50 protein-coding genes and 4 tRNA genes (1 of these 54 cut by a window edge) are annotated in these 57,671 nt (G+C 72.9%); 41 read left to right on the top strand and 13 right to left on the bottom strand.

Annotation, left to right across the window (positions count from 1 at the left end):
- The 8 genes in view from CCO02nite_RS01855 to CCO02nite_RS01820 are tightly spaced (at most 42 nt apart) and all read left to right on the top strand, a layout consistent with a single transcriptional unit that may run on beyond the window.
- A protein-coding gene (locus CCO02nite_RS01855) for an AAA family ATPase (protein ID WP_146841307.1) crosses the window boundary here: on the top strand, window positions 1-526 show its end. 1,157 nt of this gene lie to the left of the window's left edge; the window shows 526 of its 1,683 coding nt (coding positions 1,158-1,683); the start codon falls outside the window, past its left edge; the stop codon is at window positions 524-526.
- Entirely contained in the window at window positions 523-1,854 is a 1,332-nt protein-coding gene (locus tag CCO02nite_RS01850) for a GlnX family signal transduction membrane protein (protein ID WP_146841306.1), read from the top strand. Before CCO02nite_RS01855 ends, CCO02nite_RS01850 begins: the two co-directional genes overlap by 4 nt.
- A complete protein-coding gene (locus CCO02nite_RS01845) occupies window positions 1,854-2,897 on the top strand; it encodes a glutamate ABC transporter substrate-binding protein (RefSeq protein WP_146841305.1) in 1,044 nt (347 codons plus the stop codon). The genes CCO02nite_RS01850 and CCO02nite_RS01845 overlap by 1 nt, the downstream gene beginning before the upstream one ends.
- The gene (locus CCO02nite_RS01840; RefSeq protein WP_146841304.1) at window positions 2,894-4,006 is read left to right on the top strand and encodes a hypothetical protein; all 1,113 of its coding nucleotides are present in this window, start codon (window positions 2,894-2,896) and stop codon (window positions 4,004-4,006) included. Before CCO02nite_RS01845 ends, CCO02nite_RS01840 begins: the two co-directional genes overlap by 4 nt.
- Window positions 4,003-6,309 (top strand): serine/threonine-protein kinase, encoded by a 2,307-nt coding sequence (locus tag CCO02nite_RS01835; protein ID WP_146841303.1) that lies wholly within the window; start codon window positions 4,003-4,005, stop codon window positions 6,307-6,309. The genes CCO02nite_RS01840 and CCO02nite_RS01835 overlap by 4 nt, the downstream gene beginning before the upstream one ends.
- The gene (locus CCO02nite_RS01830) at window positions 6,294-7,409 is read left to right on the top strand and encodes a PP2C family protein-serine/threonine phosphatase (RefSeq protein ID WP_246117264.1); all 1,116 of its coding nucleotides are present in this window, start codon (window positions 6,294-6,296) and stop codon (window positions 7,407-7,409) included. The genes CCO02nite_RS01835 and CCO02nite_RS01830 overlap by 16 nt, the downstream gene beginning before the upstream one ends.
- Before the next feature lie 42 nt (window positions 7,410-7,451).
- Entirely contained in the window at window positions 7,452-8,729 is a 1,278-nt protein-coding gene (locus CCO02nite_RS01825) for a VWA domain-containing protein (protein ID WP_146841302.1), read from the top strand.
- Window positions 8,726-9,553 carry an FHA domain-containing protein gene (locus CCO02nite_RS01820; RefSeq protein ID WP_146841301.1) on the top strand — a complete coding sequence of 276 codons (828 nt, stop codon included), beginning with the start codon at window positions 8,726-8,728 and terminating at the stop codon, window positions 9,551-9,553. The genes CCO02nite_RS01825 and CCO02nite_RS01820 overlap by 4 nt, the downstream gene beginning before the upstream one ends.
- Window positions 9,554-9,586: 33 nt before the next feature.
- On the opposite strand, the gene CCO02nite_RS01815 is transcribed toward CCO02nite_RS01820, so the two are convergent.
- Window positions 9,587-11,764: an acyltransferase family protein gene (locus CCO02nite_RS01815; protein ID WP_246117263.1), complete on the bottom strand. Its 2,178-nt coding sequence runs from the start codon at window positions 11,762-11,764 to the stop codon at window positions 9,587-9,589.
- A gap of 48 nt (window positions 11,765-11,812) precedes the next feature.
- Here CCO02nite_RS01815 and CCO02nite_RS01810 point away from each other — a divergent pair, with 48 nt between their 5' ends.
- Entirely contained in the window at window positions 11,813-13,120 is a 1,308-nt protein-coding gene (locus CCO02nite_RS01810) for a low temperature requirement protein A (RefSeq protein WP_186812543.1), read from the top strand.
- Here the strand turns inward: CCO02nite_RS01810 and CCO02nite_RS01805 are convergent.
- Window positions 13,087-13,740 (bottom strand): hypothetical protein, encoded by a 654-nt coding sequence (locus CCO02nite_RS01805; protein WP_146841299.1) that lies wholly within the window; start codon window positions 13,738-13,740, stop codon window positions 13,087-13,089. The two genes, CCO02nite_RS01810 and CCO02nite_RS01805, sit on opposite strands and share 34 nt — an antisense overlap.
- A gap of 149 nt (window positions 13,741-13,889) precedes the next feature.
- Between CCO02nite_RS01805 and CCO02nite_RS01800 the strand changes: the two genes are divergently transcribed.
- From CCO02nite_RS01800 to CCO02nite_RS01790, 3 genes are all read left to right on the top strand, one after another.
- Window positions 13,890-13,961, top strand: a tRNA-Gly gene (locus CCO02nite_RS01800).
- A 46-nt stretch (window positions 13,962-14,007) separates the two neighbouring features.
- Window positions 14,008-14,078, top strand: a tRNA-Cys gene (locus CCO02nite_RS01795).
- 37 nt (window positions 14,079-14,115) lie between these two features.
- Window positions 14,116-14,190: transfer RNA gene (locus tag CCO02nite_RS01790), tRNA-Val, on the top strand.
- Between the two features lie 233 nt (window positions 14,191-14,423).
- Here CCO02nite_RS01790 and CCO02nite_RS01785 read toward each other — a convergent pair.
- Window positions 14,424-15,167 carry a DUF1643 domain-containing protein gene (locus CCO02nite_RS01785; RefSeq protein ID WP_146841298.1) on the bottom strand — a complete coding sequence of 248 codons (744 nt, stop codon included), beginning with the start codon at window positions 15,165-15,167 and terminating at the stop codon, window positions 14,424-14,426.
- Window positions 15,168-15,335: 168 nt separating this feature from the next.
- Between CCO02nite_RS01785 and CCO02nite_RS01780 the strand changes: the two genes are divergently transcribed.
- From CCO02nite_RS01780 to cofD, 5 genes are all read left to right on the top strand, one after another.
- On the top strand, window positions 15,336-16,277 hold the full coding sequence (locus CCO02nite_RS01780) for an exonuclease domain-containing protein (protein ID WP_146841297.1): 942 nt from the start codon (window positions 15,336-15,338) through the stop codon (window positions 16,275-16,277).
- Window positions 16,278-16,549: 272 nt separating this feature from the next.
- A complete protein-coding gene (locus CCO02nite_RS01775; RefSeq protein ID WP_186812542.1) occupies window positions 16,550-17,446 on the top strand; it encodes a cutinase family protein in 897 nt (298 codons plus the stop codon).
- A 60-nt stretch (window positions 17,447-17,506) separates the two neighbouring features.
- Window positions 17,507-18,732, top strand: a protein-coding gene (locus tag CCO02nite_RS01770) for an IS3 family transposase (RefSeq protein ID WP_146841295.1) whose coding sequence is annotated in 2 segments (ribosomal slippage) — window positions 17,507-17,816 and window positions 17,816-18,732 — 1,227 coding nt in all. Because the reading frame shifts where the segments join, the coding sequence is not laid out codon by codon here.
- A 156-nt stretch (window positions 18,733-18,888) separates the two neighbouring features.
- On the top strand, window positions 18,889-21,285 hold the full coding sequence (locus CCO02nite_RS01765) for a leucine-rich repeat domain-containing protein (protein ID WP_186812541.1): 2,397 nt from the start codon (window positions 18,889-18,891) through the stop codon (window positions 21,283-21,285).
- A gap of 105 nt (window positions 21,286-21,390) precedes the next feature.
- Entirely contained in the window at window positions 21,391-22,377 is a 987-nt protein-coding gene (cofD, locus tag CCO02nite_RS01760; RefSeq protein ID WP_146841293.1) for a 2-phospho-L-lactate transferase, read from the top strand.
- Here the strand turns inward: cofD and cofC are convergent.
- The gene (gene cofC / locus CCO02nite_RS01755) at window positions 22,352-23,059 is read right to left on the bottom strand and encodes a 2-phospho-L-lactate guanylyltransferase (protein ID WP_146841292.1); all 708 of its coding nucleotides are present in this window, start codon (window positions 23,057-23,059) and stop codon (window positions 22,352-22,354) included. The genes cofD and cofC overlap by 26 nt on opposite strands.
- 57 nt (window positions 23,060-23,116) lie before the next feature.
- On the opposite strand from cofC, the gene CCO02nite_RS01750 reads away from it, so the two are divergent.
- Window positions 23,117-23,692 (top strand): P-loop nucleotide/nucleoside kinase family protein, encoded by a 576-nt coding sequence (locus CCO02nite_RS01750; protein ID WP_222593111.1) that lies wholly within the window; start codon window positions 23,117-23,119, stop codon window positions 23,690-23,692.
- Here CCO02nite_RS01750 and CCO02nite_RS15845 read toward each other — a convergent pair.
- From CCO02nite_RS15845 to CCO02nite_RS01720, 6 genes are all read right to left on the bottom strand, one after another.
- Complete coding sequence (locus CCO02nite_RS15845; protein WP_222593110.1) at window positions 23,689-23,826, bottom strand: hypothetical protein; 138 nt, start codon at window positions 23,824-23,826, stop codon at window positions 23,689-23,691. The genes CCO02nite_RS01750 and CCO02nite_RS15845 overlap by 4 nt on opposite strands.
- A gap of 160 nt (window positions 23,827-23,986) precedes the next feature.
- Window positions 23,987-25,642 carry an ABC transporter permease gene (locus CCO02nite_RS01740; RefSeq protein ID WP_146841291.1) on the bottom strand — a complete coding sequence of 552 codons (1,656 nt, stop codon included), beginning with the start codon at window positions 25,640-25,642 and terminating at the stop codon, window positions 23,987-23,989.
- Window positions 25,639-26,577 (bottom strand): ABC transporter ATP-binding protein, encoded by a 939-nt coding sequence (locus CCO02nite_RS01735; RefSeq protein ID WP_222593109.1) that lies wholly within the window; start codon window positions 26,575-26,577, stop codon window positions 25,639-25,641. The genes CCO02nite_RS01740 and CCO02nite_RS01735 overlap by 4 nt, the downstream gene beginning before the upstream one ends.
- 67 nt (window positions 26,578-26,644) lie before the next feature.
- Window positions 26,645-27,319, bottom strand: coding sequence for a TetR/AcrR family transcriptional regulator (locus tag CCO02nite_RS01730; RefSeq protein WP_246117262.1), 675 nt, complete (start codon window positions 27,317-27,319; stop codon window positions 26,645-26,647).
- Between the two features lie 64 nt (window positions 27,320-27,383).
- Window positions 27,384-29,210: a DUF429 domain-containing protein gene (locus CCO02nite_RS01725; RefSeq protein ID WP_281284553.1), complete on the bottom strand. Its 1,827-nt coding sequence runs from the start codon at window positions 29,208-29,210 to the stop codon at window positions 27,384-27,386.
- Window positions 29,207-30,466, bottom strand: a complete 1,260-nt coding sequence (locus tag CCO02nite_RS01720; RefSeq protein ID WP_146841289.1) for a BaiN/RdsA family NAD(P)/FAD-dependent oxidoreductase — start codon at window positions 30,464-30,466, stop codon at window positions 29,207-29,209. The genes CCO02nite_RS01725 and CCO02nite_RS01720 overlap by 4 nt, the downstream gene beginning before the upstream one ends.
- A gap of 286 nt (window positions 30,467-30,752) precedes the next feature.
- Here CCO02nite_RS01720 and CCO02nite_RS01715 point away from each other — a divergent pair, with 286 nt between their 5' ends.
- The 3 genes from CCO02nite_RS01715 to CCO02nite_RS01705 all read left to right on the top strand — a co-directional run bounded on the left by CCO02nite_RS01715 (window position 30,753) and on the right by CCO02nite_RS01705 (window position 34,826).
- Window positions 30,753-32,333, top strand: a complete 1,581-nt coding sequence (locus CCO02nite_RS01715; RefSeq protein WP_146841288.1) for an HNH endonuclease signature motif containing protein — start codon at window positions 30,753-30,755, stop codon at window positions 32,331-32,333.
- A gap of 254 nt (window positions 32,334-32,587) precedes the next feature.
- Window positions 32,588-33,943, top strand: coding sequence for a chorismate-binding protein (locus CCO02nite_RS15955; protein ID WP_146841287.1), 1,356 nt, complete (start codon window positions 32,588-32,590; stop codon window positions 33,941-33,943).
- A 4-nt stretch (window positions 33,944-33,947) separates the two neighbouring features.
- Window positions 33,948-34,826 (top strand): aminotransferase class IV, encoded by an 879-nt coding sequence (locus CCO02nite_RS01705; protein ID WP_146841286.1) that lies wholly within the window; start codon window positions 33,948-33,950, stop codon window positions 34,824-34,826.
- 81 nt (window positions 34,827-34,907) lie between these two features.
- On the opposite strand, the gene CCO02nite_RS01700 is transcribed toward CCO02nite_RS01705, so the two are convergent.
- Window positions 34,908-35,336 carry an SsgA family sporulation/cell division regulator gene (locus tag CCO02nite_RS01700; protein WP_146841285.1) on the bottom strand — a complete coding sequence of 143 codons (429 nt, stop codon included), beginning with the start codon at window positions 35,334-35,336 and terminating at the stop codon, window positions 34,908-34,910.
- A 263-nt stretch (window positions 35,337-35,599) separates the two neighbouring features.
- Here CCO02nite_RS01700 and CCO02nite_RS01695 point away from each other — a divergent pair.
- The 9 genes from CCO02nite_RS01695 (at window position 35,600) to CCO02nite_RS01655 (ending at window position 43,673) form a co-directional block, all read left to right on the top strand.
- Window positions 35,600-35,671, top strand: a tRNA-Val gene (locus CCO02nite_RS01695).
- Window positions 35,672-35,855: 184 nt separating this feature from the next.
- Window positions 35,856-37,871, top strand: coding sequence for a threonine--tRNA ligase (thrS, locus tag CCO02nite_RS01690; protein ID WP_146841284.1), 2,016 nt, complete (start codon window positions 35,856-35,858; stop codon window positions 37,869-37,871).
- Between the two features lie 57 nt (window positions 37,872-37,928).
- Complete coding sequence (locus tag CCO02nite_RS01685) at window positions 37,929-38,516, top strand: HIT family protein (protein WP_246117296.1); 588 nt, start codon at window positions 37,929-37,931, stop codon at window positions 38,514-38,516.
- Window positions 38,517-38,533: 17 nt separating this feature from the next.
- Window positions 38,534-39,127, top strand: coding sequence for a phosphatidylinositol phosphate synthase (gene pgsA, locus CCO02nite_RS01680; RefSeq protein WP_146841472.1), 594 nt, complete (start codon window positions 38,534-38,536; stop codon window positions 39,125-39,127).
- A complete protein-coding gene (locus CCO02nite_RS01675) occupies window positions 39,124-40,149 on the top strand; it encodes a phosphatidylinositol mannoside acyltransferase (RefSeq protein WP_146841283.1) in 1,026 nt (341 codons plus the stop codon). The genes pgsA and CCO02nite_RS01675 overlap by 4 nt, the downstream gene beginning before the upstream one ends.
- 20 nt (window positions 40,150-40,169) lie before the next feature.
- The gene (locus CCO02nite_RS01670) at window positions 40,170-41,366 is read left to right on the top strand and encodes a glycosyltransferase family 4 protein (RefSeq protein ID WP_186812554.1); all 1,197 of its coding nucleotides are present in this window, start codon (window positions 40,170-40,172) and stop codon (window positions 41,364-41,366) included.
- Window positions 41,363-42,064 (top strand): hypothetical protein, encoded by a 702-nt coding sequence (locus tag CCO02nite_RS01665; RefSeq protein ID WP_146841281.1) that lies wholly within the window; start codon window positions 41,363-41,365, stop codon window positions 42,062-42,064. Before CCO02nite_RS01670 ends, CCO02nite_RS01665 begins: the two co-directional genes overlap by 4 nt.
- Window positions 42,065-42,168: 104 nt before the next feature.
- Window positions 42,169-43,095 (top strand): pyridoxal 5'-phosphate synthase lyase subunit PdxS, encoded by a 927-nt coding sequence (gene pdxS, locus CCO02nite_RS01660; protein WP_146841280.1) that lies wholly within the window; start codon window positions 42,169-42,171, stop codon window positions 43,093-43,095.
- On the top strand, window positions 43,092-43,673 hold the full coding sequence (locus CCO02nite_RS01655; protein ID WP_246117261.1) for an NUDIX hydrolase: 582 nt from the start codon (window positions 43,092-43,094) through the stop codon (window positions 43,671-43,673). Before pdxS ends, CCO02nite_RS01655 begins: the two co-directional genes overlap by 4 nt.
- Window positions 43,674-43,719: 46 nt before the next feature.
- On the opposite strand, the gene CCO02nite_RS01650 is transcribed toward CCO02nite_RS01655, so the two are convergent.
- Window positions 43,720-44,949 carry an aminotransferase class V-fold PLP-dependent enzyme gene (locus CCO02nite_RS01650; RefSeq protein WP_146841279.1) on the bottom strand — a complete coding sequence of 410 codons (1,230 nt, stop codon included), beginning with the start codon at window positions 44,947-44,949 and terminating at the stop codon, window positions 43,720-43,722.
- A gap of 120 nt (window positions 44,950-45,069) precedes the next feature.
- On the opposite strand from CCO02nite_RS01650, the gene CCO02nite_RS01645 reads away from it, so the two are divergent.
- The 11 genes from CCO02nite_RS01645 (at window position 45,070) to CCO02nite_RS01595 (ending at window position 56,996) form a co-directional block, all read left to right on the top strand.
- Window positions 45,070-46,254, top strand: a complete 1,185-nt coding sequence (locus CCO02nite_RS01645; RefSeq protein ID WP_146841278.1) for a pyridoxal phosphate-dependent aminotransferase — start codon at window positions 45,070-45,072, stop codon at window positions 46,252-46,254.
- Window positions 46,255-46,310: 56 nt separating this feature from the next.
- On the top strand, window positions 46,311-46,916 hold the full coding sequence (pdxT, locus tag CCO02nite_RS01640; RefSeq protein ID WP_146841277.1) for a pyridoxal 5'-phosphate synthase glutaminase subunit PdxT: 606 nt from the start codon (window positions 46,311-46,313) through the stop codon (window positions 46,914-46,916).
- Window positions 46,917-46,972: 56 nt separating this feature from the next.
- Window positions 46,973-47,728: a YebC/PmpR family DNA-binding transcriptional regulator gene (locus CCO02nite_RS01635; RefSeq protein ID WP_146841276.1), complete on the top strand. Its 756-nt coding sequence runs from the start codon at window positions 46,973-46,975 to the stop codon at window positions 47,726-47,728.
- A gap of 69 nt (window positions 47,729-47,797) precedes the next feature.
- Complete coding sequence (gene ruvC / locus CCO02nite_RS01630) at window positions 47,798-48,358, top strand: crossover junction endodeoxyribonuclease RuvC (RefSeq protein WP_146841275.1); 561 nt, start codon at window positions 47,798-47,800, stop codon at window positions 48,356-48,358.
- 106 nt (window positions 48,359-48,464) lie between these two features.
- Window positions 48,465-49,085 carry a Holliday junction branch migration protein RuvA gene (gene ruvA, locus CCO02nite_RS01625; RefSeq protein ID WP_146841274.1) on the top strand — a complete coding sequence of 207 codons (621 nt, stop codon included), beginning with the start codon at window positions 48,465-48,467 and terminating at the stop codon, window positions 49,083-49,085.
- 64 nt (window positions 49,086-49,149) lie between these two features.
- Window positions 49,150-50,184 (top strand): Holliday junction branch migration DNA helicase RuvB, encoded by a 1,035-nt coding sequence (ruvB, locus tag CCO02nite_RS01620; protein ID WP_146841470.1) that lies wholly within the window; start codon window positions 49,150-49,152, stop codon window positions 50,182-50,184.
- 104 nt (window positions 50,185-50,288) lie between these two features.
- Window positions 50,289-50,765 carry a preprotein translocase subunit YajC gene (gene yajC / locus CCO02nite_RS01615; RefSeq protein WP_146841273.1) on the top strand — a complete coding sequence of 159 codons (477 nt, stop codon included), beginning with the start codon at window positions 50,289-50,291 and terminating at the stop codon, window positions 50,763-50,765.
- A gap of 85 nt (window positions 50,766-50,850) precedes the next feature.
- Complete coding sequence (gene secD, locus CCO02nite_RS01610) at window positions 50,851-52,908, top strand: protein translocase subunit SecD (RefSeq protein ID WP_186812540.1); 2,058 nt, start codon at window positions 50,851-50,853, stop codon at window positions 52,906-52,908.
- A complete protein-coding gene (gene secF, locus CCO02nite_RS01605) occupies window positions 52,908-54,005 on the top strand; it encodes a protein translocase subunit SecF (RefSeq protein WP_146841272.1) in 1,098 nt (365 codons plus the stop codon). The genes secD and secF overlap by 1 nt, the downstream gene beginning before the upstream one ends.
- Window positions 54,002-54,535: an adenine phosphoribosyltransferase gene (locus CCO02nite_RS01600; protein ID WP_146841271.1), complete on the top strand. Its 534-nt coding sequence runs from the start codon at window positions 54,002-54,004 to the stop codon at window positions 54,533-54,535. Before secF ends, CCO02nite_RS01600 begins: the two co-directional genes overlap by 4 nt.
- Before the next feature lie 175 nt (window positions 54,536-54,710).
- Window positions 54,711-56,996: a RelA/SpoT family protein gene (locus tag CCO02nite_RS01595; protein WP_246117294.1), complete on the top strand. Its 2,286-nt coding sequence runs from the start codon at window positions 54,711-54,713 to the stop codon at window positions 56,994-56,996.
- 45 nt (window positions 56,997-57,041) lie between these two features.
- Here CCO02nite_RS01595 and CCO02nite_RS01590 read toward each other — a convergent pair whose 3' ends face one another.
- Window positions 57,042-57,650 carry a hypothetical protein gene (locus CCO02nite_RS01590; protein WP_146841270.1) on the bottom strand — a complete coding sequence of 203 codons (609 nt, stop codon included), beginning with the start codon at window positions 57,648-57,650 and terminating at the stop codon, window positions 57,042-57,044.
- Between the last annotated feature and the right edge of the window lie 21 nt (window positions 57,651-57,671).

The following is a 57,671-nucleotide window of genomic DNA, read 5'->3' as shown; positions in this document are numbered from 1 at the left end:
GATCGTGTTCGAGGACTACACCGGCGACGAGCTGCGCCAGATCTTCGAGCGTGCCGCACGCAAGTCTGACTTCGAGCCCACCCCCGAGTGCCTCGCCCGGTTCGAGGAGATCGCCGCCGCGCAGCCGCGCGACGAGGGCTTCGGCAACGGCCGGTTCGCACGCAACGTGCTCGACCAGGCTGTCACGCGGCACGCGTGGCGGCTGCGGGACGTGGCCGAGCCCACGCTCGAGCAGCTCCGCACGCTGCTGCCCGAGGACCTCGACGAGGCCACGGACCTCGACGAGCCCGACGAGACCGCGCAGCCCGACGAGACCGCGCAGCCCGACGAGACCGCGGAGCCCGACGAGACCGCGGAGCCTGACGAGGCCGTGGAGCCTGACGAGGCCGTGGAGCCCGACGACACCGTGGAGCCCGACGAGACCGTGGAGCCCGACGACACCGTGGAGCCCGACGACACCGACGACGGGAGTGCGGCTCCCGGTGACGGGACCGGGCCCGACGACCGACGAGAGGAGCCCGCGTGAGCGCGGCGACACCACCGGCGACGGCGCCGGCAGCCACCGGGGGACCGCTCGGCGGCCCCGCGACAGCGTTGATGCCCGCGCCGACGGGCACGCCCGCCGGCACCGCCGCCCGGACGCGCGAGGTGCTCTCGCCGCTGCGCCGGACGCCGGGCCGGATGCGGCTGCTCGGGGCGCTCGCTGCGCTGGCGATGCTCGCCATCGGGGTGATCGGTCTGACGACCGGGCTGGCCCAGGCGCGGTCGCTGGACTCGGCGGTCGCGGGCTCCGCGCAGCTGCTCGGCACGCAGGACGTGCGCAACCAGCTCGTGAGCGCGGACGCCGCGGCCACCAGCGCGTTCCTCGTCGGCGGGCTCGAGCCGGCGGCGAGCCGCGAGGCCTACGAGCGCTACGTCGCGGCCGCCGCGAGCGGGTTGCCGTTCCTTGCGGGCGACTCGGCGCGCAGCGACCTGTTCGGCGACGTCTCCGCGGACCTGGCCGTGTACACGGGGCTCGTCGAGCAGGCTCGAGCGAACAACCGGCAGGGCTTCCCGGTCGGCACGGCCTACCTGGAGCAGGCGTCGACCGAGCTGCGCTCCGAGATGCTCCCGGCGATGGACGAGGTGGCCTCGGACGAGGCGGACCTCGTGGAGGACGACTACGCGGCGATCGGCGCGACGGACGCGATCGTCTGGGTGGGCCTGCTCGCCGTCGTCGTCCTGATCGTGATCCTCGTGTGGTTCTCGCGGCGGACCCACCGTGTCCTGAACGCCGGACTCCTGGTCGCGACGGTGCTCGCCGTGGTGTCGGTGTGGCTGGGTGCCGTGTCGTTCGCCGGCGTGGCGTCGAAGGCGATCGACGTCCAGTCCTCGTCCGCCGCCACGGCCACGGCGACGTCGCGGGCGCTGGCGGACGCCACGGACGCGAAGTCGATGGAGTCCTTCACGCTCATCAAGCGCGGCTCCGGCCAGGCCTTCGAGGAGGAGTACCAGTCGGACGTCTCGGCCGCTCGCCGCCAGCTCGTCTCGGTGGGCAACGACGAGGTGCTCGCGCTGCTCGACGCGTGGGACGGCGCGCACGCGCAGATCCGCGCGCAGGACGACAGCGGCGACTGGGACGGTGCCGTCGCACTCGCCACGAGCACCGACCCCGGCTCGTCGAACGCCCTGTTCGAGGACCTGCGGGTCGGCGCCGCCTCGTCGATCGCGGACTCGGCGGGCACCGCCGGTGACGATCTGCGCGAGCTGCGCTCCACCTCGACGATCACCGGCTGGGCGTTGCTCGTCGCCGGGCTGGTCGGCGCGATCGCGAGCATCCGTGGCGTCAACGCGCGACTGAGGGAGTACCGCTGATGAGCACCCGACCGACCGCCGTCGCCGGCCGCCGCGCGCGGCCCGCCGCCGTCCTCGTCGCACTGGCTGCCTCGGCCGGGCTGCTGCTCGCCGGCTGCGCGAGCGGGACCGGCCCGGGCGCCGCGAGCGCCGAGCCGTCCTCGAGCGAGCAGACCGTCGAACCGACCTCTGAGCCGACCACCGAGCCGACCACCGAGCCGACCACGGAACCGACCACAGCCGGCACCACGACGGCCGCCGAGTGCGACGACCTCACGACTTCCTACGCGCCGACGAACGGGCTCGACGTCCCTGACGGCAGCACCATGGCGCGCATCCGCGAGCGTGGCGCTCTCGTCGTGGGTGTCTCCGCCGACACGCTCCTGATGGGTGCGCGCAACCCGATCACGGGGCAGATCGAGGGCTTCGACATCGACATGCTGCGGGAGGTCGCACGCGCGCTGCTCGGCGACCCCGACGCGCTGCAGTTCCGGGTCATCACGTCCGCGCAGCGGCTCGACGTGCTCGAGCAGGGCGAGGTCGACCTCGTGGCACGCACGTTCTCGATGACGTGCGAGCGCTGGGAGTCGATCGCCTTCTCGGCCGAGTACCTGCACGCGGGCCAGAAGGTGCTGGTCACGCGCGATTCGACCGCCAGGGGGATCGAGGACCTCGACGGGCAGCGGGTGTGCGCACCGGACGGCACGACGACGATCGAGCGGCTGGCCGAGTACCCGGGGATCGAGCCCGTCGCCGCCGCGACCCACACGGCCTGCCTCGTGCTGTTCCAGCAGGGCAGGGTCGAAGGCATCACGGGCGACGACACGATCCTGGCGGGCTTCGCGGCCCAGGACCCGTACGCCAAGGTCGTCGGCGACGCGTTCAGCGACGAGCCCTACGGCATCGGGGTGCCGGCCGAGAACGTCGACATGGTGCGCTACGTCAACGCCGTGCTCGACCAGCTCAAGGACGACGGCACCTGGAAGCAGATCTACGACCGGTGGCTCGGGGCGCTCGGCAAGGCACCGGCCCCGCCGGTCTCGCAGTACGGGCGGCAGCCGTGAGCGTGCCGGTCCCGCTCGACCCGCCCGCGGCCCCGGGCCGGCTCGGCGAGTCGATCCCCGCGACCGACCTGCTGACGTACCTCGCGGCGATGGAGGTCTGGACGCGGGCGACCCGCACGCAGCTCGACCACCTCGATGCGGCCGCGCACGCGTCGTCGACCGAGGGCTCGACGTCCGACGTGGTGCTCGCGCTGACGATGTGGCAGGCGATCCGAGACCGGCTCGACGAGCTCGTCGTCGTGTGGGACTCGGGCCGCGCCGACGCGGTGGCGCGCGAGCAGATGTCCCAGCTCATCTGGGGTCGGCTCGCGTCCGCGCAGGGATCGGCGCTCGTCTCCCTCGTCGAGGCCGTGCGGCTGTGCGACGCGATGGTCGACCGGCTGCGCGAACGCCTCGCCATCGACCCGGACTCCGAGGACCAGGCCGCCCGCCTGCGCGTGCTGCGCGCGGCGCTGGTGCGGTGCGAGGACGCGGCGGGCATCGACGCCGCAGCGGTCGACCGCGTGGCCGGCTGGCGCGACCGCGAGCGCGCGCTGCTCGCGCAGGTCGCCCGCGGCGCGGACGTGTCCGGCCCGCTCGCGGAGCTCGAGTCGGCCGTCGCGCGCGGTGAGCGCGACCTGATCGTCGAGGGTTCGCAGCGCCGCACGCTCGTGCGGCAGCGCGCGGACGCCCGCACGCTCGCGCAGTCGCTCGAGGAGCGCGAGCCCACGCTGCACCAGCTCGCCGAACGCTGCCGTCGCGAGGTCGTCGCGCCGCCCCGGCTCGCGGTGCCCGACGTCTCGCGTCTGGGCGACGTGCCGGAGACGCGTGAGGAGGTCGAGGCATTCGTCGAGCGGCTGCGCACCGTGCAGCGTGCGTTCGACACGGTCGCCGACGCCTACAGCGCGCCGCTGCGCGAGCGTGCCGAGCTGCGCTACCGGCTCGAGGGCTACCGGGCGGCGGCCGACACGAACGGCCGCAGCGCGTCCACGACCGTCCGTTCGGGATATGACGAGGCTCGTGCGGCGGTCGAGACGACGCCGTGCGACGTCGTGCTCGCGCGCTTCCTCGTCGAGCAGTACCAGTTCCTGACCCGCGACCTGCCGGCCCACGGGGAGGCCCCACGATGAAGTGCACCGCACCGGGATGCACCGGAACCTACGAGGACGGGTACTGCAACGTCTGCGGCTCGCCGCAGGCGCCCACCGCGCCCGCGCCGGTCGGCGGCGCCGGGTCCTCGCGCACCACACCGGCCGCCGCGGCGGGCTCGACCGGAGCCACCCGCACGGGCTCGGGGCGCACCTCCGCGCCGGACCCCGACGAGGAGCGTTCGACACGTACCGGCCGGACGAGCTCGACGCAGCTCGCGACGGTCGCGCTCGGCTCGGCGCGCTCCGGCGCGGGCGGCTCCAACGTGACGCGCCGACTCGGCACGGGCTCGACCCGACTGCGCGGCCACCGGCTCGGGGCCGGTCTGACGACCGTGCCGACGGTGCCGGTCGCCGACCCGCTGCAGTCGGTCATGGCGGTGCCCGAGGTCCCGGAGGGCAAGCGGTACTGCCCGACCTGCGGCACCAAGGTCGGTCGTGCCCGCGAGGGTCAGCCCGCTCGTTCGAAGGGCTTCTGCCCGCAGTGCGGCGCGGGGTTCGACTTCGACCCGCAGCTCGTGCCCGGCGATCTCGTCGGCGGCCAGTACGAGGTCGTGGGCTGCCTGGCGCACGGCGGCCTCGGCTGGATCTACCTCGCGCGCGACCAGAACGTCTCGGGTCGCTGGGTGGTGCTCAAGGGCCTGCTCAACGCGGGCGACGCCGACGCGGTGGCCGCGGCGATCGCGGAGCGCCAGTTCCTCGCCGAGGTCGAGCACCCGCTGATCGTCGAGATCTACAACTTCGTGATGCACGACGGCGCCGGCTACACCGTCATGGAGTTCGTCGGCGGTCGTTCGCTCAAGCAGCTCCTGCACGACCGGCGCGACGCGAACGGCGGCCTCAACGACCCGTTGCCCGTCGACCAGGCGATCGCGTACGTGCTCGAGCTGCTGCCAGCGTTCGCGTACCTGCACGACATCAACCTGCTGTTCTGCGACTTCAAGCCGGACAACGTGATCCAGCAGGGTGACGGGGTCAAGCTGATCGACCTGGGCGGCGTGCGGCGCGTGGACGACCTCGTCTCGGCCATCTACGGCACCGTCGGCTACCAGGCGCCCGAGGTGGCGCAGGTGGGGCCGTCGGTCGCCTCCGACATCTACACGATCGGCCGCACGCTCCTGACGCTCGTGCTGGACTTCAAGGGGAACACGACGACGTACGTCGCCTCGCTGCCGCCGGTCGACGAGAACCCGGTGTTCCAGAAGTACGACTCGTTCTTCCGGTTGCTCGCCAAGGCGTGCGCCACCGAGCCCGCGGACCGGTTCGGCACGGTCGACGAGCTGCGTGCCCAGCTCGTCGGCGTGCTGCGTGAGGTCGTCGCGACCGACCGCGGCCCCGGGTCGCCCGCGCTCCATTCGGCGGCCTCCGTGCTGTTCGACGCGCCGGCGGTCGACGTCGCGGACCGCGCCCTGACCTGGGACGAGCTGCCGACGCTCAAGGTCGACCCGGGCGACCCCGCCGCGAGCTGGCTCGCGAGCGTCAACGTGGCGGACCCGCGGCTGCGGATCGCGGCGCTCGAGAACGCGCCCGAGGCGACTGTCGAGGTGCGGTTGGCGATCGCGCGCGCGGCGATCGAGGCGGGCCGGCCGCAGACGGTGGGCGACGCGCTCGCGCAGATCCTCGCCGACGACCCGTGGGAGTGGCGTGCGGCGTGGCTGGACGGCCTCGCACAGCTCGCCTTCGGCAACCCTGCGGCCGCGACGGCGGCGTTCAACGGCGTGTACGGCCAGGTGCCGGGCGAGCTGGCGCCCAAGCTCGCGCTGGCGACCGCGTGCGAGGCCACGGGGGAGGACGGCATCGCCGAGCAGCTCTACGTGGTGTGCGCGCGCTCAGACGCCAACTACACGGCGCTGGCGGCATTCGGTCTCGCGCGCATCCGGGCGTCGCGCGGTGACGTGGACCGCGCGCTGGACGCGCTCGAGCTCGTCGCCTCGACCCGCGGCTCCTACGTCGAGGCGCGTGTACAGCGTGCCCGGCTGCTGATGTACTCCGACCGCGGGCTGCCGGCGCTCGCCGACGCGCTGGACGGGGTGCGCACCGTCACGCTGCTCCCGCGGGCGCGGGCGGACCTGCGGGTGGCGGTGCTCGAGGCCGCGCTCGCGCGCGTGCTGGTCGACGGGCCGAAGCCGGGTGTGCGGCTCGACGACGTGCCCGCGCAGGAGCGGGAGGTGCGGGACGCGCTCGAGGCCGCCTACCGGGAGTCCGCCGTGCAGGCGCGGGACGGCGACGAGCGGATCGGCTTCGTCGACCGCGCCAACGAGGTGCGCCGGTGGACCACGTGGTGAGCGCCGTCGAGGCGCTCTGCGCGGCGTGCGGGTCGACGCTGGCGCCGGACGCGCGGTTCTGCGAGACGTGCGGTGCGCGCATCGAGCCGGTCGAGCCGGAGGCGCCCCCCGAGCCCGACGACGTCGCGTCCGCCGGTGCCGGGGGAGTCGGCACCGCTGCGGCGGCGTGCGTCGCCTGCGGCGGGCAGATCGCGCCCGACGGGTACTGCGTGCAGTGCGGCCGGCCCGCGACGAGCCCACGCGACCACTGGGTCGAGCAGCCGAGCCCGCTCGTCGGCGGCGTGTGCGACCGCGGCGTACGGCACAGCCGCAACGAGGACGCGATGGCCCTCGCGGGCGGGGACGGCTACGCCCTGCTCGTCGTGTGCGACGGCGTCTCGAGCGCGCCGGACTCGGACGTCGCGAGCATGGCGGCCGCGAAGGCCGCGCTTGCGGTGCTCGAGCAGGGCGTCGCGGGCGGCGCCCGTGCGGTCACGGGCTCGGGCACCGGTCGCACGGCCGCCTGGTCGGGCCTGCTCGCCGAGGCGGCGGCCGCGGGCGACGCGGCGATCACGGCCGCGTTCACGGAGCTCGCCCACGACGTGGAGCCCCCGTCGTGCACCTTCGTCGCGGGCGTCGTGGACGGTGCGCACATCGTCGTCGGCTGGCTGGGCGACTCACGTGCGTACTGGATGCCCGACGACGCGGTGCCGCAGCAGCTCAGCGCCGACGACTCGGGTGCCGCCGAGCTGATGGCGCAGGGCGTCGCGCGGGCCCAGGCGGAGACCTCGCCCGTCGCGCATGCGATCACGCGGTGGCTCGGCCCGGACGCCCCGGACACCACGGCGCGCACGACGACGACGACCGTGCACGGACCCGGCTGGCTGCTGGTCTGCTCGGACGGGCTGTGGAACTACTGCTCCCCGGCCGACGAGCTCGCGGACCTGCTGCGGGCGACGGCCGCCGACCAGGGGGGCGATCCGGCGCTGACCGCGGGCGCACTCGTGACGTGGGCGAACGCGCAGGGCGGCAGGGACAACGTGACCGTCGCGCTGGCCCGGGTCGAACCGCCCGTGTCGGTGCGGAGCGATAGCCTGACCGCACCTACTGATCTGAACTGACCGACCAGCGACCGAGCCGATCTCGACCGACGAAGGACCGACGTGGCCGTCTTCACCGCCGAAGTGTTCCAGAACGAGTTCATGGCCGACGGGGCCACCGACGTGCACGCGATCGTCACCGTGACGTCGTCGGGCGCCGGCGCGGCGGGCGCCTCGGGTGCGGGGGTCGCCGAGATCGTCATGATCGACTCGTCGGGCTCGATGGCGGGACCGAACCTGGACGCGGCCAAGTACGCGGCGCAGGTCGCGGTGGACCAGATCGCCGACGGCACGTGGTTCGCGATCGTGAGCGGCAGCCACGTCGCGGCGCGCGTGTTCCCGTACCCGAACGCGGCGCTCGACATGGTGCAGATGGAGCAGGGCGCACGCGCGGAGGCCAAGCGCGCGATCGGTCGCATCGCGGCCACGGGCGGCACGGCGATGAGCACGTGGCTGCTCCTGGCCGACCGGCTGTTCGCGACGGTGCCGCAGGCGCGCCAGCGGCACGCGATCCTGCTCACGGACGGCAAGAACGAGTCCGAGCCGCGGCATGCCCTCAGCGATGCGGTCCGGCGCGTCACCGGTCACTTCCAGTGCGATGCACGCGGCGTCGGCTCGCGGTGGGAGGTCGAGGAGCTGCGCGAGATCTCGACCGCGCTGCTCGGCGGGCTCGAGCTGATCGCCGATCCCAACGAGATCGCGGCGGACTTCCGCGCGCTCGTGCAGCGTTCGATGGCGCGCGGCGTCGCGGACGCCGAGCTGCGGGTGTGGGTGCCGCAGGGCGGGCAGACGCTGTTCGTCCGGCAGGTCTCGCCGACGGTCGAGGATCTCACCGCGCGCCGCACCGAGGTGAACGCGCTCACGGGTGCGTACCCGACGGGATCGTGGGGCGACGAGCAGCGCGACTACCACGTGGCCGTGCGCGTTGCGTCCAAGCCTGTCGGCACCGAGCAGCTCGCCGCGCGCGTCCAGATCGCGGTCGACGGCCAGGTGCTCGCGTCGGGTCTGGTCAAGGCCCGCTGGTCCGACGACGCCTCGCTGACGGCGCGGATCAGCCCTGAGGTGGCGCACTACACGGGTCAGGCCGAGCTCGCCTCGGCGATCCAGGAGGGTCTGGCCGCGCGCGCCGCGGGCGACGAGGCCACCGCGACCGTCAAGCTGGGCCGTGCGGTCCAGCTCGCGCAGGAGACCGGCAACGACGAGGCGACGTCGCGCCTGCGCCGCGTCGTCGAGATCGACGACGCCACGGAAGGGACGGTGCGGCTCAAGCGCGACGTCGCCCGGCTCGACGAGATGGCGCTCGACACCGCCTCGACCAAGACGACCCGGGTCAAGCGATGAGCTCGGTCGTCTGCCCCGCCGGGCACACGTCCGCGTCCACGGACTACTGCGACGTGTGCGGCGCGCCGATCGTCGCGGCTGCGGCCGCGGCCCCGACGGCGCCCGCGCCGGCCGCGTCGGGGCCGTCCGAGTGCCCGAACTGCCAGTCGCCCGCGGCCGCCGGCGCGCTGTTCTGCGAGAACTGCGGCTACGACTTCACGACGGGTGCGCTGCCCGAGCCGCTCACGCCGCCGGCGGGTGTCCTCACCGGGTCGCTGCCCGTCGTCGCACCACCGGCCCCCGCATCTTCGTCGGCTCCGACGCCCCCGGCCACCGCCGCACCCTCGTCGGACCCGATCCCGACGATCGAGCCGATCCCGACGATCGAGCCCGACCCGGTCGGTGAGCCCGCGAACCTCCCGACGCCCGGCGTGCCCGGCGCGCAGGAGTGGGTCGCAGAGATCTGGGTCGACCCGGAGTGGTACGACGCCCAGAAGCCCGAGGACCCGCTGCCGTCGGTGGGCCTGCCGGTGCTCGTGCCGCTGCGGGCCCGCAGCCTGCTCGTCGGGCGGCCGTCGGTGTCGCGCAACATCCACCCGCAGATCGACTGCGGAGCGGACACCGGCGTCTCGCGACGACACTGCCAGCTCAACACGGATGGTCAGCGCTGGTGGGTCGAGGACCTGCAGTCCTCGAACGGCACCTACGTCAGCCACGCCGGTGACGCGCTGCCGAGCGTCGCGATCCCGGCGGGCCAGCGGCACGAGGTGCAGGACGGCGACCGCATCTACGTCGGTGCGTGGACACGCGTGGTGGTCCGGCACGCGCTCGACGGCGAGATCTGACAGGCGCGATCTTCAGGGCGCGGACGCCCGCATTCAGTTCCGGATGCGCGCGCTCACGGCGGCCTCGACCTCAGGGCGTAGCGTCTGCGCGAAGGTCGACGTCATGTGCCCGTGGTCGAAGTAGGTGATCGCCCCGCCGACCACGTCGTGGCACACCCCGTCCCAGCACAGCACGTCGGTGACGTCGAGCACGGAGACCAGCCCGGAGGTGTCGGCCGTGGCCGCGTCGGCGAGCGGGTCGGGCTCGACCGCGGTGTCCTGCGGCTGACCGCACGACCGCCAGCCGCCGCGCTCGCGCGCGATGCAGTCCGGCACGGGCTCGGCCGCCGCGGGGGTGTCGCGCATGACCAGCACGGGAATGCCGGCGTCGGTGAACCGCGCGATCGTGCGGGCGTAGGCGGCCTGCGCGGTGCGCCGCTGCTCGTCGGCGGGCACGTCCAGGAGCGGACGGAAGGTGCGCGCCGCGAGCACGACGAGGTCGGGGTCCTGCGCGATCGCGGCGTCCACCGCCCACCGCGTCCAGTCGGCGCAGCGCGCGCTGTTGGCGGGCACGGTGACGTCGATCGGCAGGTCGACGGGGTAGCACTCGGACGTGAGGTAGGTGGTCAGGGACCAGTCCTCGTCGTCGACCTGGCCGACGAGCGCGGGCTGCCACTGGCCTGCGTGCGAGTTGCCGAGCAGCACCACCTGGCGAGCGGGGTCGGTGGCGGCGCCGTACGTGCACGTGCGCCGTCCGGTGAAGGGCGCGTTGTTCCAGCAGCCGTCGGCGTACACGGCGGGCCGGTCCTCGGCGGCGGCGCTGGCGCCACCGATCACGGCCTCGCCGGCGGGGTCGCCGCAGGACGGGTCGCGCGTGGCCGCGGCGCCGAAGCACGGCAGGTCGCCCGCGACGGCCACGGCCAGGTCGCGACGTTCGTCGGACGCGCGGGCCGTCCCGATCCCGGTGGCGGTGAACGCCAGCGCGACGCACACGACTGCCGTGGCGCCGCCCAGCGCGAACGTGCGCGGCGACGAGCGGCGCAGCTGCACCGAGTCTCGCAGCGGGTCCTCGATCCAGCGTGTGGTCGCCGCCGCGAGCAGCAGCGTCGAGGCGACGAGCGCGAGCCGTGCGGGCGTGCCGAGCACCGCGCCGAGCGCGAAGGGCGCGAGCACGAGCAGCGGCCAGTGCCAGAGGTAGATGCCGTACGAGACGTCCCCGACCCACACGACGGGCCGTCGAGCCAGGAGCCGTCCCGGGCCGCCGGGCGTGTCGTCGGTCGCGCTCCACACCACCGCGGCGGCGCCGAGCGTGGGCAGCAGGGCCGCCGCGCCGGGGAACGGGGTGCCGGAGTCGAACGTCACGGCCGCCGCCGCGATCGCGGCGAGCCCGAGCCAGCCGACCACGGACCGGCCCCGCGCCCAGCCGACCGTGCGCGCACCGACCGCGGCGAGCACCGCGCCGAGCGCCAGCTCCCACACCCTCGTCGGGGTCACGAAGTAGGCGCGCGCCGGGTCGGCGAAGGTCAGGTGCACGCTCCAGGCGAGCGAGGCGAGCAGGCTCACGCCCACGACGAGCCCGACGGCGCGGCGCGGATGCCGGCGCGCGGGACCCACCAGGCGGACCGCGAGCAGGGTCGCGGCGAGCAGGAGCGGCCACGCCAGGTAGAACTGCTCCTCGACCCCGAGCGACCAGAAGTGCTGCACGGGCGTGGGGGAGGCGTCCGCGGCGAGGTAGTCGGTGGCCTGGTTGGCGAGCGACCAGTTCTCGACGAGCAGCGTGGAGGCCAGGACCTCGCGGCCCGTTCGCGCGAGCATCCCCGCGGGCAGCAGCGCGATCGCCGCGAGGGTCGTCACCACCAGCACGGTCGAGGCCGCCGGCAGCAGGCGCCGCACCCGGCGAGCCCAGAACGCGGCCAGCGCGCGCAGGCTCGTCGGCGGCGTGCGCAGCAGGTGCGAGGTGATGAGGAACCCGGACACGACGAAGAAGACGTCCACGCCCACGTACCCGCCCGGCAGCGCCGCGGGCCAGAGGTGGAAGACGACGACGGCCGCGACAGCGACCGCCCGCAGCACCTGGATGTCGCGACGCGTCGCACCCGCGGCGCGCGGCGGGGCGCTCGGGGGTGTGCGGGTTGCGGTGATCGAGGTCGTGGCCGTGCCTGTCGTCTCGTCGGGGCCCGCCGCGCGGTCGCGGTGACGCGGAGCGGCCGGGTCGGCCTCGCGGGCGTCCACCAGGGTACGAGGCGTTCCGGTGCGCCGCGGATCGTGCAGGATGCGGGTGTGACCGACGACACCCGCGAGGACTCCCGTGAGGACGACGCAGCCGAGGAGCGGCACGCGTCGTGGCTCGAGCTGTTCTTCGACCTCGTCGTCGTCGCGGGCATCGGCGCGCTGGCGCACCTGCTGCACGAGGACTCCACCGCCGGCGGTGTCGGGCTGTACGCGGTCGCGTTCACCGCGTTCTGGCTCGTCTGGGCGTGCTTCACGACGTACGGCAACCTGCGTGCCGCGCGCACGCAGGTGGCGACGATGCTCGTCGGGATGGCCGCGCTCGCCGTCATGACGGCGTCGGTGTTTGCGATCGACGAGCACGGGGGTGCGTTCGCCGTCGCGTACGTGGTCGGCCGGTTCGTCGCGTCCCGGCCGTGGAACCGTGGCACGGTCGTCGTCGACCTGCCCGTCGTGCAGGCGGGTATCGGCATCGTGCCGTGGGTCGTCTCGTGGTGGTTCGTCGGGACCGCGCAGCACGTGCTGTGGGCCGTCGGGCTGGGACTCGACCTGATGCTGGTGCTGTCCTCGAGCCGCGGCCGGATGGTCGCGGACATGCAGCGCCGCCTCGAGCGCGTACGGGCCGGTCGCGACGGCCGGCGGAGCCGCCGTGGACGGGGCAGGATCGCGGACCGGGACATCCCGGCGACGCTCGACGTCGCCGAGGCGGACCTGCCGCACCTGGCCGAGCGGATGAGCCTGTTCATGCTCATCGTGCTCGGCGAGTCGCTGATCCAGGCGATCGACGGCGCGGCCGACGCCGTCTGGGGCCGGCCGTTGGCGGTCACGGCGGCCGGGGTCTTCGTGCTCGTCGTCGGGCTGTGGGCGGCATCGGTGCAGCGGGGGAGCGCCGGCGTCGCGCTGCTCGCGCCCGGGCTGCTCGCACCCCGGCTGGCGTGGGTCGCGCACCTGGTCACGACCGGCGCCGTCGCGACGCTCGCCGCCGTCGTCGCGACGTTCACCGCCGCACCGCAGAGCGTCGTCTCGGCGCACGACCGCACGCTCGTCGTCGTCGCCCTCGCCGTCTACGGGGCCGCAGGCGTCGCGGTGCACCTGGGCGTCGCGCTGACGCGCCCGCCGGCCCGGTCCGCCGTGCGCCGTGCGAGCCTCGTGCGCGCCGCATGCGTCGGTCTGCCGATCACGCTGGCGGTCGGCGCGGCGCTGCTGCACCGGGACGGCACCGCCGAGCGGTTCGTGTGGGAGCTCGCCGGTGGCGTCGTTCTCGTGCTCGTCGCCGACGGCCTCGCGAGCGGCCGGCTCGGTCGTCGGTCCCCGGGGCGCCCCGGTCACCAGGGCGCCGTCGACAGCTCCTCGTCGTAGCGACCCTCCGGCCCGCACCCGCCCCGGTACCCGTCGGGCATGCGCGGGTAGACCTCGGTCCAGTACCGCTTGGCGAGCGCGCGTGCCTGGTCAGGGTCCGCGCCGAGAGCCTGCGCCGTCGCCTCGTCGCGTTGGACCGCGGCACACTCGGCGTGCGACTCGTTCTTGATCCCCGACATGTGCATCGCCTCGTGCGTCAGCACGTGGACCGCGACGACCTGGTCGAGGCTCGGCGCCGACTTGTCCGACCCGAGCCACGCGCGCAGGTCCTGGCACGGCTCCCAGGAGATCAGCGTCTTGCGCTCCGGCTCGCCGTCAGGCCCCCACTTCACGTAGCCCAGGTCCGCCGTCGCGTCGACGAACGTCTGCCCGATCGTCTGGCAGCGCACCTCGACCGGAACGCCCGCGACCTGCTCGGCGGCGGCCTGCAGCTGGTGCTCGAGTCGCACGTGCACGACGACCGGGATCGCGCACCCGAGCGCCACGAGCAGGCACAGCACCACGCTGATCCGTGGGAACGGCCGGCGACGACCGAGCCCGTCGTACTGGCGCAGGTACCAGCGACCGCTGATGAACGCGGCGAGCGCGAGGAAGCCGACGAGCACCCAGGTGAGCAGCACACCTGTCCCATCGGCCCGGCCACGCCGCGGCTGCAGCGGTTGGCGGGGCGAATCGCCCGGGCGGCGGACCGGTTGGACTCTCGGCGCGGGACTCGGTTAGAGTCTGGGACGCACACGGCACGCCGGTGAGAACCGGTGGGACGTGACGCGCGGACGTGGCTCAGTGGTAGAGCATCACCTTGCCAAGGTGAGGGTCGCGGGTTCGAATCCCGTCGTCCGCTCGGAGACATCCTTCTCGGCCCCGGCCGCGCGGGACTGCGGTCTCAGGGTGGAGTGGCCGAGAGGCGAGGCAGCGGCCTGCAAAGCCGTATACGTGGGTTCGAATCCCATCTCCACCTCGCACAGCACGACGCACGACGCAGGATGCACGACGAAGGGCGATTGGCGCAGCGGGAGCGCGCTTCCCTGACACGGAAGAGGTCACTGGTTCGATCCCAGTATCGCCCACCAGTATTACTGCAGGTCACAGGGTCGCCACCGAGAATTCGGGGCGGCCCTTTGTGGTCCGTACCCCAGTTCTGTACCCCATCCAGGTCGATAACTGGGGTACGGCTGGAGCTCGTGGACGCCCGCGGACGGGTCCAGACGACGGCGCGCGAGAGGCCCTTCCGACGTCCACACGCCTCGTGTCCGTCGAAGTCCTCGGACGTTCGTTGCCGTCGTGAGGCTTTGCGGGTGATGTGTCACCGGACCGCTCCCGTGGGCAACGGCGCGAGCCATGGCGTCAGCGGCGTGTCGCCACGCACGTACAGCGGGTGGCGCGGCGCACCGGACTTCGTCAGGCCCAGGTGATGCACGGTCTGCATCCCGGGGAGGGCCAGGACGTCCTCGACACGGGAGTCGATCCTGGACTGTGCGCCCCACGCCGCAATAACAGGCCCTGCCGCTTCGCGGATCGCGGCGACAATGTGTGCGTCGTTCTCGGGCCCGACGATGTCGCAGCCGCCCCGTGCCCTCGCAGCAAGTTCGCGTGGATTGGTCGCACGCCAGGCGTACAGGTTGACGACCACGATGCCGTCCAGGCCCCACCTGCGGGCGAACTCGACGCACCGGCGAATCGTGGGGTCGTCCGTCGCGTCGTCGGCGGTCGACGGGTTGAGCATCACGAAGGTGGCGAGGTCACCACCGTTGCCGTCGCTGCGGGTCAGTGTGTAGCGGTAGCGGCCGTCGGATGAGATGGTTGCGCCGGCGTGGGCGGTGCTCACTCGGTAACTTCGCGGCCGTCGAGGACCGTCCCAGGCGCCGGCGTGTGTCTCCACGACCAGGTCGTCGTCAGTCGCTGCCAGGGCGCGGGTCGCGTGGTCGAGCTGTGCCTGGAAATGGCGCCGGTAGGCGGCGATGGCCTCACTGCGCGACAACCAGCCGCGATCGGAGATAGCGACGGTCCGGTCGGTGCGGACGTGCACGGAGGTGAAGCGGTCTGGCATCGGTCTGCTCTCCAGGGTCTGGCTGCTCGTAGCGTGCCACCATCCGGGCCTGCAACTGCTCCAGGTGGGTCTGCTGCAGGCTTCGTTGACACTTCGAGCTACTTGCTGGCGGGCTTTCGCGACCTTCGGCCCATGTCGCGGCGTGAGTGACGCTGTCACGCTCCGCACATGGCGCTGAACTTCACGTCGATCGACTTCGAGACCGCGAACAGCACGCGGTCCTCAGTGTGCGCCGTCGGGATGGCGCGAGTCCGCGACGGCCGTGTGGTTGAGACGTACCGGCGGCTGGTGTGTCCCCCGCAGGGCGCGTACGCCTTCACCAACACCTGGATCCATGGGATCGGCCCGGAAGACGTCGTCGCTGCCCCGACGTGGGACGACCTGCTGCCCGAGGTGGTCGCATTCATCGGCGCCGACGTGCTGGTCGCCCACAACGCGTCGTTCGACGGGTCGGTGTTCTCTCGCGCGTCCCAGGAGTGCGGATGCGCCGTCTCGGGCTTGACGTTCGTGTGCACGTTGCGGCTTGCTCGCGCGCTGCTGGCACTGGGCTCCTACTCGCTGCCGTTCGTCGCGCACGAGCTGGGGCTGCCGGCGTTCGACCATCACGAGGCCGGCGCGGATGCCGGTGTCGCTGCCGAGGTAGCGGTCGCGCTCGCGGCGCGGGCAGGTGTCGACGACATCGACGACCTTGCCGACCTCGGCGGTTCGACAGGCTGGCGCCACGGCGCGAGGGTCGGTGCGGCGGTGGCGTCGGTCGAGGACTGGGTGGGCGTGGCCGCGGGCGGTGCGCTTGATGGGGAGGCCGTCTGTTTCACGGGAACGCTGCGCACCATGCAGCGCAGTACGGCACAGGCCGTGGTTGCGGCTCTGGGCGGTCGGGCCGACGCGTCGGTCACGAAGTCGACGAGCGTGCTCGTCGCCGGCGAGCTCGATCCGCGGACATTTCGACCTGGCGCGACGATGAGCGCCAAGTTGGCAAAGGCATTCCGACTGGCGGGGGAGGGTCAAGCGATCCGGGTGATGACCGAGGCCGAGTTCCTCGAATTCGTCGACATCACTCCGGACGAGGTCGCCGGCGTCAAGACCCGCGGCCTGCGTTCACTGTCCTGATGCGGAGCAACCCGACCGCGCGAGTTCGGTAGGGGCGACCGACCGGAGTGTGCGCGGGAGCCGTCAGAGACCACGCCCTGGGACGTGACATCGCAGGCTCGCGGACGCGGCCATACTCGATACGGGATCACGGGTTGGGCTTGTCGGGAATCCCCGATGAGGCGGAGCCCCGGAGGGGGAATTGTCGCATGTGCGATGAATGGCTGATGCGCGGCATGTTCGCCCTGACCCGAGGGCTTCGTGCGATAGCAGGGCTCACGGCCGTCGCAGTCGTGACCAGCATCCTGATCGCGGCTCCGGCTCCGACCCCGGCGTCGGCGCTGACGACGGGAGCCGCCCAGGTCGACGCGTCGCGGTGTGCTGACGTTCTGTTCGTCGGCGTACGTGGATCGGGTGAAGGCCCCACCGATCACGACGGCTATGGACAGAAGGTGTCCCTCGTGCTGGCCGGGTTCGTCGCCGGGCTCGATTCGTCACTGACCTACAGGTCGATCACCCTCGATTACCCGTCCCTGCCGATCGCGCCCTCGGACGGATTCGACGGTTCTCTGGTCGGAGACCTGGCGAGCTACGGCATCGGCATCCCCCCATCGCCGACTCGTCAGTACGCCGACAGCATCCAGCAGGGCACCTTTGCTCTCCTCGACGCGTACGTCCAGTCGAACCGCGACTGCCCTGATGAGCGGATCGTGCTGGCGGGGTACTCGCAGGGCGCGCTGGTGATCCACCGTGTGCTCGCGGAGACGACGCTCGGCGCCAAGCTTGCGGCGGTGGTCCTCATCGCCGATCCCGCACGGGACACGATTCACGGCAACCCCGTGAGCGGCACATCCTTCGGAAACGCCGGCGACAGTCTCGGTATCTGGCTGGAGCCGATCAGTGGGGTGGTCGCCGTCCTCTCCGCCGTGCTGGGCCCGCTCCTGGCCGGGACGACCGCGTACTTCGCGACCCGCCCCGCCGCGAGGGCCTACGACTTGTGGGACGCCGCGGCCGCGGAATCCAACCCTCACATGGCGCTGGACCCGAGCGTCGCGGCGAAGACGATCGAGATGTGCGCCGCCACCGACCTGGTGTGCGACACACAGCTCGGCTTCGGCGGGGACTGGTACTGGGCCGCGGTCGGCACGCACACCGACTACGGCACGGACCAGGCGGCCGAGGGGGCTTGACCCCGTGAGGTGGACACGCTGATTCCGAGTCTGGCTCGGAGGAAGCGAGAAGATCTGGTCATGGCCAGGAAGACGTACTCGGCGGAGTTTCGCCGTGATGCTGTCGAGCTGTACCGCTCGACGCCGACTGCCACGGTCGCGGGGATCGCCGCGGATCTGGGCGTCATGGACGCGACGTTGTCGGGCTGGATCAAGACGGCTGGTGTGCCGATCCGCGGTCAGTCTCGGTCCTCGACGTGCACGCCACCGGCGAGCGAGACTCCCGAGCAGGAGCTGGCCCGGTTGCGCGCGCGGGTCCTCGAGCTGGAGGGCGAGACGCGCAAGCTGTCCACCGAGCGGGAGATCCTGCGCGCGGCGGCGAAGTATTTCGCCGGGGAGACGAACTGGTGAGCCGCTTCCAGTTCGTCGCCGACCACCAGGCCACCTTCGAGGTGAAGCGGCTGTGCCAGGTCCTGGGGATCGCCCGGTCCTCGTTCTACAAGTGGCTGGCCGCCGCGCCCGCTCGGGCCGCACGGGCTGCGGACGACGAGGTGCTGGCCGACCGGATCCGTGTCGTGCACGAGGGTGACCGGGCGTGCGGTGCACCGCGGATCACCGCCGAGCTCAACGCCGGCGCCGAGCCCGCCGCGCGGGTGAACCACAAGCGCGTCGCCCGCGTGATGCGCGAGCGGCAGATCGTCGGGATCCGGCTGCGCAGGCGGGTGCGCACCACGGTGCCCGACCCGGACGGGCAGGTCGTGCCTGACCTGCTCGAGCGCGACTTCACGGCGGACGCGCCGAACGTCAAGTACGTCGGGGACATCACCTACCTGCCCTGCGGGGACGGCAGGTTCCTCTACCTGGCGACCGTGATCGACTGCTTCTCGCGGCGCCTGGTCGGCTGGTCGATCGCCGACCACATGCGCACCGACCTGGTCACCGACGCGCTGCTCGCCGCGGCCGCTACCCGCGGCACCCTGGCCGGGGCGATCATGCACACCGACCACGGCGGGCAGTACGTCGCCAAGGACTGGGCGGCGCTGTGCGCCCGGCTCGGCGTGCGCCGCTCGATGGGTGCCGTGGGGACCTCCGCGGACAACGCGATGGCCGAGTCGTTCAACGCGACCCTCAAACGCGAGACCCTCGCCGGCGCGCCCGGCTGGCCCGACCCGGCCACCGCCCGCCGCGAGGTCTTCACCTGGATCACCCGCTACAACACCCGCCGCCGCCACTCCACCTGCGGCTACATCAGCCCCATCGCCTACGAGAACGCCCACCGGGCCGCTACGCTCACACTCGCCGCGTGAAACCACCCGCGTGTCCGCCATCAGGGGTTAAGGCCCGAGGGGTTCCGGGCGTCCGACGTCAGCAACCTCGGTGTCATCGCTGCCCAGCGTATTCCTCGCATGGGGTGGCAGTACACCGTGGATGACCAGGGCCGAGCCACCATCACGGGAACGTCCGTGACGTCCAAGAACCTGCAGATCCCCAAGACCGTGGGCGGCTACCCGGTGACCGGCATCGGGGAGCGCGCGCTTGCCGGCAGGGCACTGACGAGCGTGGTGATCCCGACCGGAGTGACCACGATCGGCGACAGCGCGTTCTCCGACAACGCGTTGACGAGCGTGGTGATCCCCGACGGAGTGACCACGATCGGAAATGGCGCGTTCCACGACAACGTGCTTGCGGGCGTGGTGATCCCGGGCAGCGTCACGGCCATCGGGGAGTGGGCGTTCGCCGACAATGCGTTGACGAGTGCAGTGATCTCCGGCGGCGTCACGACGATCGGCGGTGCAGCGTTCTACGGAAACGACTTGACGAACGTGGTGATCCCGGGCAGCGTGACGTCGATCGGCGACAATGAGTACTACGGGGCGTTCGCGAACAATGCTTTGACGAGTGTCGTCATCTCGGCGGGTGTGAAGGTGATCGGCGACGGCGCCTTCTCGAGCAACGCACTGACAGGCGTCGTGATCCCGGACGGCGTCACCAGGATCGGCGACCGGGCGTTCTCGGGCAATGCGCTCGGGGCCATCGTGATCCCTGGCAGCGTGGCGACGATCGGCGAGAGGGCGTTCGAGGGCAATGCGTTGACGAGTGCCGTCATCGAAGACGGTGTCGTGACGGTCGGTGCGCATGCGTTCTACGGCAACGCCCTGACGGGCGTGGTGGTCCCGGGCAGTGTGACGACGATCGGCACGTGGGCGTTCGGTTCGAACGCGTTGAGGAGCGCCACCATCCGCGACGGTGTCGTGACGATCGGGGCCGCGGCGTTCGCGATGAACGCGCTGACCGGCGTCGTGATCCCGGACAGCGTCAGGACGTTGGGGACGAGCGCGTTCTACGGCAACTCACTGACGAGCGTGGTGATCCCGGACGGACTGACGACGATCGCTGACACGGCTTTCTACGGCAATGCGTTGGCGAGCGTGACGATCCCTGCCGGCGTGACGACGATCGAGAGCGGCGCATTCGCTGCGAACCGGCTGACCGGCCTGGTGCTTCCGAGCAGCGTGCGGACCATCGGCAGCTCCGCGTTCTCGAGCAATGCGCTGACGAGCGTGGTGATCCCGGAGGGCGTGACGACGATCGGCCGGGGAGCGTTCTCGAGCAACCTCTTGACGGGCGTCGGGATCCCGCAGAGCGTCACGACCATCGAACCTCTGGCATTCATGAACAACAGGTTGACGAGTGTCGTGGTCCCCGGTGGTGTCAGCACCGTCGGCAACGGCGCCTTCGTCTCCAATGCGTTGAAGAGTGTGACGATCTCGGACGGCGTCACCACCATCGGCATCGGAGCCTTCGAGAGCAACGACCTGGCGAGTGTGATCATCCCGCCGAGCGTCAGAACGATCGGGGGAAGCGCGTTCTATGCGAATCCCCTGGTGAGCGTCGTCATGCTGGGCGACGCTCCGTCGATCATCGCGGCCGGAGAGTCCGGATGGTCGGACGGCGGCGCCGATGCGGTGCCCTACCGCAGCTCCTTCGGCGACGGCGCCGGTCTCACGATCACGTATCCGGCGGGGGCTTCCGGCTACACGACACCGGTGTGGAACGGCTACGCGGCTCGTCCGACGACCCTCACCCTGACGTCCGCGACGCCGGTCATCAGTGGGACACCCGCCGTCGGGCGCAAGCTGACCGCGAAGTCGGGGGCGTGGACCAGCGGAGCGACGCTGACGTACCAGTGGTACGCGGATGGGTCAGCGATCGGTGGGGCGACAGGATCCACTTTCGCGCTGACCTCTGCGCAGCGGGACAAGGCGATCACCGTCGAGATCACAGGATCGAAGGTCGGCTACACGACGACGTCGGAGACGTCGTCCCCGACGGCCCGCGTGGCGACCACGGCGACCCCGTCGATCGGCGGAACCGCGGCGACCGGCTCGACGCTCACCGCGAAGCCAGGTACCTGGACGAGCGGAACGACGTTCACCTACCAGTGGTACGGGAACGGGATCCCCATCAGCGGAGCAAGGAAATCGACACTCGTCGTGGGGTCGGCGCACAAGGCGAAGACGATCACCGTCACGGTGACGGGCCGCAAGTCCGGCTACCCGACGGTGGCGGTCACGTCGAAGGCGACCGCGAAGGTCGCGACCGTCGCCACCCCGACGATCTCGGGCACGACGAAGGTCGGCAAGAAGCTGACCGCGAAGACCGGCGCATGGACGAGCGGAACGACGTTCTCGTACCAGTGGTACGCGAACGGAGTGGCGATCTCCGGTGCGACGAAGTCGACGTGGACGCTGAAGTCCGCGCAGGTGGGCAAGAGGATCACCGTTTCGGTCACGGGCAAGAAGGCGGGCTACACGACCGTCTCGAAGGTCTCGGCGTCGACCGCTGCCGTCGTGCGATAGAGCTCTGGCGCGGGTCGCCGACGCCGTAGCGTGGCGTCGCGCCGGTGCGGCGTCGCCACGGATCCGCCGGGTGCAGCGGCACGAACGAGGTCACGGAGGTTGCGAGTGAAGGTCACGGTGCTCTCGGGTGGGGTGGGTGGCGCCAGGTTCACGCGGGGGCTGCTGGCGCTGCTGGCCGAGCGGCTTCCGGACGGCGCGGGTGGCACGTCGGCGCAGGTCACGGTGATCGCCAACACGGGCGACGACATGTGGCTGCACGGCGTGCGGGTCTGCCCCGACCTGGACACGCTCATGTACACCCTCGGCGGCGCGGTGCACGAGGAGCAGGGCTGGGGGCGGCGCGACGAGTCCGGCCGCGTCAGCGCGGACCTCGCCGCATACGGTCTGGGCTGGGAGTGGTTCACGCTCGGCGACCTGGACCTGGCGACGCACCTCGCGCGCACCGAGCTGCTGCGCGACGGGCTGCCGCTGTCGGCAGTGACGCAGCGCCTCGCGCAGCGTTGGCGGCCCGGCGTGCGGCTGCTGCCGATGTCGGACCAGGAGGTCGAGACGCACGTCGAGCTCGAGGACGGCCGGCTCATCCACTTCGAGGAGTGGTGGGTGCGGCACCGTGCGGGTGTCCCGGCGCGTGCGTTCGTGCAGGTGGGCCTGGAGCACGCCGAGCCCGCGCCGGGGGTGCTCGACGCGCTGCGCCAGGCCGACGTGGTCGTCGTGCCGCCGTCCAACCCCGTGGTGTCGGTGGGGACGATCCTCGCGGTGCCGGGCGTGCGCGACGCGCTGCGGGACACGGCCGCGCCGGTGGTCGGGGTGAGCCCTGTGGTGGGCGGCGCACCCGTGCGCGGTATGGCGGACGCGTGCCTGGCGGCGATCGGGGTGCGCACCGATGCCGCCGCGGTCGCGCGGCACTACGGGCGGCGGGCGGAGGCGGGGGTGCTGGACGCCTGGTTGGTGGACACGGCCGACGAGGGTGCGGTGCCCGGTCTGCGCGCGGAGGGCTGGACCGCCGCGGCGGCGCCCACGCTGATGACCGACGTGCCGGCCACTTCGGCGATCGCCGCCGAGGCGCTCAGGCTGGTCGACCGGCTCCCCTGAGGGGTACGTCGCCGGCGAGGCGGTCGAGCAGGCGCGCGGTGCGCGGGCCGGGGTGCCGCTCGCGGAGCGCTTCGAGGTCGGTGGGCAGGTCGACGTCCTGGCGCAACGTCGAGGCCGCGGGGACGTCGAGCACCACGTGGCCGAGCGCGGCGTGGGCCGCCGCCGACCCGGCGCCGAAGCGGGAGTCGAACGCCGCACCGCCCGCGAACGTGAGCAGCGTGGTGCCCGTGCCTGGCGCGTCGGCGACCATCGCGCGCTCGTGCGCCGCCGCAGCGTCCAGCGCCAGGGCGAGATCCGCGGGCCGGAGCGTGGGCAGGTCGCCGAGCAGCACGCCGACGTGCGCCGAGGGGGCGGTCGCGCGGGCCGCAGCCACACCGACGCCCGCTGCGGCGTCCAGACCCGACCGCGCCCCGGCGTGCGACGGCTCCGGGACGACGCGCACTCCGGCCGCACGCGCCCAGACCGGGCGCCGGGCCTGGATCGCCTCACGCGCGACGACCTCGTCCGCGGTCACGACGACCACCTGACCGACCGCCGCGCACGCCGCAGCCGCCGCGATCGTGTCCAGCGCCATCGCGCGCACCAGCGCCGTCCGCGCCCGGTCGTCCAGCACCCCGCCCAGCCGCGTCTTGCCCGCGGCGGCGTCCTTCACGGGCACCACGACCGACCACAGCTCACGCACGCGATCACCCTACGAGCCCGCGGGGGCGTGGGCGTCGTTGCGTCTAGCGTGAGGGCCATGGACCGGGTGATCCTCATGTGCGGCGCGGCCGGGTCGGGCAAGTCGACGCACGCGCGGGGCCTCGCGGCTGCCGGATACGTCGTGCTGTCCTTCGACGCCGAGGCATGGGACCGCGGGTATCGCGAGCACCCCCTCGAGGACTCCGCCCGCGCTGAGGTCCAGCGCAGCCTGCAGGGCAAGCTGATCGACAGCCTGGCCCGCGGCGAGTGCGTCGTCGTCGACTCGTCCTTCTGGTCACGCTCGTCGCGCGACGAGTACCGGCGCCTGCTCGCCCCTTGTGGTGTCGAACCCGTCGTGCACTACCTGGACACGCCGCGCGACGTCGTGCTGGCACGGCTGGCGCGCCGGTCCGGCACCGACCCCGACGACGTCCTGGTGCCGCAGGCGCAGGCGCTCGCGTATCTCGACGGGTTCGAGACACCGACCCCCGCCGAAGGCCCGCTCCGCATCGTCGGACACCCTCCGCGGGAGGCCCGCGATCCCGAGGTCGAGGACCGGGTTCGCGTCGGGGCGTCGCCAGGTCGCTCCGTCGTCGACGGACAGGGCGAGCACCTGACCGGACCCGTCCCCTAGAACCACGACGGACCCGCGTTCACGTACGGGGCCTCCAGGGCGGCGACCTCCTCGTCGGTGAGCCGCAGGGTCAGGGCGTCGGCGGCCTGCGCGAGATGGTGGGGCCGGGTGGCGCCCACGATCGGGGCCGACACGAGCGGGTTGCGTTGGGGAGTAGGGCACCAGGCCCACGCCCATGTCGGCGCACATCGCCATGAGCTCGGGCTCGTCCTGGTTCCGACCGTATGACCATCCCGCGGCTCGAGGCAGGGTCTGGCAGGCCCGGGCTCGGTCGCGATGCTGTGGACGACGAGGTCAGCCCGGTTGGATGTCGCGCCGCGTGAACCGGGCCAGGCCGGTCCAGACGAGCCCGCCGGCGACAGCCGTCAGGACCACGAGCGGGGTCCAGGACATCTCCTCCAGCGGCAGGTACGGCACGGCGGAGAACGGCATCGCGTCGAGCAGCCAGGTCGGCAGCCCGAACACCTCGCCGAGCATCGTCACGAACCACATCGCCGCCATCACGCCCCACGTCGTGGGGACGGCGACGCGCGGCGCCCACCCGAGCAGCGCGACGGCGACCCCGACGAGCACCATGACCGCGGGCCAGTAGGCCAGCGCGGCGCCGGCCATGGTCGCGGCCTGCGACGAGTCGCCGACCGCCGACCCGTAGGTCGCGCCGAGCAGCGCGCCCCCGAGGGCCAGCAGCACCGCGGACCCGACGACGGGGATCGTCAGGCGTTGCAGCACCCAGCGGCGCCGTGAGAGCGCCCCGGCGAGCTGGGGCTCGACGATCCCGGTGGCCTCGTCGGTGCGCAGCGACACCGCCGACTGCGTCGCGAATGCGGCCGTGACCAGCCCGATCATGCCGGCAAGCAGCGCGAGCAACGCGGGCACCCCGGTGCCGCGCAGCAGGTCGTCGGTGGCGCCTCCCGCGTCGTCGAGCAGGTCGGTCATCGCCTGGACGACCGAGCCGAACAGCAGGCCGCACAGCGCCACGGCGATCGTCCAGCCGAGGATCGGCCCACGCTGCAGCCGCAGCCCGAGCCCGAGCGGCGTGGCGAACCGCGGCGGCGCCGCGTCCGGGCCGGGGCGCTCGGCGAGCAGGCCCGAGCCGAGGTCGCGGCGCGCCTCGAGGCCGAGGGCGAGGGTCAGCAGCGCGGCGGCGAGCACGACGAGCAGCGCGAGCGGCCACCAGCGGTTGCCGCCGTACGGCTGCATCTGCTGCCCCCAGCCGATCGGGGAGAACCAGGTGAGCACGCCGTTGCCGAGGTCGCCGATCATCCGCAGCACGTAGAACGCGGCGACGACGGCCGTGCCGAGCGCGTTGGCGCCGCGCGAGGTCGAGGCCACCTGGCCCGCGACCGCCCCGACGCCGAGGCCCACCAGCGCGACACCCGTGACGGACGCGCCGATGACGAGCGAGCCGGCGATGCCGGTGCCCTCCGGGTCGAGCCCGCCCGCGAGCGAGACGGCGCTGACGCCGGCCCCCACGGCCACGCACAGCAGGGCGCCGACCAGCCACGACGCGGCGGAGGAGGCGTGCACGCCGAGCACACGCGAGCGCAGCAGCTCGGTGCGGCCGACCTCCTCGTCGGCCCGCCCGTTGCGGGTGACGAGGAAGGCGACGCCGATCATCAGGGACAGCGCGATCGTCATCCAGCCCTTGGTCCACACGGCGCCGCCGAGGGTGTCGGCCGCGGGGGACAGCCCGGTCAGCGCCTTGATCCCGGGCGTGTTCGACAGCGCGGCGAAGTCGTCGAGCGACTCCTGCGTCGGGAACATCTCGCTGTAGTAGGACACGATGTACGCGAACATCCCGACGAGCACGACGAACCAGACGGCGAGCCGCACACGATTGCGGCGCACGACGAGCCGCACCATCGTCCCGAGCCCGGTCAGCGAACCGGACGCCGACCGCGTCGTCGGGCTCGTCAGACCCGGCGCCCGTGCCGCGGTCGCGGCGGTCACGATCCGCTCCCGGCACCCAGCGCGGCCAGCTCGTCGCCGTAGTGGCGCAGGAACAGCTCTTCGAGCGACGGCGGGTTCGCGACGAGCGAGCGGGGGTGCAGCCCGGCGACGACCGAGAGCACCGGCGCCAGCGCGGCCTCGTCGACCGCGAAGCTCACGTGCCCGCCGACGACGACGAGGTCGTGCACGCCGGGCAGGTCCGCCAGCCCGTCCGCCCCCGCGTCGAGCAGGCACGTGACCTGCGTGCGGGTCAGGTGACGCAGCTCGGCGATCGTGCCCGCCTCGACCGTGACGCCGTCGCGGATGATCGTCACCCGGTCGGCCAGTTTCTCCACCTCGGCGAAGATGTGGCTGGACAGCAGCACCGATCGCCCAGCCGCCTTCACCTCGCGGATCGACTCGGTGAACGCGGCCTCCATGAGGGGGTCGAGCCCGCTCGTCGGCTCGTCGAGCAGGAGCAGCTCGGCGTCCGAGGCCAGGGCCGCGACGAGCGCGACCTTCTGCCGGTTCCCCTTGGAGTAGGTGCGGGCCTTCTTCGTCGGATCCAGCTCGAAACGCTCGAGCATCGCCTGCTTGCGCTTCGGGTCGAGCGGGCCCGAGAGGCGCACGAGGATGTCGATCGCCTCGCCGCCGGTGAGGTTGGGCCACAGCGTGACGTCGCCGGGCACGTACGCGACGCGCCGGTGCAGCCGGACGGCGTCGGCCCACGGGTCGCCGCCGAGCAGGCGGGCCGTCCCGCCGTCGGCCTTGAGCAGGCCGAGCAGGATGCGGATGGTCGTCGTCTTGCCCGACCCGTTGGGGCCGAGGAAGCCCGTGACCTGGCCGGTCGGGACCGTCAGGTCCAGTCCGCGCAACGCGTGGGCGGATCCGAAGCGCTTCTCGAGGCCCTCGACGTCGATGGCCATGGTCGTGGTGGACGCGGTCGTGGTGGACATGGGATTCCTTCTCCGGCTCGAGGAGACGCCGCGCGCGGGCCGGCGCCGCCACGCGGAGGTGAAGGGGTCAGGACTGCGTCGCCGCGTCCGGCGGCTCCCACAGGTAGCGGACGTAGTCGTCCAGCACCGAGCTGTCGGTGAAGATGCCGTGCGTGAACAGCTCGAGCAGCGGCAGCAGGTGGTCGCGCTGGTACTCGTGCATCGACGCGACGAAGTCGTCGGGCGTCGTCACCGGCGAGGTGACGAAGTGCACGAGCATCGCGCCGAGCGTGACGGACGTCAGGTAGCGGAGCCGGGCCTCCTCGTCGCGCGAGGGCCGGATGATCCCGGCCTCGAGCGAGTGCGCCATCACGCCGCGCGCCTTGTCGATCAGGTGCTCGAGGAAGTCGCGCGCAGGCTCGCCCCCGGCGTGGATCGCCCGCAGCATGTAGACGGCCAAGGTCGCGGCGCGGCCGGGCTCGACCAGCAGCGACATCAGCCGGGGGCTCGGCATGTCGACCGCCTCGTGCTTGAAGGCGGAGTACTCGCGCAGCACGGCCTCGTCGCACTCGGCGCGCAGCGCGTCCTTGGAACCGAAGTGGTGCGTGATCAGCCCGGGCGAGACGCCGGCGCGCTGCGCGATCGTCCGGAACGAGGTCTCGAACCCGTCCTCGACGAAGCACTCGATCGCGGCCTCGCGGATCCGGGCCCGCGCGGTCAGGTCCGACGAGGGACCCGCGCCCCGCGCCTCGGCTGTACGCACGACCAACACGCTATACACGTGACCAGGCCGCCGCAAGGGACCGGGTCACACCCTTGTCGCGGGCCTACGGGGTCGCGTCGGCGGCGCCGCCCATCCGGGCCAGGCGGGCGCGCAGCGCGGGCACGCGGTCCGCGTTGCCGTGCAGCCCGATGTACGTGTCGCCGAAGACGTGCAGCAGCGCGTCGTCGAGCCGCCTGACCGCACCGGGCGGGTAGCGGTACGTCATGCGCTGCGTCAGCGCGTCCGCGTCGACCTCGCGCAGCGTGTCGCTCAGCTCGGACAGCGACGTGATGCCCAGCTCGAGCAGCAGCCCCGAGATCCACGCGTAGCGGTCGGTGCGCGACCAGCCCGCGTCGGCGTACTGGCCGGCCAGGAACGCCGCCAGGTCGCGCGGCGTGATGCGGGGGTCGTCGTCGTGCGGCTCGAGGATCGGCCCGGTCGCACCGGTCCGGAGCCGGTCGCGGATCGTCGAGAACTCCCGGTCCGCGAGCTCGAGCAGCCCCGCGGCGAGCGTGAAGCGGCGGTCGAAGTCGGACGACTGCTCGTCGGGGATGGTGCCCTTGTAGCGGATGTCGTGCTCGAACTCGGCCCAGGCGTGCTGCAGCACGGTGCGGATCTGGACCTGGGACTGCCGGCCGCGCAGCAGCTCGTTGCCGGGCTGCGTCGCCGCCGGCTCGTCGAGGCTGACCTGCAGGTGGCGGCTGGCGTACCCGAAGCGGCCCTCGCTGGCCGTCTCCTCGCCCAGGTCGCGGTCGTCGTGCACGACGAGCTGGTCGTGCAGGAGCTCGGCGACCGCCCGGACGTCGCTGTGCACGTAGGTGATGACCCGCACGCCGATCTGGTCGGTGATGTCGCGCACCGGGTCGGGGAAGACCGGGCGGCCGTCGACCTCGCGGGTGGCCTTGACGGCGAAGGACGTCACGGACTTCGCCCGGCCCGTCACCGTGAGGTAGTTGATGCCGGCGTCGTCGAGGATCGAGGTCACCAGCCGGACGAGCGCATCGGCGGCCCGCACCAGCTCGGGGTGCAGCGCGGTGTACTCACGCACCGCGTCGTCCGCGGCGGGGCGGACCGGTGCGACGGGCCGGGCCGGCCGCGGGCTCGGCGTGAGGCCCTCGGGCAGCGTGGGGGTCACGATGTAGCCGGTCTCGAAGTCGCCGTACGTCGTCGTGCGCTCGGGTGCGCGGTGCGCGACCAGGGCGATGTAGGCGCAGACCACGGCGTCGACCTGGTCCTCCACCACCCGCAGCTCGCTCTTGCGGCCCGCCTCCTCGACCGCGCGGCGCAACGCCTGCCAGCTCGTCGGGCCCGCGGGGTCCGGAGGGTCCACCACCAACGGCAGCTCGGCGTCGCGCAGGCCCTCGAGCAGGTCGAGCAGCACGATCAGCTCCGCGCGCAGCTGCGCGAGGCTGCGGCCGGACTTGTTCTTGTACTTGAGCGTCCGGCCGAGCCGGAAGAGCGCGACGGTCGCGGGGTGCGGGTAGACCTCGATCGCCCGACGAGCGCGCCCCGACCGTGGATCCATGTCGAGCCCCAGCCGCGCCGCGATGCGCGCGCCCCGGGGGCGCTCGCGCAGCTCCGGCTTGCCGGTGTTCGACGGGTGCGCGCCGGCGTCGAACCGCGCGAAGTCCTTGTTCAGCGCAGCCTCGGCGGGGCGGTTCCCGGTCGCGTTGGTGACGATGAGCGGCGCGTCGATCGCGACGAGGCATGCGCCCGCCACGTACGGCGCGAGCCGCTCGGCGATCTCGTCGTCGGTGCGCGCCGCGGACACGTGCACCAGGCGGCCGGCGTCGTCGAGGACCGCCAGCCCGGTGGGCTTGCGGTCGCCCCAGGCGAGGTCGACGCCGACGTAGTGCATGAGCGCAGCCTGCCGTATGTCGTCGCGCGTCACGACCGACCCTCCGACGACGAGGGCGGCGACACGCCGAGCCACGCGAGCACGCCACGTGCCGCGACCACGCCCGTGGCGAACGACGCCTGCAGCAGGTAGCCGCCCGTGGGCGCCTCCCAGTCGATCATCTCGCCCGCGACGAACGTGCCCGGCAGGCGCCGCAGCATCAACGACGCGTCGACCTCGTCCCAGGCCACGCCGCCGGCGGTCGAGATCGCGCGGTCGATCGGCATCGTCGCGGTCACGACGACCGGGACGGCCCGGACGAGCTCGGCCGTCGTCGTGGGGTCGTCGGGCAGCGCGCCGCCGCCGGCCTCGCGCACGAGCGAGATCGCGACCGGGTCGAGACCGAGCGTGCGGCGCAGCCACGACGAGCCGGAGTCCCGTGGCCGGCGGACGGCGAGCCGCCGCGCGACCTCGTCGGCCCCGAGGTCCGGGCGCAGGTCGACGTGCAGGACGCACCGTCCGGCGTCGAGGGCGCTGCGGATCGGCACGCCGAGCGCGTAGACGGGGCCGCCCTCCAGGCCCGTCGCCGTGACCATGGCGTCACCGCGCACCGAGCCGGGCTCGCCCGCCACCGACAGCGCGACGGACTTCAGCGGAACCCCCGCGAACCGCTCCGCGTGCCGCGCAGTCCAGTCGACGCGCACCCCGACGTTCGCCGCCCGCAAACGTGTCACCGCGACGCCTCGTGCGTCGAGGGTCGCCGCCCAGGTCCCGTCCGACCCGAGCCGTGGCCAGGACGCGCCGCCGAGCGCGAGCACCGTCGCGTCGGCCCGGACCTCGTGCTCGTCGCCCGCGGCGTCCATGAACCGCAGCGCGCCGTCGTCGGACCAGCCCACCCAGCGCTGCCGCGTCCGCAGCGTCACGCCGAGCTCGTCGAGCCGACGCAACCACGCGCGGAACAGCGGGTTCGCGCGGAACGCCTGCGGGAACACGCGCCCGCTCGTCCCGACGAACGTCGCCTCGCCGAGGCCCGTGCACCACGCCCGGAGGTCGTCGGGGCCGAACACGTCCAGCATCGGCGCGAGCCGGTCCGCCGACGGGCCGTACCGGCTCAGGAAGCGTTCGCGCGGCTCCGAGTGCGTGAGGTTGAGGCCGCCGTGGCCCGCGAGCAGGAACTTGCGTCCGGGCGACGGCATCCGGTCGAGCACGGTCACCGACACCCCCGCGCGCGCGAGCGTCTCGGCCGCGATCAGCCCGGCCGGCCCCGCGCCGACGACGATCGCCGACCGCCCCGTACCCGCGCGACTCACGCCCCACCCCCGAGCCCCGTCGGCCCAAGCCCTGCCCGCGGGCGCTCTGCCCGCCCGAGCCCGGCCTGCCCGAGCCCGGCCTGCGGGCGCTCTGCCTGCCCGAGCCCTGCCTGCGCGGGATCGCGTCGTGGCCGATTCACGGCGCGCTCAGGCCAGGCGGGTCCGGTCGCAGCAGCATGGCTCGAACGTAGTGCCCGGGCGGCGGCCGATCCGCCCGCACGGAGCCTCGCGTCGCGGGCGGTCGAGCCGGAGGCCGCGTGTCAGTGGTCGATGAAACACTTGTTCGATGGAGATGACGCGCACGTCGGGCAGGTCCGACGGGACGGCCGGTGGCGGCTCGGCACGTGCCGCTGTCCAGCCCACGTCTGCCAGCTACGTCGCGTCCGCCGAGCCTGCTGCCTCCGCCGAGTCTGCTGCGTCCGCCGCCCGCACCCGGTCCGCAGCGTCGGTGGTGCCCGAGCTGCCGCCGGGAGCCCCGGCCGGGTTCGTGGCGAGCGCCTGGCCCGACGGGTCGGTCGCGTACCCGAGGGAGGGCGCCGACGTGCCCACGCTCGTGGGGTCGCTGGGTGGCCGGAACGTGTCGAGCGCGTCGGACACCGACCTGCTGGCGATGGTGGTGGGCTGGCAGCAGGTGATCGGGGGTGCGATGGCCGAGCAGGCCACGCTCGTACGCGAGCTCGGGGCGCGTCGCCTGGGTGGGGTGATGTCGGCGCTTCCGGCGGAGCTTGCCGCCGCCCTGGCGTTGACGACGACGACCGCCGAGAGCCTCCTGGTGCGCGCCGAGTCGCTGGCCGAGCACCCGGCGCTGGACCGGGCTCTTCGGGACGGTCGGATCGACGCCCGCAAGATCGACATCGTGATCGACGAGGTGGCCTCGCTCACCCCGGCGAGCGACTGGGACGGCGACCGCGAGTCGCGCGCGGAGACGGTCTCACGCATCGTCGAGGCGGCCGCGACGTTCGCGTGCGGCCTCACGACGACGAAGCTGCGGCGCTTCGTGCGCCGCGAGGTGCTCGCGGCCGATCCGGCGTCCGCCGAGAAGCGCGCGGTCGCCGAGGTCGCGAAACGGCACGTGAGCATCGACTGGAAGCCGGACAGCATGGCGTGGGTGAGCGCCTACCTGCCTGCACAGGACGCCATGGTCCTGCGTGCCGTGCTGGACGCCGCCGCGGACGCGACGAGCGCCGACGACCCGCGGACGAAGGACCAGCGGCGGGCCGACACCTTCACCTCGATCTTCGCGACGATCGCCGAGACCGGACTGCTGCCCTGCGGCTCGCCGCTGCCGGCGCGGCACCGCGTGCGACCGCACATCGAGGTGACCGTGGCGGCCGAGACGCTGCTCGGCCTCGACGACGCGCCCGCCTACCTGAGCGGCTACGGACCGATCCCGGCCGGCCTCGCGCGGCAGATCGCCGCGGACGGCACGTGGCGGCGGGTGCTCACCGACGGGCGTAACGGACCGCTCCTCGAGCGCGGCCGGACGACCTACCGGCCCGGCGCCGATCTCACGGGCACGGTCATCGCGCGCGACCGCACGTGCACGTTCCCCGGCTGCGCCCAGCCCGCGGGCGCGTCCGAGCTCGACCACATCGAGCCGTTCGACGCCCGCACGGGCCGCGGGCCGACCACCCTGACGAACCTCCACGCGGCCTGCAAGCGTCACCACGACCTCAAGACCGAGGGGCGCTGGCGGGTACGCAGGGACGCGCGATCGGGTGCCGTCGTCTGGACGTCAGCGGGCGGGATCACGTACGCGATGCACCCGCAGTCGGTGCTGGCGGCGCCCGAGGCCGTCCGCGGCGAGCACGGCGGTGAGTTCCGGCGCCCGCCGGCGCTCGCTCCACCCGACGAGCCGCCGTTCTAGATCGAGGCCCCACGAGCAGCGGGCGACCGTGTTCGAGAACTCCTTCCACGCGGCTCGCTGGACTTCCCGTTCGAGGTGATCGACCACGTCCGCGCGGTCGCGGCGTCGTGTCACGACGCGCCGTTCGACACTGCCGACCCGCTGTTCCGCTTCGCGCACGGGCTGGCCCTGTAGCGCGACACCGGGCCGCTCGTCGGACGGTTCGGGGCGGCGTCGTGGCGGGCACTACCGTGGGCGGGCACTACCGTGGGCGGGTGCCTGAGCCCCGCGTCCGACCAGGATCCGCGTGGTTCGGTGACGTGCGGCTCGAGGGTGTGCTCGAGTCGGTCGACGTGGTCACCGAGCCCCAGCGGCTGCGCACGCCGGGGTGGTGGGTCCTCGTCGGGACGTTCGAGGGCGAAGTGCGCGCATGGCGCTTCGCGACGGCAGACACGGAGCCGGCGCGTGCGGCGCCGGCAGGTGGCGACCTGGCGCGTGCGGCGCCCTCGACGGCCACGCGCGCGACGGCCGCGAGCGGGGCCGACGCGGCCGAGCGCGGGGCCGCCTCGGGGTGGCGGGGGCCGGACGCCGGGGGCTGGACGTCGTCGCTCGGGCGGGACGAGTACGTCGCCGCCGTCGCGGCCGTGCGCGCGCGCATCCGCGAGGGCGACGTCTACCAGGCCAACCTCTGCCGGATCCTGTCGGCGCCGCTGGGAACCGCCGACGCCGAGCCTGACGCGCGCGCGTTGGCCGAGGTCCTCGCGGCCGGCAACCCGGCACCCCTCGCGGGGTACGTGCACGTGCCTGGCTCGGCCGTATCGCCCGCCGCCAATGTCTCGCCCGCAGACGACGTCTCGCCCGCAGGCGACGTCCCGCCTTCCGACGACGTCGTGCCCGTAGGCGACGTCCCTCCTTCCGACGACGTCCCTCCTTCCGACGACGTCCCGCCTTCGGACGACGTCGCGCCTTCCGACGACGTCGCGCCCGTGTGGGTCGTCTCGGCGTCGCCGGAGCTCTTCCTCGAGCTCGACGGCGACGTGCTGACCTCGTCGCCGATCAAGGGCACGGCCCGCACCCCGGACGGGCTGAGCGCCAAGGACGTCGCCGAGAACGTCATGATCACGGACCTGGTGCGCAACGACCTGCAGCACGTGTGCGAGCCCGGCACGGTCGAGGTCACGAGCCTGCTGGCGCGCGAGCAGCACCCCGGACTGGTGCACCTCGTCTCGACCGTCCAGGGCCGCCTCGCGCAGCACGTCCGCGACGACGAGCGCGGCTGGGCGGCGATCCTGGACGCCACCTACCCACCGGGCTCCGTCTCGGGCGCACCGAAGTCGTCGGCGCTGCGGATCATCCGCGAGCTCGAGCCGGTGGACCGCGGGCCGTACTGCGGCGCGGTGGGCTGGGTGCACGTGGCCGACGACGGGCGGACCCGCGCGCGCCTGGCGGTCGGCATCCGCACGTTCGTCTGGACCTCTGACGACGACGGCCGGGCCGACGGGTCCGGGACGCTGCGGTTCGGCACGGGCGCGGGCATCACCTGGGGGAGTGACGCGCAGGCCGAGTGGGACGAGACCGAGCTGAAGGCCGCGCGTCTCGTCGCGCTCGCCTCGCGCGCACGGGCACACTGAGCGCATGAGCGCGATCGACCCCACGGGCGTGGTGATCTGGGCCGACGGCCGGCTGCACGGCCCGACGGACGCCCTGGTCAGCGGCGTGGACCACGGCCTGACGGTCGGCGACGGTGTGTTCGAGACGTGCGGCGTCGTGCAGGGCGCGGCGTTCGCCCTGACGCGGCATCTGCGCCGCCTCGCGATCTCGGCGCGCGGGCTCGGACTCGTCCCGCCCGACGACGGCGCGGTGCGGACCGCCGTCGACGAGGTCCTCGCCTTCGCCCCGACCGCGGGCCGGGTGCGCATCACGTTCACCGCCGGGCCCGGGCCGTTGGGCTCGAACCGCGACGACGACGGGGACCGTCCGGGCACGCTCGTCGTTCTCGCAGGCCCGGCGACCCGGGCGGACGTGGGACGGGTCGTCCGGGTGCCGTGGGTGCGCAACGAGCGCTCGGCGGTCGCGGGGCTCAAGACGACGTCCTACGCCGAGAACGTCGTCGCGCTCGCCTATGCGCACCGGCGCGGGGCCGACGAGGCGCTGCTCGCCAACACGGTGGGCGAGCTGTGCGAGGGGACCGGCGCCAACGTGTTCGTCGAGCGCGGTGGCGAGCTCCTCACGCCGCACCTGACGAGCGGCTGCCTGGCCGGGATCACGCGCGAGCTCCTGCTCGAGTGGGGCGCGGCCGAAGGACTTCCGGTGCGGGAGGCCGAGCCGGGTGAGCTGCGCTACGACGTGCTCGACGACGTCGCGGCCGGTCGCGCCCACCTCGCGACGACCGGTTCGATCCGCAACGTCACGCCCGTCGTGGCGCTCGACGAGCGAGCGGTGCCGGTGGGCGAGCTGTGCCAGGCCGCACGTGACCTGTTCGCCCGACGGCAGGCGCTCGACGTCGACCCGTGAGGCGCCGTGCGGTGCGTGGGCGGAGAAACGACGACGACCGGCCCCGTCGACGTTGACGGAACCGGCCGTGTGGATGAGAAATCAGGCCGTGAGCAGCGCCGCGATGAGAGCGGTGATCTCGGCTTCCATGCGATCGCTCTCCGAACCGAGGGGGACCAGGGCCTCGGTGCCGGCAAGGAATCGCACCAGCGGCTCGCTCGGAGCGGCCAGGAGGGCGCTGCCCTCCACACCACTGAGCGAGACCAGCGCATAGTCGGGGTCTTCGTCACGCCACACCTGGACGTCACCGCTTCCGGCCGGAGCATCCGCGGTGGCGTGCATGCCCATGGAGAGCAGCTCGCGGCCGATGAGCCAGGTCGACATGGTGTGCGGGCCGGTGAAGACCGCGCGCACCGTGTACGGGTCGGAATTGCGGAAGGACAGCTCAGCGCTCACCGGGACGACGCTGGCATCGCTTCCGATCAGCTGCATGGCGACGACCTCGACGACGTCATAGGACGAATGCGTCATCGGGTCCTCCGTTCCGTTCAAGGGCTATTAGTCCCATCATGGCAGCCCGATGCCCGATTGGATCGGTCTCTCGCACAGGTTCACCCGGGCGGACGCCGAGCGGGTGAACGATCAGGTGGCAGCACCCGTGCCTGAGGCGACGAACTCGTCCCGAAAGAGTGTCGTACGCGGCGCTCGGGCGCAAGCGTACGTGCTGTCCGGTTTCGGATTCCCGGACGGGTCCGGGTAACATCCTCCGCAGCAGCGCCCACGGGCGGTGCCGCGGGCGATTGGCTCAGTGGTAGAGCGCCTCGTTCACACCGAGGAGGTCGCTGGTTCGAACCCAGTATCGCCCACACCAGAAGGCCGTTCCGGAGCTCACCGGGACGGCCTTCGTCGTACCCGACGAGGGTGCACCGGCGATGCCGGCCGGACCGGCGACCTGCGCCGACTCCCGTCGGTCCGGGTGCGGCGGCGCCGGTAGCATCGATCGGGTCCGCCGCGCGGCGGACGCCTCCACGACGCCGGAAGGTCCTCCCCGTGCCCGAGCTCATCGCCCTCACCGTCGACGGAACCGCGACCACGGTGGAGCCGGGCACGACGGGCACCGACCTGTTCGGTGACCGCCGCGACGTCGTCGTCGTCCGCGTGGACGGTGAGCTGCGGGACCTGCACCTCGAGATCCCGGCCGACGCCGCCGTCGTCGAGCCCGTCAGCATCCACGAGCCGGACGGGCTCGCGGTCCTGCGCCACAGCGCGGCCCACGTGCTCGCGCAGGCGGTGCAGGAGCTGAACCCGCAGGCGCGGCTCGGCATCGGCCCGCCCATCACCGACGGCTTCTACTACGACTTCGACGTCGAGACCCCGTTCACCCCGGACGACCTGCGCGCGCTCGAGAAGGTGATGGGCCGCATCGTCAAGGAGGGCCAGACCTTCCGCCGGTGGGACGTCACGGAGGCGCAGGCGCGCGAGATCCTGGCGGCCGAGCCGTACAAGCTCGAGCTCGTCGGCCTCAAGGGCGACGCGGGCTCGACGGACGGCGCGAGCGTCGAGGTCGGACTCGGCGGCCTGTCGATGTACCAGAACGTGCGCGGCGCGGGCCGCGAGAGTGAGGCCGTGGTCTGGCAGGACCTGTGCCGTGGCCCGCACCTGCCCAGCACCCGCCTGATCGGCAACGGCTTCCAGCTCACCCGCTCCGCGGCGGCCTACTGGCGCGGCAGCGAGAAGAACCCGCAGCTCCAGCGCGTCTACGGCACCGCGTGGCCGACCAAGGACGAGCTCAAGGCGTACCTCGAGCGCGTCGCCGAGGCCGAGCGCCGCGACCACCGCCGCCTGGGCAGCGAGCTGGACCTGTTCTCGTTCCCCGACGAGATCGGCTCGGGCCTGGCCGTGTTCCACCCCAAGGGCGGGATCGTGCGCATGGAGATGGAGGAGTACAGCCGCAAGCGCCACGTGCAGGCCGGCTACGACTTCGTCAACACCCCGCACATCACCAAGGAGCGGCTCTACCAGATCAGCCAGCACCTGAGCTGGTACGCGGACGGCATGTACCCCCCGATGCAGCTCGACGAGGAGCGCGACGAGCAGGGCAACATCAAGCGGCAGGGGCAGAACTACTACCTCAAGCCGATGAACTGCCCGATGCACAACCTCATCTACCGCTCGCGCGGGCGCTCCTACCGCGAGCTGCCGTTGCGGCTGTTCGAGTTCGGCACGGTGTACCGGTACGAGAAGTCCGGCGTGGTGCACGGGATGACCCGCGCGCGCGGGTTCACGCAGGACGACGCGCACATCTACTGCACCAAGGACCAGATGAAGGACGAGCTGGCGAGCCTGCTCACCTTCGTCCTGGAGCTGCTCAAGGACTACGGACTCGACGACTTCTACCTCGAGCTCTCGACGAAGAACCCGGACAAGTCCGTCGGCGACGACGCGATCTGGGAGGAGGCGACCGAGACGCTGCGCCAGGTGGCGACGGAGTCCGGCCTCGACCTGGTTCCCGACCCGGGCGGCGCCGCGTTCTACGGCCCGAAGATCTCGGTGCAGGCCAAGGACGCGATCGGCCGTACCTGGCAGATGTCGACGATCCAGCTCGACTTCAACCTGCCCGAGCTGTTCGAGCTCGAGTACACCGCCTCCGACGGCTCGCGACAGCGGCCCGTGATGATCCACCGCGCGCTGTTCGGCTCGATCGAGCGGTTCTTCGCGGTGCTCACCGAGCACTATGCGGGCGCCTTCCCGGCGTGGCTCGCGCCCGTGCAGGTGCTCGCGGTCCCGGTCGCCGAGCCGTTCGAGCCGTATCTCGACGATGTCGTCGCCCAGCTGCGGGCACAGGGCATCCGTGCCGAGGTGGACCGCTCCGACGACCGGTTCGCCAAGAAGATCCGCAACGCGAGCACCCAGAAGGTGCCGTTCGTGCTCATCGCCGGCGGCGAGGACGCCGACGCGGGTGCGGTGTCGTTCCGGTACCGCGACGGGCGCCAGGACAATGGCGTGCCGGTCGCCGAGGCGGTCGAGCGGATCGTCGCCGCGGTCCGCGAGCACGCGCAGGTCTGAGCCGTGCCCGACGCGACAGCCGTGCCCGACGAGACAGCCGTGCCCGACGAGACCGCCGTGCCCGATGCGGGCCCCGAGCTGGTCGACGCGCGCCTGCTCGTCGGCGAGCCCGACGGGCTGCAGCGGCTGTGGACCCCGCACCGGATGGTGTACATCGAGGGCGAGAACAAGCCCTCGGACGACGCGGCCGGACCCGGCTGCCCGTTCTGCCGCATCCCGTCGCTTCCCGACGAGGAGGGGCTCGTCGTCGCGCGCGGCGGCGTCGCGTTCGTCGCGCTCAATCTCTACCCGTACAACTCGGGCCACCTGCTGGTGTGCCCCTACCGGCACGTCGCGGACTACACGGACCTGACCGACGAGGAGGTCGCGGAGGTCGCGACCCTCACGCGCACGGCGATGCGCGTGCTGCGCGAGGTGTCGCACCCGCACGGGTTCAACCTCGGCATGAACCAGGGCGACGTCGCGGGTGCCGGGATCGCCGCGCACCTGCACCAGCACGTCGTGCCGCGCTGGAACGGCGACGCGAACTTCCTGCCCGTGATCGCACGCACGCGCGCGCTGCCCGAGCTCCTGGCGGACACGCGGGCTCGGCTCGCCGCCGGTTGGCCCACCGGACCCGACGACGGGGGGATGATCGCTCCGTGAACCGACTGCGCGGCCTGATGACCCGGATCTTCACTCCGGTGGCCAAGCTTCTGCTGCGACTGGGGGTCTCGCCCGACGCCGTGACGATCACGGGCACGCTCGTCGTCGTCGTCACCGCACTGTGGGCGTTCCCGACGGGCCACCTGTTGCTCGGGACGTTGGTCATCTCGTTCTTCGTGCTCACGGACTCGCTCGACGGCGTGATGGCGCGGACGGCGGGCCGCAGCGGGCCCTGGGGCGCGTTCCTCGACTCGACGCTCGACCGCTTCTCCGACGCCGCGATCTTCGCCGGACTGGTGCTCTGGTTCTACGGCGAGGGCGACGACCACCTGACCGGCACCCTGGCGCTCGCGTGCCTCGCGATCGGCTCGTTCGTGCCGTACGCCCGCGCCCGCGCGGAGGGCCTCGGGATGACCGCGGCCGTCGGGATCGCCGAACGCGCGGACCGGCTCGTGCTCGTGCTCGTCGCGACCGCCCTCGTCGCGTTCGGGTTGCCGGTGACGGTGCTCACGGTCGTGCTCGTCGTGCTCGCGCTCGCGTCGATCGTGACGGTCGGGCAGCGGATGGCCACGGTGCGGCGCCAGGCCAGGGAGCTGGAGCGGACCTCGTGAGCCTCGATGCCGGTCGCCTGTACGGGCTGGCCTGGCGGGTCGCGCCGCGGCTGCCGGGCGCGTTCGTCCGGGGCCTGTGCAACGTCGGTGCGGACGCCGCGTGGCTCCTGCATGGCACCGGCGTGCGACGCCTCGAGGTGAACCTCGCGCGCGTGCGCCCCGAGCTCTCGCGCGGCGACGTGCGCCGCCTGAGCCGCGCCGGCATGCGGTCCTACGTGCGGTACTTCGGCGAGACCTTCACGCTCGGGTCGCTGACCGAGGCGCAGATCGACGCGCGTGTGCGGGCGACGGGTCTCGAGGCACTGCGCGTCCACACCGACGCCGGCCGGACCGCGCTGCTCGCGCTCGGGCACATGGGCAACTGGGACCTCGCGGGCGCCTGGGCGACGCGCCACATCGCGCCCGTCACGACGGTCGCCGAGCGCCTCGAGCCGGAGGAGGTCTTCCAGGACTTCCTGCGGCTGCGCGAGGGGCTGGGTCTACGCATCCTCGCGCTCGGCGACGGCGACGTGTTCCGGGACCTCGTGCGCGTCGCGCGCAGCGGTCCGGGCCTGCTGCCGCTGCTGGCCGATCGCGACCTGACGGCACGCGGCGTCGAGGTGGACCTGTTCGGGCACCGAGCGCGGGTCGCTGCGGGGCCGGCCGCTCTTGCGGTGAGCACGGGAGCACCCCTGTTCGCGACCGCGATCACCTACGAGCGGCTCCATGGGGCGCGTCGGCGCGCCGCCGGCTCGCCGTGGGGGATCCGGATCGACTTCATCCCGGTGCCCGAGGTGGCGGACGACGTGCCGCGCGCCGACCGCGTGCGTGCGATCACGCAGGCCTGGCTCGACGTCCTCGCAGAGGCGATCCACGCGCGGCCGCAGGACTGGCACATGCTGCAGCGGGTGTTCGTCGACGACCTCGACCGCGCGCGTGACGCCGCGCTGCGCGCGGCAGCCACGGCCGAAGCCCCTGCCGAGGCCCCTGCCGACGCCACTGTCGACGCCACTGTCGGTGACGAGGACGTGAGGGGCGCATGAGCACCGTCGCGAACCGGCCGCTGCGCGTCGGGATCGTGTGCCCGTACTCGTTCGACGTGCCCGGCGGGGTGCAGTTCCACGTTCGCGACCTCGCCGCGGAGCTGCTCGCTCGCGGGCACGTGGTCTCGGTCCTGGCCCCGGCCGACGACGACACTCCTGTGCCGGAGTACCTGACGTCGGCGGGCCGGGCCGTGCCGGTCCGGTACAACGGCGCGGTCGCGCGCCTCACGTTCGGACCCGTGACCGCGGCGCGGACCCGCAAGTGGGTCGCCTCCGGCGCGTTCGACGTCGTCCACGTGCACGAACCGGTCACCCCGAGCCCGTCGGCACTCGCGCTGTGGATCGCGGACGGCCCGGTCGTCGCGACGTTCCACACGGCGTTCGAGCGGTCCCGCTCGCTGCAGGTCGCCTACCCGCTCGTGAGGCAGTCGCTCGAGAAGATCTCCGCGCGCATCGCGGTCTCCGAGGATGCGCGCCGCACGCTCGTCGACCACCTGGGTGGCGACGCGGTCGTGATCCCGAACGGCGTCTATGTCGACACGTTCGCCGACGCGCAGCCCGACGAGCGCTGGACGGGGACGCCGAACGCCCCGACGGTCGCGTTCCTCGGACGTCTCGACGAGCCGCGCAAGGGCCTGCAGGTGCTCCTGGCGGCCGTGCCCGCGGTGCTCGATGCGATCCCCGGGACGCGCTTCCTGATCGCGGGACGCGGTGAGACCGGACCGGACGACGCACGCGAGCTCCTGGGCGAGCGCGCCGGGTCCGTCGAGTTCCTGGGTGGGCTGTCCGACGACGACAAGGCGCGGCTGCTCTCGTCGGTCGACGCCTACATCGCGCCGCAGACCGGCGGCGAGAGCTTCGGCATCGTGCTCGTCGAGGCGATGAGCGCGGGCGCCGCCGTCGTGGCGAGCGACCTCGGCGCGTTCTCCCGCGTGCTCGACGACGGCGCGGCGGGCGCGCTGTTCCGCACCGGGGACGAGGCCGACCTCGCCCGGACGCTGGTGGCGCTGCTGCGCGACCCGGAGCGCCGCGCGGCGATGGTGCGCCATGCGTCGGACGTGGTGCGGCAGTACGACTGGTCGGCGGTGACCGACCAGGTGCTCGCGGTCTACGAGATGGCCGTCGCCGGCAGGCACGCACCGGTCGGCGAGGACCCCTCGTCGCTGCGCGGGGCACGTCTGTTCGAGCTGCGTCGGCGTGCGGGGGAGAGCCGATGACCTGGTCCGAGATCGCGGTCGTCGTCGCAGCCGTGGTCGGGCTCGCGACGTGGTGGCTCTGGCTCGTCGCCTCGCGGCTCGACCGGCTGCACCGCAAGGTGGGCGCGTCGCGCAGCGTCGTCGACAGCCAGCTCGTGCACCGCGCGACCGCGGCCGCGGCACTCGCGACGTCCGGTCAGCTCGACCCCGTGAGCTCGGTGCTCGTCGGGGAGGCGGCCTGGACCGCGCTGGCCTCGGGCGGTGCGGGCACCGAGCTGCCGCGCGACATGCCCGACGACCTGCTCGTCCTGCTCCTGGCCGACCCACGCGACCCGCGTGAGCGCGCACTGTCCGCACCGCAGCTCGTCGGGCCCGGCGCGGACGCCGCACGGGCCGCGGTCCGTGCCGCCGAGTCCCGCAGCGCGGCCGAGAGCGAGCTCTCGGCGACCCTGCGGGCCGTCCTCGACGACGTCGACGAGATCGCGGAGCTGCGCGAGGACCCGGTCGGCGAGGAGCTGCTCGACGACCTCGGCGCGTCCTGGTACCGCGTGCAGCTCGCGCGGCGGTTCCACAACGAGGCCGTGCTGCAGACGCAGCGCGTCCGGCGCAAGCCGATGGTGCGCATGCTGCGGCTCGCCGGGCACGCACCCGAACCGCGCACGCTCGAGCTCGACGACGAGTGGCCCGAGGCGCTCGGCCGGCCCGGCGTGCGGGCCTGAGACGTCACCGAGGACCGCCCGCCGCGCGGTCTACGATGACCCGGTCCGGGCCGCGCACCGTGGCCGGACCCCACCCATCCGCACCACGATCTGCGAGGCTCGACGTGACCAGCGAGAACAGCCAGCCCACCGCGACGAGCGACGCCGCCGGCGTCATCGGGACCGCGCGTGTGAAGCGCGGCATGGCCGAGATGCTCAAGGGCGGCGTCATCATGGACGTCGTCACGGCCGAGCAGGCCAAGATCGCGGAGGACGCGGGCGCCGTGGCCGTCATGGCCCTCGAGCGCGTCCCCGCCGACATCCGCGCGCAGGGCGGCGTCGCACGCATGAGCGACCCCGACCTGATCGACGGCATCATCGAGGCCGTCTCGATCCCCGTGATGGCCAAGGCGCGCATCGGCCACTTCGTCGAGGCGCAGGTGCTGCAGGCGCTCGGCGTCGACTACGTCGACGAGTCCGAGGTGCTCACGCCCGCGGACTACGCGCACCACATCGACAAGTGGGCCTTCACCGTGCCGTTCGTGTGCGGTGCGACGAACCTGGGCGAGGCGCTGCGGCGCATCACCGAGGGTGCCGCGATGATCCGCTCCAAGGGTGAGGCCGGCACGGGCGACGTCTCGAACGCGACCACGCACATGCGCACGCTGCGCGACGAGATCCGCCGGCTCCAGTCCCTCCCGGAGGACGAGCTGTACCTCGCGGCAAAGGAGCTGCAGGCGCCGTACGACCTGGTCAAGGAGGTCGCCGAGGCCGGCAAGCTCCCCGTCGTGCTGTTCACGGCCGGTGGCATCGCGACGCCCGCGGACGCGGCGATGATGATGCAGCTCGGTGCCGAGGGCGTGTTCGTCGGCTCGGGCATCTTCAAGTCGGGCAACCCGGCCGAGCGCGCCGCCGCGATCGTCAAGGCGACGACCTTCTACGACGACCCCGAGGTCCTCGCGAACGTGTCACGCGGGCTCGGCGAGGCGATGGTCGGCATCAACGTCGACGACGTGCCGGTGCCGCACCGGCTGGCCGAGCGGGGCTGGTGACCGGGGAGCACCCCCGTACGTCCGACGAGGGCGGCGGGCCTGTGCACGCCCTCGGGGACGAGTGGCGGCGCGGCGCGGACGGGATGCTGTTCCGCCGCGCCGCGCGCGTCATCCTGCTCGACGAGCACGACCGTGTGCTGCTCATCCGCGGCCACGACGTCGACCAGCCCGAACGGTCGTGGTGGTTCACGATCGGCGGCGGGATCGACACGGGCGAGAGCGCCCTGGACGCCGCGGTCCGTGAGGTCCGCGAGGAGGCCGGCATCGAGCTGGACCGCGACGGCGTGCTGGGCCCGGTGCTGACCCGGTCCGCGATCTTCGACTTCGCGTTCGAGCACTGCCGCCAGGACGAGGAGATCTTCCTGGCCAGGGTCGCGGCCGCGTCGTTCGTCGGCGAGGACCGCGCGGGCTGGACCATGCTCGAGCAGGACGTCATCGACGAGCTGCGGTGGTGGTCGCTGCCCGAGCTCGCGGGCGTCGAGATCGAGGTCTTCCCGGAGGGCCTCGTCGGGCTGGTCGCCGACCTGCTGCCCGGGTGGGACGGCGCCGTGCGGCACCTGGGGCTCGCGCGCGAGTGACGCCGGACGCCGCGGCGTCACGGCGTCGACCGGACGCGTCAGGCGGTCAGGTGACCGTCGGACGCACGCGGTGCTCGGCGGCGCGATGCTCGCCACCCGCGAGCACGGCCTCGAAGGTCCGCGCGGCGGTGAGCATGTCCGCGTGGGTCAGGTAGGGCGCGCCGACGCCGAGCCTGGCGATGCCGGGGCGGTGGTCGCCGACGACCCCGCGGGCCGCCAGCGCCCGCACGATGCCCCAGGCCTCGTCGTGCCGCACGCTGACCTGCGAGCCGCGCCGATCGTCGTCGGCCGGTGACGCGAACCGCGTCCCCGGGACGAGAGCCTCGAGGCACGCCCGCAGGAACGCCGTCAGGGACGACGACCGTCGCCGCACCGCGCGCACGTCGACGTCGTCGAGCACGACGAGCGCGGCGTCGAGCGCGGCGAGCGACAGGATCGGCGGCGTCCCGACCCGAGCCCGCGCGACGCCGGGCGCCGGCACGTAGGTGCCGCTCATCGCGAACGGGTCGGCGTGCCCGGTCCAGCCCGCGAGCACGTTCGCGAAGGCGTCCTGGTGCCGGTGCGCGACGTAGCCGAACGCCGGCGCGCCGGGACCGCCGTTGAGGTACTTGTACGTGCAGCCCACGGCCAGGTCGACGCCGTGCTCGTCGAGGTCGACCGGCACCGCTCCCGCGGAGTGGCACAGGTCCCAGACCGTGACCGCCCCGGCCGCGTGCGCGGCGGCCGTGACGCCCGGCAGGTCCCAGAGCCGGCCGGTGCGGTAGTCGACGTGCGACAGGACGACCGCCGCGACGTCGTCGGAGCCGCTCAGGCGCGCGGGCACGTCGTCGGGCGACAGGAGCGCGATCTGCCACCCGACCTGCCGCGCGACGGACGCCAGGACGTACAGGTCGGTGGGGAAGGAGGAGGGGTCCGCGAGCACGGTCCGCCGGCCCGGGCGCAGCGCGGCGGCCGCGTGCAGCGACTGGTAGAGCCGGACCGAGGTCGAGTCGCCGACGGCGACCTGACCGGGCGCGGCGCCGACGAGCCGACCGATCCGGTCGCCGACGCGCAGCGGCGCCTCCCACCAGCCGGCGTCGTTCCAGGACCCGACGAGCCCGCGGCCCCACTCCTGCTCGACCACGCGCGCGACCGCATCGCCCACCCCGCGCGCGAGCGGGCCGAGCGAGTTGCCGTCGAGGTACACCACGTCCGGGGGGAGCTCGAACCTCGCGCGCAGGTCGGTCGCCGCGTGCTCGGCGTCGAGCGCTCGGGCCGTCCGGTCGAGCTCGTCCATCCACCGCTCCTCGGGTCCCGTGCACGTCCGTCCATCGTGCCCGACGACGGACCCGCGCGGCGGGAGAACGTGCGTACCGACCAGTAACATCCCGTCACCTCGGCGCGATAGCGTCGCGGGATGGCCCGAGTCTCACCGACTTCTCCCGTCCGCGACATCCCGCGTTCCGGCATCCGCGCCGTGATGGAGCTGGCACTGCACGATCCCGACGCGATCCACCTGGAGATCGGCGAGCCCGACGCGCGGGTGCCCGCGCACGTCGTCGACGCCGTCGCCGCGGCGGTGGCGCGCGGGGAGGCGGGATACTCATCGAGCCAGGGGCGGGCCGACCTGCGCGAGGTCGCGGCGGCGCGGATCGCACGCCGCACCGGCCTCGCGGTGGACCCCGGGCACGTCGTCGTGACGCACGGCGCGATGCACGGTCTGGCCATGTCGCTCGCGACGCTGCTCGGACCCGGCGACGAGGTGCTGCTGCCGGACCCGAAGTTCCCGAACTGGGAGATGGCCGCGGTCGCGGCCGCCGTGCACGCGGGCACCTACCCGACCCGTGCGGACGCAGGCTTCGTACCAGACCCGCGCGAGGTCGAGGCGGCGATCGGGCCGCGCACGCGCGCGATCGTCGTGTGCTCGCCCAACAACCCGACGGGGGCCGTGTACCCGCCCGAGGTGATCGAGGCGCTGGTCGACGTCGCGCGTCGCCACGACCTGTGGGTGCTGGCGGACGAGTGCTACGAGGCCATCACGTTCGGCGTGCCGCACACGCCCGCCGCGACGTTCGACACCGACGGCCGCGTCCTGACCTTCCACACGATGTCCAAGACGTACGCGATGACCGGGTGGCGCACGGGCTACGTCGTCGTGCCCGACGCGGGTGTCGTCGAGCACCTCGGGCGCCTCGCGGAGGCCACCGTGGCGTGCCCGTCGACCATCGGCCAGCACGCCGCCCTCGCGGCGCTCACCGGACCGCAGGAGTGGGTGCACGACGCGGTCGAGTCCTACTGGGACCGCCGCGACGCGGCCGTGAAGCTGCTGCGCTCGCGAGGCGTGCGTCTCGTCGAGCCGGACGGTGCGTTCTACCTGATGGTGGACGTCGGGACGCAGGACACGGACCGGTTCGCGCGTGAGCTGCTCGTGCGCCGGCACGTGGCCGTCGCGCCGGGTGCGACGTTCGGGCCTGCGGCCGGCGGCATGGTGCGCGTGAGCCTGGCCGCCCCGCGGGCCGCGCTCGAGGAGGGCCTGACGCGACTGGCCGACGAGGTGCGCCCGGGTACCGGGTCGGCGGCGCTGGCAGCCGCGGCTCGCTGAACGCGCTCGGCGGACCGCTCGTCGATCGGCACCCGCGCCACTCGTAGGATGACCCGGTGCCCCCCACGATCGGAGTCCTCGCCCTGCAGGGGGACGTGCGCGAGCACGTCCGTGCGCTCGAGGCCGTCGGTGCTCACGCCGTGCCGGTACGCCGCCGCAGCGAGCTCGACGCGGTGGACGGGCTGGTCCTGCCGGGGGGCGAGTCGTCGACGATCGACAAGCTGCTGCGTGCGTTCGACCTGTACGAACCGCTGCGTGAGCGCCTGCGCGCGGGGCTGCCGGCGTACGGCTCGTGCGCCGGGATGATCCTGCTCGCCGACCGGGTGGAGGGCGCGATCGAGGGTCAGCGCACGCTCGGCGGCATCGACGTGACCGTGCGCCGCAACGCGTTCGGGCGGCAGGTCGACTCGTTCGAGACCGACCTGAGCATCGAAGGGATCGAGGACGGCCCGCTGCACGCGGTGTTCATCCGCGCACCCTGGGTCGAGGAGGTCGGACCGGCCGCGCGCGTCGTCGGTCGCGTCGAGGGTGGACCGGCCGCCGGTAGGATCGTCGCGGTCCGCCAGGGACCGTTGCTCGTGACCTCGTTCCATCCGGAGGTCACGGGGGACACCCGGGTGCACCGACTGTTCGTCGAGATCGTTGGTCAAGATCGTTCGTGAGGGCGTCCCCGAGGACGTCCGCGGGAGCGGCTGGAAGAGCCGGGAGCAGCTAGCCGATGTCGGGTCACTCCAAGTGGGCCACCACCAAGCACAAGAAGGCCGTCGTCGACGCCAAGCGGAGCAAGCTCTTCGCGAAGCTGATCAAGAACATCGAGGTCGCCGCCCGCACGGGCGGCGGTGACCTCGCGGGCAACCCGACGCTCTTCGACGCCGTGCAGAAGGCCAAGAAGAACTCGGTCCCGATCGACAACATCAACCGCGCGGTCAAGCGTGGCTCCGGCCAGGAGGCCGGCGGCGCCGACTACTCGACGATCATGTACGAGGGCTACGGCCCCGGCGGCGTCGCGGTGCTGGTCGAGTGCCTCACGGACAACCGCAACCGCGCGGCCTCCGACGTACGCGTCGCGTTCACGCGCAACGGTGGCCAGATGGCCGACCCGGGTTCGGTGTCGTACCTGTTCTCCCGCAAGGGCGTCGTGATCGTCCCGAAGGAGGGCACCGATGAGGACGCGGTCATGGAGGCCGTGCTCGAGGCGGGCGGCGAGGAGGTCAACGACCTCGGCGAGGCCTTCGAGGTGCTGAGCGAGGCGACCGACCTGGTGCCCGTGCGCACGTCGCTGCAGGAGGCGGGGATCGAGTACGACTCGGCCGACGTCGTGTTCTGGCCGGCCACGCAGATCGAGGTCGACGCCGACGGCGCGCGCAAGATCCTGCGGCTCATCGACGCGCTCGAGGACAGCGACGACGTGCAGAACGTCTACGCCAACTTCGACGCGTCCGACGAGGTCATGGCGGAGCTCGAGGACGACTGACGCGGCCCGGCAGGGGCGGAGGCGGCGGGTCGCCGCCGTGCGCCGACGAGCGGGTGCGACGATGCGCAGGTGCGCGTGCTCGGAGTCGACCCCGGCCTGACCCGGTGCGGTCTGGGCGTCGTGGACGGCCTGCCCGGCCGACGGGTGCGCCTCGTCGACGTCGACGTGGCTCGTTCGGACCCGTCGCTCGACGTCGACCAGCGACTGCTGCTCATCTTGCGGCGGATCGAGGAGACGCTCGAGGAGCACGCGCCCGACACGGTTGCCGTCGAGCGGGTGTTCGCCCAGCACAACGTCCGCACCGTGATGGGTACGGCGCAGGTCGCCGGGCTCGCCATGGTCGCCGCCGCTCGTCGTCGCATCCCCGTCGCGCTGCACACGCCCTCCGAGGTGAAGGCCGCGGTCACGGGCAACGGGCGCGCCGACAAGGCGCAGGTCCAGACGATGGTGGCGCGGCTCCTGCAGCTCGACGAGCTGCCCCGGCCCGCCGACGCGGCCGACGCGCTCGCGCTGGCGATCTGCCACCTGTGGCGCCCGGCGGGTGCGCTGGGCTCACCGCAGCGCCCACCCGAATCGATGACCGCCGCACAGCGCGCCTGGGCGGCGGCGGAGCAGGCCTCGCGGCGCTGACGTCCCGCGGCAAGCGATAGCTGGGCGTGTCGTCGTACGCGTGTTCGGATGTGTGGCAGGGTGGCGTCCTGGACGACGAGGCGTCCGGACGACGAGGAGGTGCGCGTTGATCGCGTCGGTGCAGGGCACGGTGCTCGCGGTGCGGCTGGACGCGGCCGTCGTGGACGTCGGCGGTGTCGGGATGCTGGTGCACGCGACGCCGGGGACGCTCGCCCACCTGCGGGTCGGGCAACGCGCGACCCTGCACACGTCGCTGGTCGTGCGCGAGGACTCGCTGACGCTGTTCGGCTTCACGGACGACGACGAGCGCGAGGTGTTCGAGACCGTCCAGACCGTCAGCGGCGTCGGGCCGCGGCTCGCCCTCGCGATGCTCGCGGTCCACGCACCCGAGGAGCTGCGTCGCGCGGTCGCCGACGAGGACCTCAAGGCGCTCGAGCGCGTGCCCGGCATCGGCCGCAAGGGCGCGCAGCGCATCGTGCTCGAGCTGCGCGACCGGCTCGGGGCTCCGGTGCGCGCGGTGGCCGGCGGCTCGGGTACGGTCTCCGGGCCGGGCGACGACCGTCGACAGCAGGTGGTCGACGCTCTCGTCGGGCTCGGCTGGAACGCCAAGGCCGCGGACGACGCCGTGACGACCGTGCTGGCGGGTACCGAGGGGCCGGTCGGTCCCGACGAGGTCGCCGGCGTGCTGCGTGCGGCGCTGCGGACGCTCGGTGGTGGTCGTGGCTGACCGCCGGAGCAGCGGCCAGGACGCGGACGAGCGTGACGCGGCGGACCCGCGCGAGGAGTCGCTCGTGACCGAACGGTTCCCGGCCGAGTCGCTCGTGCGGCCCGGCGCGGACGACCTGGAACGCGCGGCGGAGGCGGCGCTGCGACCGCGCAGGCTCGGCGAGTTCGTCGGTCAGCGGGTGGTGCGCGAACAGCTCTCGGTGGTGCTGCAGGCGGCCCGGATGCGCGGCCGGGCGCCGGACCACGTGCTGCTGTCGGGTCCGCCTGGCCTGGGCAAGACGACGCTCGCGATGATCATCGCGGCCGAGCTCGGGGCGTCACTGCGCGTGACCAGCGGCCCGGCGATCCAGCACGCGGGCGACCTCGCGGCGGTCCTGTCCTCGCTCGAGGAGGGCGAGGTGCTCTTCCTCGACGAGATCCACCGCATCGCGCGGCCGGCCGAGGAGCTGCTGTACGTGGCGATGGAGGACTTCCGGGTCGACGTCATGGTCGGCAAGGGCGCGGGAGCGAGCGCGATCCCGCTGGCACTGCCGCCGTTCACCGTCGTCGGCGCGACGACTCGTGCCGGCCTGCTCCCCGCGCCGCTGCGTGACCGGTTCGGCTTCACGGGCCACCTCGACTTCTACTCGTCCGACGAGCTCGAGCAGGTGCTGCTGCGCTCGGCGGGGCTGCTCGACGTGCAGCTCGCCGGGGCCGCCGCGAGCGAGATCGCGGGCCGGTCGCGCGGCACGCCCCGCATCGCGAACCGTCTGCTGCGTCGCGTGCGGGACTGGGCGCAGGTGCGCGGGGACGGGCGGCTCACGCTGGCCGCCGCGCGCGCGGCTCTCGAGGTCTACGAGGTCGACGAGCGCGGCCTGGACCGGCTCGATCGCGGTGTGCTCGCCGCGCTGTGCACGCGCTTCGGTGGTGGGCCCGTCGGGCTGACGACGCTCGCGGTCGCGGTCGGCGAGGAGCCCGAGACGGTGGAGACCGTCGCCGAGCCGTTCCTCGTGCGTGAGGGCCTGATCGGACGCACGCCACGGGGACGGGTCGCGCTGCCCGCAGCCTGGTCGCACCTCGGCCTGACGCCGCCGCACGACCCCGGGACACTGTTCGCCTGAGCCGTGCCGCGCCCCGCGGGAACCACGCCGAACGAGGGTGCGTTGGAGCGGCTAGCCGCTGCGCCTAGACTGCGGCGGACACGTTCACCTTCGAAGGACTACTTGTGACTGAGCTCAGTGCCGTGCTCGCGGCCGCCGACGATGCCTCGTCGAGCACCGGCGGCGGCAGCAACTTCACCATGATCGCCCTCCTCGCGCTTGCTTTCGGGGCGTTCTGGTTCATGTCCCGGCGCTCGCGCAAGCAGCAGGCGAAGACCTCCGAGTTCCGCAACAACCTGGTGCCGGGTGACGACGTCATGACCGGCTCGGGCATGTACGGCACGATCGTCGAGGTCGACGACGAGTCGATCACGCTCGAGTCCTCGCCGGGTGGGCCGCGCACGCGCTGGGTGCGTCAGGCCATCCTCAAGAAGATCGAGCCTCCGGTCGAGCTGGAGGACGAGGTCGTCGACGGCGACGACGAGGACCCCGCGGTGAGCGAGGCCGAGCGCATCGCGCGCGCCAACGACGCCGTGATCGACGTGCCGGACGACCTGTCGTCGCTGCCGCCGGCACGCAAGGACGACGACGACACGAAGTAGCCCCCGCGGGCCCGGGGCATTCCTCGGGTCCTGACCCGCTCCGGTCGCGTCGGCGGCCTGAGCGCGCACGAGAGAAGACACTCCGTTGGCCCCACCCACACGCCGCCGTCGCCCGGTGCGCTCGCTCGTCGCGCTCGGCGCGATCATCGTCGCCCTGTACGGGCTGATCGCACTGAACGTGAAGTTCGGTGACGCGAGCTGGACGCCGAACCTGGCCCTCGACCTCGAGGGCGGCACGCAGATCATCCTCACGCCGGTCGCGACCGACGGTTCCGAGGTGACGTCCAAGGACATCGACCAGGCGATCAACATCATCCGCCAGCGCGTCGACGGTTCGGGTGTCGCCGAGGCCGAGATCTCGAGCCAGGGCGGCAACAACATCGTCGTCGCGCTGCCGGGCACGCCGAGCGAGGAGACGCTGGACCTCGTGCGTCGATCCGCGCACATGGACTTCCGTCCCGTGCTCGTCTACGGCGCTCCGACCGCGGTCGAGCCCACGGCGGACCCGACCGCCGAGGCGACCGCGGACCCGACGACCGAGCCCAGTGCCGAGCCGTCGGTGCAGCCGTCGGCCGACGCCGCGGCCGCGCCCGCGCCGGACGCGACGGCCGAGGCGACCGCCGAGCCCACCGCCGAGCCCACCGCGGAGGCGTCGGCCGAGCCGACCCCGACGCCCACGGCCACGGAGGCCGCTCGGCCGTCGGAGCCGTCGAGCGCGAGCGACGCGAGCTACTGGATCACCGACGAGGTGCAGCAGCAGTACGACGAGCTCGACTGCACGGACCCGGCGAACCTCACGGGCGGCGAGCCGGGCGTGGCCGACGAGGCGTTCGTCGCGTGCGACAAGGACGGGACCGCCAAGTTCATCCTGGGCCCGGTCGAGATCGCCGGCACCGAGATCGACTCGGCCAGCTCCGGCCTCGAGACTCTCGCCAACGGCGCGGTGGGCAACCGCTGGGTCGTCGACATGGAGTTCACCTCCAAGGGCGCCGACCAGTTCGCGGACGTCACGACCCGGCTCGCCGAGCTGTCCTCGCCGCAGAACCAGTTCGCGATGGTGCTCGACGGGCTCGTGATCTCGGCGCCCAGCGTCTCCGACACGATCCCGGACGGACGCGCGCAGATCTCGGGCACGTTCACGCAGGCGAGCGCGGCCGCGCTCGCGAACCAGCTCAACTACGGCTCGCTGCCGCTGACGTTCGAGGTGCAGAGCGAGCAGGAGATCTCCGCGACGATCGGCTCCGAGCAGCTCGCGATGGGTCTGCTCGCCGGCCTCATCGGTCTCGTGCTCGTCGTCGTGTACTCGATGCTCCAGTACCGCACCCTCGGTCTTCTGACGGTCGGCTCGCTCTCGGTCGCCGGCATCCTCACCTACGGGCTGATCACGGCGCTCTCGCACTCGCTGCTGCCGTTCCTGCCGGGCAACGGGTATCGACTCTCGTTGGCAGGCGTCGCCGGTCTGATCGTCGCCATCGGTATCACCGCCGACTCGTTCATCGTCTACTTCGAGCGTGTCCGCGACGAGCTGCGTGACGGGCGTGACCTCACCGGGTCCGTCGAACGCGGCTGGGACCGCGCCAAGCGCACGATCCTGGCGTCCGACACCGTCAACCTGCTCGCCGCCATCGTGCTGTACTTCCTGGCGGTCGGCGGCGTGCGCGGCTTCGCCTACACGCTCGGTCTGACGACGATCATCGACGTCGTCGTGGTCTTCCTGTTCACCCACCCGGTGATGGAGCTGATCTCCCGCACCCGGTTCTTCGGGAACGGGCACCCGGCCTCCGGTCTCGACCCGCGCCGGCTCGGGGCACCCGCCCCGGTGCGGTACGTCGGTCGGGGCAAGGTGGTCCAGGGCGAGCGTGAGCCGCAGGACGCCCTCGTCGGCGCGGCAGCGGGCACCTCGACGAAGGCGACCCGGACCGCCGGCAAGGCCACCGGTCCGGTCGGCACCGGCTCGACGGGTGCGGCGGGCGCGAGTGCGGCGACGAGCGGCATGACGATCGCGGAGCGACGCGCCGCCGAGCGCGCGGCGCAAGCCGCCGAGAGCGAGCCGTACGGTTCGCCACCGGACGACACGGTCGACGACGTGCAGGACGTGACGGACGCGCCGCAGGACGGTCGCGCCGAGGGGAGCGAGCACTGATGGCCGCCGGATTCGCCCAGTGGGGCAACGACCTGTACACCGGTCGGCGTTCGTACGACATCGTCGGCCGCCGTCGGGTCTGGTACCTCATCTCCGCCGTCCTGCTCGTCGCATCGGCGTTCCTGCTGGTCAAGCCGGGACTGAACCCGGGCATCGAGTTCCGCGGCGGCACCGAGTTCGTCATCGCCGGCGTCGAGGGCGAACGCGACCAGCAGAAGGCCATCGACACCGTCCAGAGCGTCGCCCCCGGGGAGTCCCCCGAGGTGACGAACCTGGGCGACGACTCGATGCGCGTCCAGACGGCCGAGCTCACCGACGAGGAGGGCAAGGAGGTCGCCGACGCGCTCGAGGCCGCCTTCCCGGGCTCCGAGGTGTCGCGCCAGTTCGTCGGCCCGACGTGGGGCGCGGACGTCTCGCGCAAGGCGATCACGGGTATCGGCGTCTTCCTCGTCTTCGTCTCGCTCGTGATGACGCTGTACTTCCGCAACTGGCGCATGGCGGTCGCCGCACTGGTCGCGCTCGCGCACGACCTCGTGATCACCGTCGGCGTGTACGCGGGCATCGGCTGGGAGGTGACCCCGGCGACGGTGATCGGCTTCCTGACGATCCTCGGGTACTCGATCTACGACACGGTCGTGGTCTTCGACAAGGTGCGCGAGAACACCGCGGACGCGCTCGACCAGACGCGCTTCACGTACGCCGAGAAGGCGAACCTCGCGGTCAATCAGACGCTCGTGCGGTCGATCAACACGTCGGTCGTGGCACTGCTCCCCGTCGGCGCGATCCTGTTCGTCGGTGCGGTCGTGCTCGGCGCGGGCACGCTGCGCGACATCGCGCTCGCGCTGTTCGTCGGCATGCTCATCGGCACGTTCTCGTCGGTCTTCATCGCGACGCCGATCGAGGTCACGCTGCGTGAGCGTGAGCCCAAGATCAAGGCGCACACGCAGAAGGTGCTGGCCGCGCGTGCCGCGGGCCTGGTCGACGCGCCCGATTCCGAGGCGATCGCCGCGGGGTCGGGAGTGCGGCCGGCCGGTCAGCTGCGGCCGGGCTCCCACCAGGGCCAGGCGGCACAGCCGAAGCGGAACAAGCCGCGATGAGCCTGTCCGGGCCAGCCGCGCGGCGCGTGGACGAGCTCGTCAGGCTCGTTCCGGACTACCCCCAGCCGGGTGTGCTGTTCCGGGACATCACGCCGCTGCTTGCCGACGGTCCGGCTTTCGGGGACGTGGTCGACGCGCTCGTGCAGACCGCGGGCGAGGTCGACCTCGTCGCCGGCATGGAGGCGCGTGGCTTCCTCCTCGCGGCGCCGGTCGCGGCCGCGCTCGGCGTCGGGCTGCTACCGGTCCGCAAGGCCGGCAAGCTGCCCGCGCCGACGGCGTCCCAGACCTACGACCTCGAGTACGGTTCGGCGACCGTCGAGGTGCACGCCGCGACGATCCCGCCGGGTGCGCGCGTGCTCGTCGTCGACGACGTGCTCGCCACGGGCGGTACCGCTGCCGCCACCGTGACGCTCCTGGAGCGGTGCGGAGCACAGGTCGCCGGGCTGGCGTTCCTGCTCGAGCTCGTCGGGCTCGGTGGCCGTGGCGTGCTCGACGGGCGCCGGGTCGACGCGCTGATCACCGTCCACTGAGGCCCTGCGGACCGGGCCGCCCCGAAGGCTCCGGCGTCGGACGGACCCTCTCGCGGTCGTAGACTCGTGCGCACGTCACGCGAGAGGGGGACGGTTGGCCGAGAACGTCGCCACCGGCAAGGCCGACGACGTCGGCGACTCCGCACCGTCGAACGGTGAGCCGTCGACCGGTGAGCTGTCGGCCGTCGAGCAGCCGGTCGTCGAGCAGTCGGGGAGTCGCCGTTCGCGGCTCTCGCGCTTCGGCGCGCGCGGGCCCGCGTATCCCGCGCTCGAGCCCGTGCTCCAGGCGGTCCGTACCAACCACCCCAAGGTCGACCTGTCCGATCTCGAGCGCGCGTACGTCGTCGCCGAGCGGGCGCACCGCGGCCAGCTGCGCAAGAGCGGCGACCCGTACATCACGCACCCGGTCGCGGTCGCGACGATCCTCGCCGAGCTGGGTATGACGCCTTCGACGCTCGTCGCTGCGCTCCTGCACGACACGGTCGAGGACACGGACTACTCGCTCGACCAGCTCCGGCGGGAGTTCGGCCCCGAGGTCGCGATGCTCGTCGACGGCGTGACGAAGCTCGACAAGGTGACCTACGGGGACGCGGCGCAGGCCGAGACCGTGCGCAAGATGGTCGTCGCGATGGCCCGGGACATCCGGGTGCTCGTGATCAAGCTCGCCGACCGGCTGCACAACGCGCGGACCTGGCGGTTCGTGTCGGCCGCGTCGTCGGAGAAGAAGGCGCGCGAGACGCTCGAGATCTACGCGCCGCTCGCGCACCGGCTCGGCATGAACACCATCAAGTGGGAGCTCGAGGACCTGTCGTTCGCGACGCTCTACCCGAAGGTCTACGACGAGATCGTGCACCTGGTGGCGGAGCGGGCCCCGGCGCGCGAGGAGTACCTCGCGGTGGTCCGCGAGCAGGTCGGTGCGGACCTGCGCGGCGCGAAGATCAAGGCGACCGTCACCGGGCGGCCGAAGCACTACTACTCGATCTACCAGAAGATGATCGTGCGCGGCCGCGACTTCGCCGACATCTACGACCTGGTCGGCGTGCGGGTCCTCGTCGACTCGGTGCGGGACTGCTACGGCGCGCTCGGCGCGCTGCACGCGCGATGGAACCCGGTGCCCGGCCGGTTCAAGGACTACATCGCGATGCCGAAGTTCAACCTCTACCAGTCGTTGCACACGACGGTGATCGGGCCCGGCGGCAAGCCCGTCGAGATCCAGATCCGGACGCACGACATGCACCGACGTGCGGAGTACGGCGTCGCGGCGCACTGGAAGTACAAGGAGAGCGCCAAGAGCACGACGACCGACGCCGCAGGCAACGACATGGCCTGGCTGCGCCAGCTCGTGGACTGGCAGAAGGAGACCGCGGACCCGGGCGAGTTCCTCGACTCGCTGCGGTTCGAGATCGCCGGCTCCGAGGTGTACGTATTCACGCCCAAGGGCGACGTGATGGCGCTGCCGCAGGGTTCGACACCGGTCGACTTCGCGTACGCGGTGCACACCGAGGTCGGGCACCGCACGATGGGTGCCCGTGTCAACGGGCGGCTCGTCCCGCTCGACTCGACGCTCGAGAACGGCGACGTCGTCGACGTGCTGACCTCGAAGTCCGAGACGGCGGGCCCGAGTCGTGACTGGCTGGGCTTCGTCAAGAGCCCTCGCGCGCGCAACAAGGTCCGCCAGTGGTTCTCCAAGGAGCGCCGCGAGGAGGCGATCGAGCACGGCAAGGACGCGATCGCGAAGGCGATGCGCAAGCAGAACCTGCCGATCCAGCGGTTGCTCTCGCACGAGGCTCTGCTTGCCGTCGCGAGCGAGCTGCGGCACTCCGACGTCTCGGGCCTGTACGCGGCGGTCGGTGACGGTCAGGTCTCCGCGGCCGCGGTCGTCCAGCGTCTCGTGCAGGCGCTCGGCGGCGAGACCGGTGCCGAGGAGACGCTCTCCGAGGTCGCCCGTCCCGGGCCCGCCGCGCGCCGCGTGCGCACGGGAGACCCCGGGATCGTCGTCAAGGGTGTCGGCGACATCTGGGTCAAGCTCGCGAAGTGCTGTACGCCTGTACCCGGCGACGAGATCGTCGGCTTCGTCACCCGCGGCGCCGGGGTGAGCGTGCACCGCAGGGACTGCGTCAACGTCGACCAGCTGCGGTCGCAGCCGGAGCGGCTGGTCGAGGTGGAGTGGAGCCAGAGCTCGTCGTCGCTGTTCCTGGTCCAGATCCAGGTCGAGGCTCTCGACCGGTCCCGGCTGCTGTCGGACGTGACGCGCGTGCTGTCGGACCACCACGTCAACATCCTCTCGGCGTCCGTCTCGACGTCGCGCGACCGGGTCGCGATGTCGCGGTTCGTCTTCGAGATGGCCGAGCCCTCGCACCTGGCGTCCGTGCTGGCCGCGGTCCGCAAGGTCGAGGGCGTGTTCGACGTGTACCGGATCACCGGCGCCCGCGCCGAGGACCACGCGCCGCGACGGCTCTGATCCGTCTCTGACCGGCGCAGACCCTGTCCCGCCCGTCTCCGCCCGTCACGCGACCGTGTCGAGCACCTCGCGGGCGAGGCGCGCTCGTCGTCGGCCGGAGAACGTCTCCAGCAGCGTGCGCGCCGCCGCGAGGTCGAGCCCGTGCACGACGAGCCGGCGCAGGTGCTCGTGCGCGACGTCCGGCTCGAGCCAGCGTGCGACGTCCACCGCGGTGCGGACGAGGTTCGTGACGGCGACGTCCCCCACGCGGTCGAGGTCCTCGGCCGGCAGCAGCGTCTCCGCGCAGCGACGGTCGGGATGCTCGTACGGGCGTCGGCTGCCGACCGGGAGCAGGACGTCCACGCGCACCGGGGGCGGGCCGCCCGCGTGCACCCAGACTGCCGATGCCCGTCCGACGACGCCGCGCCGGGGGAGCAGGTGCGCGATCGCATGCGCCCGGTCGGTGGGGCCGGCTTCGGCATCGCCGCGGATCGCCGTCCCGCCCCACAGGGGCGTGAGCGCACCGTCGCGCACCATGCCGCTCCAGGCAGGTCCGCCGACGCCGGAGCGGCTGACGAGACGCTCGAGCTCGGGGATCGCTGGAAGCAGCGACCGCGCGACGGACGGGCCCGCCACCGGGGCGGACCGACGTGCAGACGAGAACGGGACCGTCACCGCCCCAGGATGCCGGAGCCG

It is taken from the genome of Cellulomonas composti, assembly GCF_007990245.1.
Taxonomy (GTDB): domain Bacteria; phylum Actinomycetota; class Actinomycetes; order Actinomycetales; family Cellulomonadaceae; genus Cellulomonas; species Cellulomonas composti.
This window is presented reverse-complemented; position numbering and strand designations above follow the sequence as displayed.

Coding starts and splice junctions, on each gene's coding strand:
- CCO02nite_RS01845 (WP_146841305.1), top strand. CDS start 1,854: ATGAGCACCCGACCGACCGCCGTCGCCGGCCGCCGCGCGCGGCCCGCC.
- CCO02nite_RS01835 (WP_146841303.1), top strand. CDS start 4,003: ATGAAGTGCACCGCACCGGGATGCACCGGAACCTACGAGGACGGGTAC.
- CCO02nite_RS01820 (WP_146841301.1), top strand. CDS start 8,726: ATGAGCTCGGTCGTCTGCCCCGCCGGGCACACGTCCGCGTCCACGGAC.
- CCO02nite_RS01785 (WP_146841298.1), bottom strand. CDS start 15,167: ATGCCAGACCGCTTCACCTCCGTGCACGTCCGCACCGACCGGACCGTC.
- CCO02nite_RS01780 (WP_146841297.1), top strand. CDS start 15,336: ATGGCGCTGAACTTCACGTCGATCGACTTCGAGACCGCGAACAGCACG.
- CCO02nite_RS01750 (WP_222593111.1), top strand. CDS start 23,117: ATGGACCGGGTGATCCTCATGTGCGGCGCGGCCGGGTCGGGCAAGTCG.
- CCO02nite_RS01735 (WP_222593109.1), bottom strand. CDS start 26,577: ATGTCCACCACGACCGCGTCCACCACGACCATGGCCATCGACGTCGAG.
- CCO02nite_RS01715 (WP_146841288.1), top strand. CDS start 30,753: ATGGAGATGACGCGCACGTCGGGCAGGTCCGACGGGACGGCCGGTGGC.
- CCO02nite_RS01705 (WP_146841286.1), top strand. CDS start 33,948: ATGAGCGCGATCGACCCCACGGGCGTGGTGATCTGGGCCGACGGCCGG.
- CCO02nite_RS01700 (WP_146841285.1), bottom strand. CDS start 35,336: ATGACGCATTCGTCCTATGACGTCGTCGAGGTCGTCGCCATGCAGCTG.
- pgsA (WP_146841472.1), top strand. CDS start 38,534: ATGACCCGGATCTTCACTCCGGTGGCCAAGCTTCTGCTGCGACTGGGG.
- CCO02nite_RS01665 (WP_146841281.1), top strand. CDS start 41,363: ATGACCTGGTCCGAGATCGCGGTCGTCGTCGCAGCCGTGGTCGGGCTC.
- CCO02nite_RS01650 (WP_146841279.1), bottom strand. CDS start 44,949: ATGGACGAGCTCGACCGGACGGCCCGAGCGCTCGACGCCGAGCACGCG.
- CCO02nite_RS01645 (WP_146841278.1), top strand. CDS start 45,070: ATGGCCCGAGTCTCACCGACTTCTCCCGTCCGCGACATCCCGCGTTCC.
- CCO02nite_RS01635 (WP_146841276.1), top strand. CDS start 46,973: ATGTCGGGTCACTCCAAGTGGGCCACCACCAAGCACAAGAAGGCCGTC.
- secF (WP_146841272.1), top strand. CDS start 52,908: ATGGCCGCCGGATTCGCCCAGTGGGGCAACGACCTGTACACCGGTCGG.
- CCO02nite_RS01600 (WP_146841271.1), top strand. CDS start 54,002: ATGAGCCTGTCCGGGCCAGCCGCGCGGCGCGTGGACGAGCTCGTCAGG.